This is a genomic window from Paenibacillus wynnii, from assembly GCF_030812855.1.
Taxonomy (GTDB): Bacteria; Bacillota; Bacilli; order Paenibacillales; family Paenibacillaceae; genus Paenibacillus_AQ; species Paenibacillus_AQ wynnii_A.
Window position 1 is genome coordinate 1 of the sequence record NZ_JAUSTK010000030.1, and the last position, 57671, is coordinate 57671.

58 protein-coding genes and 1 riboswitch (1 of these 59 running past the window's edge) are annotated in these 57671 nt (G+C 47.2%); of the genes, 55 read left to right on the plus strand and 3 right to left on the minus strand.

The genetic code is table 11. From position 1 onward, the window contains the following. The first annotated feature begins 283 nt into the window (after positions 1 to 283). Entirely contained in the window at positions 284 to 697 is a 414-nt protein-coding gene (locus tag J2T20_RS21360; protein WP_307591327.1) for a hypothetical protein, read from the plus strand. Positions 698 to 758: 61 nt separating this feature from the next. Here J2T20_RS21360 and J2T20_RS21365 read toward each other — a convergent pair whose 3' ends face one another. After that, on the minus strand, positions 759 to 1283 hold the full coding sequence (locus tag J2T20_RS21365) for a hypothetical protein (protein ID WP_307591329.1): 525 nt from the start codon (positions 1281 to 1283) through the stop codon (positions 759 to 761). 209 nt (positions 1284 to 1492) lie between these two features. On the opposite strand from J2T20_RS21365, the gene J2T20_RS21370 reads away from it, so the two are divergent. The 10 genes from J2T20_RS21370 (at position 1493) to rsmI (ending at position 9267) form a co-directional block, all read left to right on the plus strand. Next, positions 1493 to 1678 (plus strand): sigma factor G inhibitor Gin, encoded by a 186-nt coding sequence (locus tag J2T20_RS21370; protein WP_036651672.1) that lies wholly within the window; start codon positions 1493 to 1495, stop codon positions 1676 to 1678. A gap of 225 nt (positions 1679 to 1903) precedes the next feature. Then, positions 1904 to 3538 carry an aminotransferase class I/II-fold pyridoxal phosphate-dependent enzyme gene (locus tag J2T20_RS21375; RefSeq protein WP_307591332.1) on the plus strand — a complete coding sequence of 545 codons (1635 nt, stop codon included), beginning with the start codon at positions 1904 to 1906 and terminating at the stop codon, positions 3536 to 3538. Then, a complete protein-coding gene (gene tmk / locus J2T20_RS21380; RefSeq protein ID WP_307591333.1) occupies positions 3539 to 4183 on the plus strand; it encodes a dTMP kinase in 645 nt (214 codons plus the stop codon). Between the two features lie 95 nt (positions 4184 to 4278). After that, positions 4279 to 4608 carry a cyclic-di-AMP receptor gene (locus J2T20_RS21385; protein WP_036651664.1) on the plus strand — a complete coding sequence of 110 codons (330 nt, stop codon included), beginning with the start codon at positions 4279 to 4281 and terminating at the stop codon, positions 4606 to 4608. A 110-nt stretch (positions 4609 to 4718) separates the two neighbouring features. Then, positions 4719 to 5162, plus strand: a complete 444-nt coding sequence (locus J2T20_RS21390) for a YaaR family protein (protein ID WP_307591334.1) — start codon at positions 4719 to 4721, stop codon at positions 5160 to 5162. Positions 5163 to 5179: 17 nt separating this feature from the next. Beyond that, a complete protein-coding gene (holB, locus tag J2T20_RS21395) occupies positions 5180 to 6154 on the plus strand; it encodes a DNA polymerase III subunit delta' (RefSeq protein WP_307591336.1) in 975 nt (324 codons plus the stop codon). Between the two features lie 147 nt (positions 6155 to 6301). Beyond that, the gene (locus J2T20_RS21400; RefSeq protein ID WP_307591338.1) at positions 6302 to 7102 is read left to right on the plus strand and encodes a PSP1 domain-containing protein; all 801 of its coding nucleotides are present in this window, start codon (positions 6302 to 6304) and stop codon (positions 7100 to 7102) included. Positions 7103 to 7132: 30 nt separating this feature from the next. After that, positions 7133 to 7507 carry an initiation-control protein YabA gene (locus J2T20_RS21405; protein ID WP_307591340.1) on the plus strand — a complete coding sequence of 125 codons (375 nt, stop codon included), beginning with the start codon at positions 7133 to 7135 and terminating at the stop codon, positions 7505 to 7507. A gap of 87 nt (positions 7508 to 7594) precedes the next feature. Continuing rightward, the gene (locus J2T20_RS21410) at positions 7595 to 8365 is read left to right on the plus strand and encodes a tRNA1(Val) (adenine(37)-N6)-methyltransferase (RefSeq protein WP_307591342.1); all 771 of its coding nucleotides are present in this window, start codon (positions 7595 to 7597) and stop codon (positions 8363 to 8365) included. Continuing rightward, positions 8362 to 9267, plus strand: coding sequence for a 16S rRNA (cytidine(1402)-2'-O)-methyltransferase (gene rsmI / locus J2T20_RS21415; protein ID WP_307591344.1), 906 nt, complete (start codon positions 8362 to 8364; stop codon positions 9265 to 9267). The genes J2T20_RS21410 and rsmI overlap by 4 nt, the downstream gene beginning before the upstream one ends. A 366-nt stretch (positions 9268 to 9633) precedes the next feature. Here rsmI and J2T20_RS21420 read toward each other — a convergent pair whose 3' ends face one another. After that, a complete protein-coding gene (locus J2T20_RS21420; protein ID WP_036651645.1) occupies positions 9634 to 9888 on the minus strand; it encodes an AbrB/MazE/SpoVT family DNA-binding domain-containing protein in 255 nt (84 codons plus the stop codon). 359 nt (positions 9889 to 10247) lie between these two features. Between J2T20_RS21420 and J2T20_RS21425 the strand changes: the two genes are divergently transcribed. The 13 genes from J2T20_RS21425 (at position 10248) to J2T20_RS21485 (ending at position 22838) form a co-directional block, all read left to right on the plus strand. After that, complete coding sequence (locus J2T20_RS21425) at positions 10248 to 11531, plus strand: HD domain-containing protein (protein WP_307591346.1); 1284 nt, start codon at positions 10248 to 10250, stop codon at positions 11529 to 11531. A gap of 56 nt (positions 11532 to 11587) precedes the next feature. Next, positions 11588 to 12358 (plus strand): TatD family hydrolase, encoded by a 771-nt coding sequence (locus J2T20_RS21430; RefSeq protein WP_307591348.1) that lies wholly within the window; start codon positions 11588 to 11590, stop codon positions 12356 to 12358. A gap of 200 nt (positions 12359 to 12558) precedes the next feature. Beyond that, a riboswitch (cyclic di-AMP (ydaO/yuaA leader) is annotated at positions 12559 to 12792 on the plus strand. A 287-nt stretch (positions 12793 to 13079) separates the two neighbouring features. Further along, positions 13080 to 14231 carry a 3D domain-containing protein gene (locus tag J2T20_RS21435; RefSeq protein WP_307591350.1) on the plus strand — a complete coding sequence of 384 codons (1152 nt, stop codon included), beginning with the start codon at positions 13080 to 13082 and terminating at the stop codon, positions 14229 to 14231. A gap of 173 nt (positions 14232 to 14404) precedes the next feature. Then, positions 14405 to 14956 (plus strand): ribonuclease M5, encoded by a 552-nt coding sequence (rnmV, locus tag J2T20_RS21440; RefSeq protein WP_307591351.1) that lies wholly within the window; start codon positions 14405 to 14407, stop codon positions 14954 to 14956. Then, on the plus strand, positions 14953 to 15837 hold the full coding sequence (gene rsmA, locus J2T20_RS21445; protein WP_307591353.1) for a 16S rRNA (adenine(1518)-N(6)/adenine(1519)-N(6))-dimethyltransferase RsmA: 885 nt from the start codon (positions 14953 to 14955) through the stop codon (positions 15835 to 15837). Before rnmV ends, rsmA begins: the two co-directional genes overlap by 4 nt. Before the next feature lie 70 nt (positions 15838 to 15907). After that, positions 15908 to 16813, plus strand: coding sequence for a sporulation peptidase YabG (gene yabG, locus J2T20_RS21450; RefSeq protein WP_307591356.1), 906 nt, complete (start codon positions 15908 to 15910; stop codon positions 16811 to 16813). A 238-nt stretch (positions 16814 to 17051) separates the two neighbouring features. Further along, positions 17052 to 17327, plus strand: coding sequence for a biofilm formation stimulator Veg (gene veg, locus J2T20_RS21455; RefSeq protein ID WP_036651625.1), 276 nt, complete (start codon positions 17052 to 17054; stop codon positions 17325 to 17327). A 119-nt stretch (positions 17328 to 17446) separates the two neighbouring features. Further along, a complete protein-coding gene (locus tag J2T20_RS21460) occupies positions 17447 to 17623 on the plus strand; it encodes a small, acid-soluble spore protein, alpha/beta type (protein WP_307591358.1) in 177 nt (58 codons plus the stop codon). Between the two features lie 153 nt (positions 17624 to 17776). Next, positions 17777 to 18631: a 4-(cytidine 5'-diphospho)-2-C-methyl-D-erythritol kinase gene (gene ispE / locus J2T20_RS21465; protein WP_307591360.1), complete on the plus strand. Its 855-nt coding sequence runs from the start codon at positions 17777 to 17779 to the stop codon at positions 18629 to 18631. Positions 18632 to 18756: 125 nt separating this feature from the next. Further along, positions 18757 to 19584, plus strand: coding sequence for a pur operon repressor (gene purR, locus J2T20_RS21470; RefSeq protein WP_307591362.1), 828 nt, complete (start codon positions 18757 to 18759; stop codon positions 19582 to 19584). A gap of 196 nt (positions 19585 to 19780) precedes the next feature. After that, positions 19781 to 20068, plus strand: coding sequence for a septation regulator SpoVG (spoVG, locus tag J2T20_RS21475; RefSeq protein ID WP_020425826.1), 288 nt, complete (start codon positions 19781 to 19783; stop codon positions 20066 to 20068). A 272-nt stretch (positions 20069 to 20340) separates the two neighbouring features. After that, entirely contained in the window at positions 20341 to 21741 is a 1401-nt protein-coding gene (glmU, locus tag J2T20_RS21480; RefSeq protein ID WP_307591364.1) for a bifunctional UDP-N-acetylglucosamine diphosphorylase/glucosamine-1-phosphate N-acetyltransferase GlmU, read from the plus strand. A gap of 143 nt (positions 21742 to 21884) precedes the next feature. Further along, the gene (locus tag J2T20_RS21485; RefSeq protein ID WP_036651607.1) at positions 21885 to 22838 is read left to right on the plus strand and encodes a ribose-phosphate diphosphokinase; all 954 of its coding nucleotides are present in this window, start codon (positions 21885 to 21887) and stop codon (positions 22836 to 22838) included. An 82-nt stretch (positions 22839 to 22920) separates the two neighbouring features. Here J2T20_RS21485 and J2T20_RS21490 read toward each other — a convergent pair whose 3' ends face one another. Further along, positions 22921 to 23124 carry a hypothetical protein gene (locus J2T20_RS21490; RefSeq protein WP_307591365.1) on the minus strand — a complete coding sequence of 68 codons (204 nt, stop codon included), beginning with the start codon at positions 23122 to 23124 and terminating at the stop codon, positions 22921 to 22923. Positions 23125 to 23235: 111 nt separating this feature from the next. Between J2T20_RS21490 and pth the strand changes: the two genes are divergently transcribed. From pth to folP, 31 genes are all read left to right on the plus strand, one after another. Then, entirely contained in the window at positions 23236 to 23796 is a 561-nt protein-coding gene (pth, locus tag J2T20_RS21495; RefSeq protein WP_307591449.1) for an aminoacyl-tRNA hydrolase, read from the plus strand. An 84-nt stretch (positions 23797 to 23880) separates the two neighbouring features. Next, positions 23881 to 24111, plus strand: a complete 231-nt coding sequence (locus J2T20_RS21500) for an anti-sigma-F factor Fin family protein (RefSeq protein ID WP_307591367.1) — start codon at positions 23881 to 23883, stop codon at positions 24109 to 24111. Between the two features lie 135 nt (positions 24112 to 24246). Continuing rightward, entirely contained in the window at positions 24247 to 27771 is a 3525-nt protein-coding gene (gene mfd / locus J2T20_RS21505) for a transcription-repair coupling factor (protein WP_307591369.1), read from the plus strand. Further along, on the plus strand, positions 27758 to 28804 hold the full coding sequence (locus J2T20_RS21510; protein ID WP_307591370.1) for a peptidylprolyl isomerase: 1047 nt from the start codon (positions 27758 to 27760) through the stop codon (positions 28802 to 28804). The genes mfd and J2T20_RS21510 overlap by 14 nt, the downstream gene beginning before the upstream one ends. 580 nt (positions 28805 to 29384) lie before the next feature. Beyond that, positions 29385 to 30677 (plus strand): group II intron reverse transcriptase/maturase, encoded by a 1293-nt coding sequence (gene ltrA, locus J2T20_RS21515; protein WP_307591371.1) that lies wholly within the window; start codon positions 29385 to 29387, stop codon positions 30675 to 30677. 309 nt (positions 30678 to 30986) lie between these two features. Continuing rightward, a complete protein-coding gene (spoVT, locus tag J2T20_RS21520; protein WP_307591373.1) occupies positions 30987 to 31529 on the plus strand; it encodes a stage V sporulation protein T in 543 nt (180 codons plus the stop codon). Positions 31530 to 31661: 132 nt separating this feature from the next. After that, positions 31662 to 33278: a putative polysaccharide biosynthesis protein gene (locus J2T20_RS21525; protein ID WP_307591375.1), complete on the plus strand. Its 1617-nt coding sequence runs from the start codon at positions 31662 to 31664 to the stop codon at positions 33276 to 33278. Between the two features lie 88 nt (positions 33279 to 33366). Continuing rightward, entirely contained in the window at positions 33367 to 34863 is a 1497-nt protein-coding gene (mazG, locus tag J2T20_RS21530; protein ID WP_307591377.1) for a nucleoside triphosphate pyrophosphohydrolase, read from the plus strand. A 284-nt stretch (positions 34864 to 35147) separates the two neighbouring features. Further along, positions 35148 to 35420: an HU family DNA-binding protein gene (locus tag J2T20_RS21535; protein WP_307591379.1), complete on the plus strand. Its 273-nt coding sequence runs from the start codon at positions 35148 to 35150 to the stop codon at positions 35418 to 35420. Further along, positions 35420 to 35698, plus strand: a complete 279-nt coding sequence (locus tag J2T20_RS21540; protein ID WP_036651580.1) for an RNA-binding S4 domain-containing protein — start codon at positions 35420 to 35422, stop codon at positions 35696 to 35698. The genes J2T20_RS21535 and J2T20_RS21540 overlap by 1 nt, the downstream gene beginning before the upstream one ends. Before the next feature lie 152 nt (positions 35699 to 35850). Then, complete coding sequence (gene yabP, locus J2T20_RS21545) at positions 35851 to 36135, plus strand: sporulation protein YabP (RefSeq protein ID WP_307591381.1); 285 nt, start codon at positions 35851 to 35853, stop codon at positions 36133 to 36135. Continuing rightward, positions 36132 to 36701 (plus strand): spore cortex biosynthesis protein YabQ, encoded by a 570-nt coding sequence (yabQ, locus tag J2T20_RS21550; protein WP_307591383.1) that lies wholly within the window; start codon positions 36132 to 36134, stop codon positions 36699 to 36701. The genes yabP and yabQ overlap by 4 nt, the downstream gene beginning before the upstream one ends. 15 nt (positions 36702 to 36716) lie before the next feature. After that, positions 36717 to 37049 carry an FtsB family cell division protein gene (locus J2T20_RS21555; RefSeq protein WP_307591385.1) on the plus strand — a complete coding sequence of 111 codons (333 nt, stop codon included), beginning with the start codon at positions 36717 to 36719 and terminating at the stop codon, positions 37047 to 37049. Positions 37050 to 37174: 125 nt separating this feature from the next. After that, positions 37175 to 37699, plus strand: coding sequence for a S1 domain-containing RNA-binding protein (locus J2T20_RS21560; protein ID WP_307591387.1), 525 nt, complete (start codon positions 37175 to 37177; stop codon positions 37697 to 37699). Between the two features lie 364 nt (positions 37700 to 38063). After that, positions 38064 to 40571 (plus strand): stage II sporulation protein E, encoded by a 2508-nt coding sequence (spoIIE, locus tag J2T20_RS21565; protein ID WP_307591389.1) that lies wholly within the window; start codon positions 38064 to 38066, stop codon positions 40569 to 40571. A gap of 217 nt (positions 40572 to 40788) precedes the next feature. Continuing rightward, entirely contained in the window at positions 40789 to 41535 is a 747-nt protein-coding gene (locus J2T20_RS21570; protein ID WP_307591391.1) for a VWA domain-containing protein, read from the plus strand. Beyond that, positions 41525 to 42463, plus strand: a complete 939-nt coding sequence (locus J2T20_RS21575; RefSeq protein WP_373457839.1) for a serine/threonine protein kinase — start codon at positions 41525 to 41527, stop codon at positions 42461 to 42463. Before J2T20_RS21570 ends, J2T20_RS21575 begins: the two co-directional genes overlap by 11 nt. Before the next feature lie 104 nt (positions 42464 to 42567). Beyond that, positions 42568 to 44007: a tRNA lysidine(34) synthetase TilS gene (tilS, locus tag J2T20_RS21580; protein WP_307591395.1), complete on the plus strand. Its 1440-nt coding sequence runs from the start codon at positions 42568 to 42570 to the stop codon at positions 44005 to 44007. 45 nt (positions 44008 to 44052) lie between these two features. Further along, complete coding sequence (gene hpt / locus J2T20_RS21585) at positions 44053 to 44592, plus strand: hypoxanthine phosphoribosyltransferase (RefSeq protein ID WP_307591397.1); 540 nt, start codon at positions 44053 to 44055, stop codon at positions 44590 to 44592. Between the two features lie 107 nt (positions 44593 to 44699). Beyond that, positions 44700 to 46754 carry an ATP-dependent zinc metalloprotease FtsH gene (gene ftsH / locus J2T20_RS21590; protein WP_307591399.1) on the plus strand — a complete coding sequence of 685 codons (2055 nt, stop codon included), beginning with the start codon at positions 44700 to 44702 and terminating at the stop codon, positions 46752 to 46754. Between the two features lie 218 nt (positions 46755 to 46972). Continuing rightward, on the plus strand, positions 46973 to 47911 hold the full coding sequence (nadA, locus tag J2T20_RS21595; protein ID WP_307591401.1) for a quinolinate synthase NadA: 939 nt from the start codon (positions 46973 to 46975) through the stop codon (positions 47909 to 47911). Positions 47912 to 47950: 39 nt separating this feature from the next. Then, positions 47951 to 49567, plus strand: a complete 1617-nt coding sequence (nadB, locus tag J2T20_RS21600) for an L-aspartate oxidase (RefSeq protein ID WP_307591403.1) — start codon at positions 47951 to 47953, stop codon at positions 49565 to 49567. Next, positions 49557 to 50432: a carboxylating nicotinate-nucleotide diphosphorylase gene (gene nadC, locus J2T20_RS21605; protein WP_307591406.1), complete on the plus strand. Its 876-nt coding sequence runs from the start codon at positions 49557 to 49559 to the stop codon at positions 50430 to 50432. The genes nadB and nadC overlap by 11 nt, the downstream gene beginning before the upstream one ends. Then, positions 50429 to 51196, plus strand: a complete 768-nt coding sequence (locus J2T20_RS21610; protein WP_307591408.1) for a type III pantothenate kinase — start codon at positions 50429 to 50431, stop codon at positions 51194 to 51196. Before nadC ends, J2T20_RS21610 begins: the two co-directional genes overlap by 4 nt. Before the next feature lie 46 nt (positions 51197 to 51242). Continuing rightward, on the plus strand, positions 51243 to 52127 hold the full coding sequence (gene hslO, locus J2T20_RS21615; protein WP_307591409.1) for an Hsp33 family molecular chaperone HslO: 885 nt from the start codon (positions 51243 to 51245) through the stop codon (positions 52125 to 52127). Between the two features lie 11 nt (positions 52128 to 52138). Next, positions 52139 to 53080 carry a foldase protein PrsA gene (locus J2T20_RS21620; RefSeq protein ID WP_307591412.1) on the plus strand — a complete coding sequence of 314 codons (942 nt, stop codon included), beginning with the start codon at positions 52139 to 52141 and terminating at the stop codon, positions 53078 to 53080. A 236-nt stretch (positions 53081 to 53316) separates the two neighbouring features. Beyond that, positions 53317 to 54255, plus strand: a complete 939-nt coding sequence (gene cysK / locus J2T20_RS21625; RefSeq protein ID WP_307591414.1) for a cysteine synthase A — start codon at positions 53317 to 53319, stop codon at positions 54253 to 54255. Between the two features lie 219 nt (positions 54256 to 54474). After that, complete coding sequence (locus tag J2T20_RS21630; protein ID WP_373457840.1) at positions 54475 to 56055, plus strand: anthranilate synthase component I family protein; 1581 nt, start codon at positions 54475 to 54477, stop codon at positions 56053 to 56055. Continuing rightward, the gene (gene pabA / locus J2T20_RS21635) at positions 56052 to 56633 is read left to right on the plus strand and encodes an aminodeoxychorismate/anthranilate synthase component II (protein ID WP_307591418.1); all 582 of its coding nucleotides are present in this window, start codon (positions 56052 to 56054) and stop codon (positions 56631 to 56633) included. Before J2T20_RS21630 ends, pabA begins: the two co-directional genes overlap by 4 nt. Continuing rightward, on the plus strand, positions 56630 to 57511 hold the full coding sequence (gene pabC / locus J2T20_RS21640) for an aminodeoxychorismate lyase (RefSeq protein ID WP_307591420.1): 882 nt from the start codon (positions 56630 to 56632) through the stop codon (positions 57509 to 57511). Before pabA ends, pabC begins: the two co-directional genes overlap by 4 nt. Continuing rightward, positions 57508 to 57671, plus strand: partial view of a dihydropteroate synthase gene (gene folP / locus J2T20_RS21645; protein WP_307591422.1) — the start only. 697 nt of this gene lie beyond the right edge of the window; 164 of the gene's 861 nt are visible here — the first part of the coding sequence; its start codon is at positions 57508 to 57510; its stop codon lies beyond the right edge, outside the window. Before pabC ends, folP begins: the two co-directional genes overlap by 4 nt.

A 57671-nucleotide genomic window follows, 5' to 3' on the forward strand; every position in this document is an offset into this window, starting at 1 on the left:
GCGCCGATGGTACTTGGACCGAAGGGTCCTGGGAGAGTAGGACGTTGCCAAGCACATGAGACCACTGTTGATTCATTCAACAGTGGTTTTTTGTTATATAGGGTTATATTTACTAGCAAAATAGGGTGACATTTTTGTTACCGACAGGTCGTTGGATACAAGTATAATAGGAATGTGCAAATATTAAGCAAAACCTTAATACGAATGAACTACTCTCAAAAATTCCGATTTCGAATTTTCTTGTGTCTTTAGATGCATGGTAGAGGTAAGGAGGATTTAAGGTATGATGCGAACTAGACGGTTCTGGACGCTATTCATTCTTTGTATAGTGGTTGGACTAATAGCAGGCTGTGGAACGAAGGAACCTTCATGGCAATCGTTTGAAGGTGCACTGAATGAGAAGAGTTTTCCCGTTCCTAAAGAAGCGAACTCCCCAGATAGGATGACTACGAATGTAGCTATGGATTATGTACGCTATTCTTTACCAGGGTTGAAGGAAAAAGAAAGTATTCCTAAGCCTTATATAGAGGCAATTGAGGCATGGGGCTGGATTGAACAGAAGAAGGCTGAGGATAGTGCCTCCCGGGTTTTTCAAAAGGATGGGTTGAACGTTCATGTAACTGTACATGACGACTATTTCATAGTTATGGTACCCAAAGAAAAAAAGACCTCTATAAAAGGACTAGAAAGCAAATAAAATGAACGCCATCCGGGAGATGGTGTTCATTTTATTTTGAGCTATGTAAAACTGCAGTTTTTTACTGAGAGTAATAGGAGGCATCGGTGGGACTGAACTTCAACATTCCTTGCTCGTGACCGAGATTTAGACGGAACAAAGCGTATAAACGTGGTAGCAACAACCACAAGTGGAATAGAGCCATCGAAAGGGTAAAAGCGGGTGGAGCCCAAACAATAAAGAGGGCCGGAATACAAAGGCCGATCCAAAAGTTATGCATTTGGACTCTTTTAAACAGACTGTAACTGATATATTGATCAGGCATATAACCTATCCATGGAAGCCTGAATGAAGACCTCCATTTCTTTGTAACCCGGTTTCCTGTGATAATCAGCACTGAATGTGAGATTACATACTGAATCCATAAAACGACAGGCGCTGCTATAATAAAATAGAGTAAGCTTAGCCGGGAGAGAAATAAGGTTTCCAGCAGAATAAATGCAAGAGGAAGCGTTAGATAAATTCGCAGCATCCTAATAGAGATGTTATTTTTTTGAATGAGCTTATATTGATAAAATGTAGCTGAACCTTTGGGATTGGCTTCCATACAAAAAGGCTGACCTCCTTACAAGTTGTCTTGTACCTAATATCGGCATTTTAAGGCTTTTTATTAAACGGAAGTGAAAATCACCAACTGAATGACAGTAGAATATATATAATATAGGATACCCTAGGATATGAAAAAACTATGAAAGGGTTTAAAATGATAGAAGGTGTATCATACTGTTCTTAAAAGAGTCAAGGTGGGATGGCTATATGGAAGAACAAAACGGGCAAGCTTGTATCATTTGCGGGCAGGTTAAAGAAGAAGGTATTGTGATTGTCTCGCATTTTATTTGTGAGGATTGCGAGGCGGAAATGGTGCGTACAGAGGCTGAAGATGCTAAGTATCGCTTTTTTATCGGTCGCATGAAGAAGATCGGCCTGCAAAAGAACGCGTGATTACAGAAGCTGCGTTTCATATATTTGCAGCGAAAAAAGAGTGGGCGGTGGAGAAAACGGTGCCACATCGGTTGAATAAAGATATGTTCCATAAGCGGCTTCACCGTGCTACCTGCGGGAGAGGCCGTTTTATTGTGTATAAGACTCTGTTTTCTATTGAGTAATAGGCGTTTTCATACATTTGCGTTAAAATAGAAGGAAGCCTGCTGTGGAAGGAATAGATTGATGAATGACGAACAGCGCAATACAGCGCCTTTATATGAAATGCTGGAACTATATAGAGAAAAGGGTAATACTTCTTATCATGTACCCGGGCATAAAAACGGACGGGCATATAGCGACGCTTACAGCGCAGGCTTTCTAAGCGAAGTTATGAGGTCTGACGTTACAGAGATTACCGGTACGGATGATCTGCATCACCCAGAAGGAGTTATAAAGGAAGCGCAGGAACTGGCGGCAGATTGCTTTGGAGCAGAGGAAAGCTTTTTTATGGTTGGAGGAAGTACAGCTGGTAACCTGGCACTGATCCTAACGGTATGCTCAGAACCGGGAATGACCTTGATTCTGCAGCGGAATGTGCATAAATCTGTGATTCACGGGTTGATGCTGGGTGGGGTGAAGGCTGTGTTTTTGGAACCGCTGCTGGATCCTGACAGCGGGATTGCCGTAGCTCCGGCGGTAGAGACAATGCAGGCTGCTTTGGCAGCTCACCCTGATGCCGCAGGTGTCCTGATCACCATGCCTAATTATTACGGCATGGGCATTGATCTTGCGCCCCTAGCAGAGGCCTGCCACAGCTGCGGTGTACCGCTGCTGGTTGACGAGGCCCATGGGGCGCATTACGGGCTGCACCCCGCGCTGCCCGCCGGGGCGCTTCTCTGTGGCGCGGACGGCGTAGTGCAGTCCACGCATAAGATGCTTCCAGCGCTGACCATGGGCGCCATGCTGCATATACAAGGGCCGCGGCTCGACCGCGCCCTGCTGCGGCAGCGGCTCGCCATGGTCCAGAGCTCCAGCCCATCATACCCCGTGATGGCTTCGCTCGATTTGGCCCGGCGGCTGGTGCACAGCCAGGGGCCGGAGGCCTTCACGGCGGGGCTCGCCGCCGTGAATACCCTGCGGCGCGGCCTGGCGGAGCTGCCGCGCTATGGGCTGCTGCAGCCGGCACCGCCGCTGCAGCACTCCGGCGGGGGCCGCGCAGCCTCCGCCGTAGCAATCACGCCGCCGGGAGAGGCGGCGTATGTCACACAGGACCCTTTCAAGGCCGTCATTTATGACGTCACCGGGGTCCTGGGCGGGTTCGAGCTGCAGCGCCGGCTCGAAGCCCGGGGGTGTGTGCCGGAGATGAGCGATGACCGGCACGTAGTGCTCGCATTCAGCCTAGGCTCCAGAGTGGAAGATGCGATTCGTCTCCTTGATGCCCTGAGAGAGATAGACATCGAGTTAGAATCCGAGATTACAGGGGGTACGATATTAGCATTAGCCTCGTGTGCTATTAACCAGAGCTCAGCGGTGGAAGAACTCATATCTAACACAAATTCGGACAAAGTGAATATTTCCACGTGGAACAATTACAAAGATAATATCATTTCGGCACCGGTCCCTTTCTCCCTTAAGCCTGTGGCTGCTGGGGAGAAAGAAAGTATTCTGCTGCAGGACAGCGTGGGTAGAATTGCTGCAGAAATGGTCACTCCGTATCCCCCTGGAATCCCCTTAGTGTACCCCGGTGAAAGGATTACCAGCGGGATATGCAGCAGACTAACAGCTTTATCTCGTGCAGGGGCCAAGTTTCAGGCTGCAGCTGATCCGTCATTAGGAAGTATAGTAGTGTACAACATTAGGAAAGGCGGAGAGGTATAAGTGGCCCGCGAAGGATTGTTTATTACATTAGAAGGCGGCGAGGGCTCCGGTAAGACCACAGTGATGGGAAGACTAGCCGCCTATTTGCAAAATAGATCCATGCCTTACCTGATTACCCGTGAGCCTGGTGGAATTGAGATCGCAGAGAAAATACGGTCCATTATTCTAGATCCTGCCCACACGGCTATGGATGCACGGACAGAAGCTCTGCTCTATGCAGCTTCCAGAAGCCAACATTTATCGGAACGTGTCGAACCGGCTCTAAAAGAGGGGCTGACTGTACTTTGTGATCGTTTTGTAGACAGCAGTCTTGTGTATCAAGGGTATGCCAGAGGACTAGGAATAGAGGAAGTCTGGAACATTAATCGCTTTGCGATAGGTAGCCGGATGCCCGACATTACATTCTATCTGGATATTGAGCCTGAGATTGGCTTGTCCCGAATTGCTGCAAATCAGGAACGTGAAGTGAATCGTTTGGATTTGGAGAGTGTCGAATTCCACCGTAAGGTTAGGGAAGGGTACCAGCTAGTGGCAGCAGCCTATCCTGAGCGTATAGTTGTTTTGGATGCCAATCGCCCTCTTCACAGCGTAGAACAGGATATTATACGAACGCTGGAAGTGAGGATATTAAAGGATTTTCAATGAGTTTTGTCTAATATATAACATCAGTACATTATGGGCAGAAATTCATATGATAAAGAATTACAGGTTACTACAAACTTCAAGGAGGGGATGCAAAGATGAAATTAATCATTGCGATTATCCAGGATAAGGACAGCAATCGTTTGTCGAGTGAGCTTGTTAAGGCTAATTTCCGTGCCACAAAACTGGCAAGTACCGGCGGATTTTTACGGGCGGGGAATACCACGTTTATGATAGGGATCGAGGACATCCAGGTTGAGAGTGTTCTGAATGTCATCCGTAACAGTTGTAAGGTTCGTGAGCAGCTTGTGACTCCGGTGACTCCAATGAGTGGCACGACTGATTCATATTTGCCGCTGCCTGTAGAAGTACAGGTTGGCGGAGCTACCGTATTCGTGCTTCCTGTCGATCGTTTTGAGCATTATTAAATCAACAGTACCGCAGAAACGGTTGTTTACGTTAGTAAGTCAACTGTACAGACCGTTTCTGCGTGGCGGGACCCTTAATACGCCGAAGAAAGAGTTATGGGGGAATTCCTGTGAAAATTAATCCGGGCTATAGGCCCCTTAAGAGTGATCTGACTAATGTCGAAGGCGCAAATAGGCCAGTCAAGCAAAAAAACTTCTCTGACGTATTTCAGCAACAGGGTGAACAGGCAACGCGTGATGAGTTAACCCGGCAGATTAAGGATATTCAGGTACAGGGTGATCGGTTGTCCAAATCGATGACCATACGTGAACTAACTATTTATCGGACAATGATCAAACGATTTCTGGAGGAAACAGCTAGACGAGGTGTTGTTCTGAAGGAAACACGGGGTTGGGATCGCCGCGGCCGTGGTAAGCGTTATAAGCTTCTTGATGAAATAGATGAGGCTTTGTTATCTTTAGCGGACGATTTACTGGAAAGTGAAGAGGGCCGTATTGATTTATTGGGACGGGTTGGGGAAATTCGTGGAATGTTGATTAACCTTTCTTTTTAAAAGTTCAGGAGGAATTTATGCCTTTTCATGATATATTGGGCCAGGAGAATGCCAAGCGGCTGCTTCAAAATGCTTTGCGTAAAGAAGCTGTAAGCCATGCCTATTTATTCAGTGGGCCGGCCGGCAGTGGACAAATGAAGACCGCCCTTACGTTTGCACAGGCTATTTTTTGTATAAAGTCTAAGGATGATGCTTGCGGGGAATGTCTGGAATGTCGAAAGGTGGAGCATGGCAACCATCCGGATCTTCAGCTCCTTAAACCAGATGGAGCCAGTATCAAAATAGATCAGATCCGAGATTTGCAGCGGGCTTTTTCCTACCGTTCCGGAAGTCCAAACCCAAAGGTGTATATTATAGATGAAGCAGATAAAATGACGGTACAAGCCGCCAACAGTCTGTTGAAATTTTTAGAAGAACCGCCTGCACCAGCTGTTGGTATACTAATAGCTGACAACAGCCGTTCACTACTGCCAACCATTCAATCGCGCACCCAACGCATTCCCTTTAGTCCCTTGCATCCGGAAATTATGCTTCAGGCATTGGCAAGTGAGGGCATTCCTGCTCCTCTAGCCCGGTGTGCGGTATCCCTTACTTCAGGATTAGAGGGCTGCAGAGAGCTTTTGCAACAGAATTGGTTTGCAGAAATGAGAAATCTAATGTTACAATTAGCAAAGGAGTCTTTGGGCAAGGGAAGTTCTGCGGTGGCGACCGTGGGGCAGAAGTTGTTCAAGACCGGGCTTGGTGAACATTTGGACATCCTTTTCAGCATGTTCCACCTATGGTTCAAAGATATGCTCTACTTCCTGTACCGAAAGCACGAGAGTATTGTTTTTATAGATCAGTTAGACTTCATCTCCAGGCACGCAGATCTCCGCGATGCAACAGAGTGGGTAGCTTATATGGACTTTGCGGCTGAAAGCACAAAAAAGCTGCGGTCTAATGCTAATGCCCAGTTGTGTTTGGAACAATTTTTAATTCGTCTGGAAAGTTGATGGATAATTATTATTTGTGCTTGCATATATCCTCCGGATGTCGCTTTAACCAGAAGTATCGGTTTAACGGATGAGAAAGGACAAGCATGAATCATCGGGGAGCGGACGGCTCGGGTTCTTTTTACCGGCATACAAGGGGGTTAGTTTTTGTATAGCGTAGTAGGTGTCCGCTTTAAAAAAGCGGGTAAAATATATTATTTTGATCCAGTTGAATTCCCGATTGAAAGGGATCAGTGCGTCATTGTTGAGACGGCTCGCGGGATCGAATATGGTAGAGTCGTTATAGGCAAAAAAGAAGTACAGGAATCAGATGTGGTTCTTCCGCTTAAGAAGGTTATGCGTATCGCCGGTGATACTGACGCTCGTGTAGTGGAAGAGAACAAAGGGGCAGCAAAGGACGCATTCACGGTCTGTTTGAATAAAATTCGTGATCATGCGCTTAAAATGAAGCTTGTCGATGTGGAATTCACATTTGACCGAAATAAGATTATCTTTTACTTTACAGCCGAGGGTCGCGTTGATTTTCGGGAATTGGTAAAGGATTTAGCCAGCATCTTCCGTACTCGAATCGAACTGCGCCAAATTGGTGTTCGTGATGAGGCAAAAATGCTGGGGGGCTTGGGCCCTTGCGGACGAGTTCTGTGTTGTTCATCGTGGCTGGGTGATTTCGAACCGGTGTCGATCAAAATGGCTAAGGATCAGAATCTTTCGCTTAATCCAACTAAGATTTCCGGACTTTGCGGACGACTCATGTGTTGCCTGAAATTTGAGCATGATAATTATGAAAGTGTTAAGGAAGAAATGCCTGCGGTTGGTAAAGTAGTAATCACCTCCCTTGGAGATGGTAAGGTAGTAGGAATTAATGCTGGAAGCCGCACAGTTCATGTACAGTTGTTTGAAGTGGGCAAAGTTAAAGAACTTCCAATGGATGATGTTGTCGTCAAGTAAACCATTAAAGGTTACTTTCGGGGTGGAAACTTGGAGAAAAAAAATATATTTGCACACATGCAGGATATGGAAGCTCAGATGGAGAGCATGCGAACCAATCTTAGTAATTGGAAACAGACTGTAAAAGATTTGATGGAAGCTAATCAAAGGCTTAGTCTGGAGAATGAGCAGCTACGCAAGATTTTAAAAAGAGAAGCACCGATACCCTTTGACTCGCCCGCAGCAGACTCTGCGGATCCGGCAGCAATTTTGACTACTGGTGAAGGTCCTGAGGAGGTTGTCGGGGAAGGTTATGATAATTTAGCCCGGCTTTATCATGAAGGGTTCCATATTTGCAATGTCTATTTTGGACATTTGCGTACGGAGGGCGATTGTCTGTTCTGTCTGTCTTTTCTTAATAAATAAGGATATTCAGCCGTAGGGAGAACCATGCCTACGGTTTTTTTGATAAGATTCATCAGATTTAATATAACTTTTTAGGAGATTATAAGAATGAACCCATTAAATGAAGTACCTATTCCTTTATTGCCGTCCGAGCGGATAGATGATTTGTTGACTCACGATTTACGCATTATCCAAAGTGATGAAGTATTCAGTTTTTCCATGGATGCGGTGCTGTTGGCACGTTTTGCGAGTGTTCCGCCTCGAGGCCGTGTTCTTGACCTCTGTACGGGCAACGGAGTTATTCCGATGCTGCTTACTACACGTACCAAAGCATCTATAGAAGGAATTGAAATTCAACCACGCCTTGCGGATATGGCCCGCAGAAGTGTAGCCATTAATGGGCTTCAAGAGCGAGTTATCATACATGAAGGAGATTTACGTGAGCTGTATAAGGTGGAAGGTCATGGTGTTTACGATGCTATCACGGTTAATCCACCTTATATGCCGCTTAACGGAAGTGATCTTAAGCTGAATACTCATCAGGCAATGGCGCGTCACGAGCTGGGCTGCACCTTGGAAGAGGTTATTCAGGCCTGTGTCCGTCTAGTCCGTACCGGAGGCAAGGTGAGTATGGTTCATAAGCCGCAAAGGCTGGTGGATATTATGACTTTGATGAGACAATACAGGCTGGAACCGAAAATCATTCGGTTTGTACACCCTCGTGCTCATATGGAAGCTAATATGGTACTTATTGAAGCCATACGTGACGGAAAGCCTGAGGCTCGTCTACAGCCTCCATTGATCGTTTATAATGAGGACAATCAATACTGCCAGGAGATTTTGGATATCTACTACGGAGCTAAAGAGGGTAAATCATGACATTAACACGCCAAAGCAGTTTTCATGTTAGAGATGATGGACACCAACCGGAAGGAACAGGTTCGCTATACCTCGTGGCTACACCAATTGGAAATTTAGAGGACATGACCTTCCGGGCCGTTCGAACTTTGAAGGAATGCGATATTATCGCTGCTGAAGATACGCGGCAAACCCGTAAATTGTTAAGTCATTTTGAAATTTCACCCTCATTGTTATTCAGCTATCACGAGCATAATAAGGGGGCGAGCGGGCCTGAATTAATTCGGTATATAATAGAAGGAAAAAATTTGGCGCTTGTCAGCGATGCTGGTCTGCCGGCGATTTCTGACCCTGGAGCCGATCTTGTAGCACTCGCCATTCAAGAGGGGATTCCGGTCATTCCCATACCCGGAGCAAACGCAGCTCTTTCGGCCTTGATCTCCTCAGGACTGCCTACCTCAACTTTTACTTTTGCCGGATTTCTGCCTCGGGAGCGCAAAGATATCCGTGCGGTATTGGCCACACTTCGATCCACACAAGGGACATTATTATTCTATGAGTCCCCTCATCGAGTCAGTAAGACCCTTGTCCATTTACTGGAGGCATTCGGTAACCGCAGGATTGTTCTAGCCCGTGAACTTACCAAGCGGTATGAGGAGTTCGTACGGGGAACTATTGAGGAATGCAGTGAATGGCTGGTAGAGCATCCACCTCTTGGGGAATATGTCATCGTTGTAGAAGGTGAGAGCAAGGAGGAGGCAGAAAGCGCAGAGTCTGCATGGTGGCGTAAGCTAAGCGTCGAGGAGCACGTAACCCATTACGAGGCATTAGATATTCCACGCAAGGAAGCTATGAAAAAAGTGGCCTCTGACCGCAGTGTTTCGAAAAGAGATATCTATAACTCCCTATTGTCAAAGGAGTGAAGTAGTTGGCAATTCCCGAAGGGAGAGCGTCATTGCCTTGGAGTAGTTGGCGATTCCCACAGGGAGAGCAGCGATTGTGCTTGCACAGAGCGGAGCCTTTAGTATGTAAGGTTCTGAGGGTGCTCCCGTAAGGGGAACCCGATAAGAACCGATTCCCTCGCCAGTACTTACTTCTCACCTCGTACTCCCTTGTTTAACCGAAAATTCCGGGTGTCCAGAGGGCGGAGCCCTTGGGGCCCTCCCTGTAGGGAGGGTTTGGGAGGGTGAAAAAGGCAAAAAAATACCTCCCGTATATGCGGGAGGTTAAGGAGATATAAAAAAGGTTAGAATTAACAATTTGATAAGTCCTATTATATACTATTAGTTCTAATTTGTCACAGGGGTAGGGATAGCAGAGATGCATTCGTGACAAACTATTTTTCCTTTGAAATAGGTAACATTTTCAGCATTACCACAGAAGATACAAGCTGGTTCGTACTTTTTGAGCATGATACGCTCACCGTCTACATAAATCTCAAGGGCGTCTTTTTCTCCAATGCTTAGTGTACGACGCAATTCAATAGGAATAACTACCCGTCCAAGTTCGTCTACTTTTCTCACAATACCGGTTGATTTCATCATTATATTTATTGCTCCTCTCAAAATCATAAAAATCGTAAAGTAATCATTAGTATAAATAATCAAAAGTGTCATTATTCGACATTGTTCTCTGTTTTATGATACTTATAATACCAACCATTCCCAAAACAGTCAACCTGTTTTTCAAGAAATTTAAAGTTTATTTAATAATTTTCTCTATACAACGCTTATTTCTTCGTAAAATAGCCAATATATTGTAAAAAAATAGGTTAATAATTTGGAAGTCCTTATTTCGACACTATTCGACATCAAGAGACACCAACTGCTATTCAAAGACACTAACTGTCATACAAAGACAAGGCGAATCCTTCAAACCCTATGGATACTAAGGAGCTGATTTCATGAAACAACCGCTCACTGAAGAAAAGGTTTTCAAAGATCCGGTTCATAACTATATACACGTGCAGGATACCATCATTTGGCGCTTAATTAATACGAAGGAATTTCAACGTTTACGCCGAATTCGCCAATTAGGCACTTCATATTTCACCTTCCACGGTGCGGAGCATAGCCGTTTTTCACATTCTCTCGGTGTGTACGAAATTACAAGACGAATTATTTCCCAGTTTGAAAGAAGCGGCTATGGCGACTGGATACCGGAGGAAAGATTGCTCACTTTATGTGCAGCGTTGCTTCATGATTTAGGGCATGGTCCGTTTTCACATTCCATTGAGGAAGCTTTTGATATGAACCATGAGGATTGGACTTGTAGAATTATTTTAGAAAACACGGAGATTACTGAAATCTTAAGGGATGTAGAAGTGGATTTTCCAAATAAAGTAGCTTCGGTCATCTCTAAAACCTATGAGCATGCCATTGTTGTGAATTTGGTCTCGAGTCCTCTAGATGCGGATCGTATGGACTATTTGCTTAGGGATGCATACTACACGGGTGTAAATTACGGAACTATTGATATTGATCGTATTTTGCGGGTGCTTCGCCCTTACAATGGACGAGTTGTAGTGAAGGAATCGGGTATGCATGCTATTGAGGATTATTTAATGTCCAGATATCAGATGTATTGGCAGGTATATTTTCATCCGGTTACGCGAAGCTCTGAAATTATTTTGCGTCAGATCTTCCGGCGAGCTAAGGAGCTTGTTCAAAAGGAATTTAATTTCAAGTTCATGATAGAACCGCTCAGTGACTTATTTCGAGGTGAGGTGACAGTTGAGCAATATTTATTGTTAGATGAGGCGCTTGTTCAAACGGCGTTTATGCAATGGACTCTTGAAAAGGATGAATTGCTGAGTGACTTGTGCAACCGATTCATCCATCGTAAACTGTATAAATATGTGGAAATGGAGAACCTTGATCTGGAAACCATTGACGAAATCCGCCGAAGCTTTGGCGCAGCGGGACTCCATCCGGAGTATGACTTGGAAGTGGATTTTCCCACGGATCTTCCGTATGACGTATTCCGTCCAGGCGAGGGCTTTGACAGCAAGCAAATATTGCTGTTAGACCGGCAGGAGCGACTTCGGGAAATCTCTGAGGTTTCCGATATTGTGCGCTCAATAAGCGGCATTCATCGTGGAAGATATCACCTTTATTTTCCCCAGGACAAGCTGGATAAAGTAATTGCGCAGCTGCCTTCGTCGATTGCAGAATTATTCAGAAGGTAATACAAAAATAATATGAAATGTTCATAGAAATATACAAGCCGGAAGGGGAGCAAAACATGTTTCTTTTTGACACACATACTCATTTGGATGCTCCGGAATTTGACGAAGACCGCGACGAAATCATCGCTCGTGCAGTGAAAGCCGGAGTAAGCAAAATGATAAATATTGGATTCAATAGGGAGACGATTCCCTCCACGATGAAGCTTGCTGAATCTTATGATTTCATATATGCAGCAGTCGGATGGCATCCGGTAGACGCCATCAACATGACAGAACATGATCTGGAATGGATTGCTTCCTTGTGCAGCCATAAAAAAGTGGTGGCTATCGGGGAAATCGGACTTGATTATCACTGGGATACATCTCCAAAGGATGTTCAGCAACATGTATTTAGACAGCAGATTGGCTTGGCCCGTGAACTGGGCATGCCGATAGCCATTCACAATCGAGATGCGCATGAGGATGTGGTTAGAATCCTGAGGGAAGAGAAGGCAAATGAGGTTGGAGGCGTCATGCACTCCTTCTCAGGCAGCTGGGAAACTGCCAAAATATGTCTGGACTTAGGTTTTCATTTGTCATTTGGGGGACCCATCACATTTAAGAATGCCAGAGTTCCCAAAGAGGTGCTTGCCCAGACCCCTTTAGACCGTTTGCTTATCGAAACAGACTCTCCATATCTAACCCCTCATCCCTTCCGTGGAAAGCGAAATGAGAGCGCACATGTGAAGCTTGTGGCGGAGGCAGCCGCGGAAATAAAAGGAATAACTTGGGAGGAAATGGCTCAAATTACGTATGCGAACGCACTGGAACGATTTGGGATTGTCTGAAAACGGGAGTAAATGGGCCGAAAAAAAGAGTATAGACGATATATTAAACTTTTTTAATGAAAAAACGGCCGAATATTACAATATTTTAATCATTTTTTTACGTAAACGTGCTTGAAGTGGACTTTACAACATGCATCAAAACACGTTATCATCTTTTCAGTGCAGTGAGCTGTTGATATTTGTAAACAGCCATTGATTCATGGATCGTCTCGCTGAGTCTCCGTATGGAGAACGGGGGAACCAATATTGTCATGCCGTACTGTATCGCCGTACATAGAGTACACAAGAAGCATGCCGCAGACAATATTTGATTTCTTTACGTGGTCTTTGGGGTGAATTTAAGGGCAACCGCCGTGAGCGGGTGACCTGAAATAGGGCGTCTCTCTTTCGCCCGAACCCGACAGCTAACCCCGTAAGCGCAAGTAAGAGAGGAAACCTCGTGCATACACATTCTCGCGTATTCTTACACCGGAGAAGCCACGAAAGAGTCCTCATAAGTACTCTTTTAGGCTTCTTTTGTTTTGAATAAAGTGAATGTTTCCGACATACTGTTATACAACAGGAGTGGGAGAAGCTATGCCGGGCAGGCGATCCATGAGCAGGAGACGCAAAGAGAAATGTAGGCGTGTCCTGTGACAATCTCAAATAGTTATCGTCAGAACATATTCAGTCAGCTTGTAAAACTAGTAGACGACGAGGCTATGTAAGGAGGATGGAGAGAATGGGCGTATTCCAACCAGAGGTATCCCATGATTCACAATCATCCAGCAGGTCTTACGCATTACGGTGGGAGCAAGTGAATTTGCGCGTACTTTCACTTGCAGGCGTGGTTTCAATCGCTATCGCGCTATTAATTCTGCTGTACGTACACGGTCAAAGCAGCAAACAATTTGTTTTAGTAATAGACGGGCAAGTCCAGGCGCTGGAAACCCGCGAATCGCTTCTAGGTGATGTGCTGGCGAAGGAACAGATTTCGCTGCAGCCGCATGACAAAATTTCTCTAGGGCTTAGTGATAAGTTACAGGATGGTGACCGTGTCGTCATTACCCGTGCGAAGCAGGTTAGCCTTACTGCCGATGGAGAGACCAAGACACTCTTTACAACCGAGAGCACCATTGGCCTTGCGATTAACAAGCTTGGAATTGCATTAAAGGGCTCTGATAAGATTTTTCCTTCGTTAGACACCACAGTAGCCGCAAACATGGAGATCAAAATTGTCCGCATAAACAAGCAAATCGTAGAGCGGACGGAGAGTTTACCTTTCCGGATCATCAAGACAGCGGACCCCTCCCTTCCTAAGGGTACAGTCAGAGTAGCACAGGCCGGCAAACCCGGTGTAATGATTCAGCATATCGAAAAGGTCTATCAAGACGGAGTACTTGCCTCCATGCGTATGCTTGGAAAGGAAGTACAAACGGTAACCAAAGATAAAGTCATTGCCATAGGGACCAAAGCTATTCCTAAGCCTGTTGTTGCAGTAGAAACTTCTAAAACGACCTCCAAATCAACTAAAGTGTCTGCAAGCAGCACTAACGTCGCAAGTAAAGCAGGCGTAGACTTCGATTACAAAAAAATAATTAAGAATGTCTCAATGACGGCTTATTCTTCGGAAGAACCAGGTATCGGTACCCGTACTGCCTCCGGAACACGCGTAACGGAAGGTCGAACGATTGCTGTTGATCCAGATATTATTCCTATGGGATGGTGGGTTTATATTGAGGGATTAGGCTTCCGCCGTGCTGAGGATACCGGTGGTGCCATCAATGGCAATAAGATCGATGTATATTATGATTCATTAAGCAATGCTCGTAATTTCGGCCGTAAGTCACGTACCGTGTATGTGATTGGACCGGTCAAACCGCAGTTGGATTAATCGTTACTTTTTGCAAAAAAACGCCTTATAAGCTATAGTGATGAGTAGCAGAATATGGAACGTCAAAGATCGCAGAGCTGTCGCTCATCACTTATACATTCTTTAGCCAAAAAGAAGAGGGGCGAATCCTCTTCTTTTTGCGTTGTATGGAGTTGTACCGAAAGGAAGATATTATGATTAAGGAAATGATTGTCGTTGAAGGGAAAAGCGATACAGTGGCTGTGAAACGGGCGGTAGAGGCAGATACGATTGAGACGGGTGGTTCAGCCGTGAACAATAGCATCATCGCCAAAATCGCGCTGGCTATGGAACGGAGAGGCGTCATTATCCTGACAGACCCGGACCATGCGGGTGAACGCATACGTAAGATCGTCTCTGCTAAAGTACCTGGCTGTAAACATGCCTTTATTCCAGAGAAGGATGCAACTCGCAAAGGAGATATCGGCGTGGAGAATGCTTCACCAGAAGCGATACGACACGCACTGGCGCATGTGCATACCGCTTTTGAAGGTTCCATCCCTGTTATTGGAATTGATGATCTGATGGAGGCGGGAATGCTGGTTCATCCTCATGCTGCAGAAAGAAGAATGGCATTGGGGAATTTACTTGGAATCGGTTATTGTAACGGCAAACAGTTGTATAAACGGCTGTCGATGTTTGGCATTACGCGGGAGGAATTTGCCCAGGCTCTCGCCCAAATTGAATTAGGAGGTCTCACTTCATGAACGGCAGAGAGCAAATATCATCCCCGAAGAGAACTAAGGAAATTATTCAACGCTACAAATTTTCATTCAAAAAAAGTCTAGGTCAAAACTTTTTGATTGATCAAAATATTCTTGACAAAATTGTTGAAGCAGCAGAACTGGACAGCAGCGCAGGGGCTTTGGAAATTGGCCCAGGAATCGGAGCTTTAACCGAGCGTTTGGCTCAGACAGCCGGTGCTGTAACCGCTGTAGAGATTGACCGCAGGCTGATTCCTATTTTACGGGATGTATTGTCCCCTTATCCTCATGTTAAAGTGCGAAATGATGACGTCTTGAAAGTTGACCTTAAGGAATTGTTCGCGGAAGACTTTGCCGGGGTGGAGAGAGTCAGTGTAGTGGCTAATTTACCCTACTATGTAACTACACCCATACTCATGAAGCTGCTGGAGGAGAAACTGCCTTTAGATAATATTGTGGTCATGATTCAAAAGGAAGTCGCTGAACGAATGGCAGCCTCACCAGGTGGCAAAGAATACGGAAGTCTTAGCATTGCAGTGCAATACTACAGTGAGCCTGAACTGGTCTGTAAAGTTCCCAAAACGGTATTTATCCCCGAGCCGAATGTGGAATCAGCGGTTATCCGTTTGAAGGTAAGACAGCAACCACCCGTTGAGGTTGCCGATGAGTTGCACTTCTTTGAAGTGGTACAGGCTTGTTTCGTTCAACGTCGCAAGACGATTGCCAATAATCTTAAAGCCCGTTATTTCCCCCAAGAGGGCCGAGAGCGCCTGGAGGCATTACTGGCGGAGGCTGGAATTGAGCCAACCCGCAGAGGGGAAACACTTAGCATTGAGGAATATGCCCGTCTCAGCGGCGTTCTGTTGGCAGCAGGGATTGCTTAGGCTAAAAACATGTCAGAATAAGAACCAACCGTGACCTTTGCCCATAGGATGGGGTAGAGGTGATGTTGTAATGAATTTGGGAGACCTGGTCGTTCGTAAATCCTATGGCGGCGATGTGACTTTTCGCGTGGAGCATATAGTACAAAATAAGGCCGTCATCAAAGGGACAGAGTTCCGTCTGCTGGCGGACTCTCCGCTCCACGACTTGATTCAAGTGCCTCCTACCCGTACTACGGAGCGGGGACAAAGAGCGCAGATTAAGGCAAGAGAATCATTGACGCTACTGCAGAAGGATAGGCTTGAGCAAAGCCAGCGAAGTTTAGGGGCTGCAATTGGCGCTTGGACTCAGCAAGTTCCTAAAGAAGCGTCTCATTTTGAAGTACCCGGGAAGGTGCTGCATCTTGACGGAGATCCGGCGTATTTGAACAAAAGTCTTAGCTTATACGAGCAATTGCGAATTCCCGCTGAAGGACATCATGTTCATGAATCTGCAATGGCGGATACCTTGTTCAGACTTCTTCCCCGTGTACGTCCGGATATTGTGGTAATTACGGGCCATGACGGAGTACTGAAGCAACATCATGCGGCATATGATTTATATAGTCTGAGCAGCTATAAAAACTCGCAAAACTTTGTAACGGCGATTCAAATTGCTCGGGATTATGAGCGGAACTTTGATGCATTGACTATTGTAGCCGGGGCCTGCCAGTCCCATTTCGAAGCGCTGCTGGGCGCAGGGGCGAATTTCGCCAGTTCCCCGGGGCGGATTTTAATTCATGCTTTAGATCCGGTGTATATAGCGGCCAAAGCTTCCTTCACCTCTATTCGGGATACCGTTAACCTGAACGACGTACTGAACCATACGATCAGTGGCAGCCAAGGAGTTGGCGGGATTGAGACACGCGGGACCTTTCGAATCGGGATGCCAAGGCCTCAAAATCTATCTACATTAAAGGTAACGCCCTCAGTAATGTGAAGAGTGTTGCAGCGTTAAGTTCTATTAAGAAAGGAGGGCTAAAAAGCCTCCCTTTCTTATTTTTAGTTTGTATACATACAAGCTTTGTTTCCGATAACAAGGGCGAAGCTGAGTAACTCCCCATGGGCAAAAAAAATCCGTTGACAACCATTTTTACATCATCTATAATTATTTATTTGATTTGACAGGAGATATATAAAGATGTATAATGGACAAGGAAAGAGGTGGTCGTCAGGTAATGGCTAATAACGCGCTGTTGGAAATTAAACGCAGTCTCGAAGCTCATGTCGGTCATAAGATTACGCTACGTGCAAACGGTGGTCGCCGTAAAACCGTCGAGCGTACCGGAGTCCTGGAAGAAACGTACCCTTCTGTATTCATTGTCAAACTAGACCAGGAGCAACAAACGTTCAAACGTGTCTCCTACAGTTATACCGATATACTTACTGAATCTGTGGAAATCACAGTCTGCGAAGATGACGGGCAGATGCGAGTTATGTATATTAAAGCTTAAATGATTCAGAAACAGTCTTCCTTCGGGGGGCTGTTTTTTTCGTGCATGATTCCTGTGAACAGCAACCATACTAATGAGGTATTACGAACGTTATCCAATACCCTAAGGAGGAACCGAATATGAGCCGCAGAAGACGGAGTGTGATGTCTGATGAGCTTAAGACGGAGCTGGCCAAGGATCTGGGCTTCTATGATACCGTTGAGCGTGAGGGTTGGGGCGGTATTAAGGCGAAGGATGCAGGGAATATGGTGAAGCGAGCGATTCAGCTTGCAGAAGAGGCCGCACGTAAATCGTAGTTCTCATTTATGTCATGTTTTGATTATTTGAAGGGCACCGGCTTTAAATAGCGGTGTTCTTTTGTGCGTTTTACTTTAGAATGGACTTAGGTACAAGTTTCTCATATAATATGTTAAGTTGTTTTGAGGGAAAAATGAAGGTGGGTGAACGCCTTGAAGATGTATGAAAAAGCGCCGGCTAAAATAAATTTAATGCTGGATGTGCTGCATAAGCGCCCGGATGGCTTTCATGAGGTAGAAATGATTATGACCATGGTCGATCTGGCGGACCGCCTGGAGCTGTCAGAGATGCCGCGGGATTCGATTATAATATCAAGTCAGGCCGGCTATATTCCGCTGGATGAGAAAAACTTGGCATTTCAGGCTGCCAGGCTTATTAAAGACCGTTACGATGTAAAGAGTGGCGTACATATTCATTTGGATAAAAGAATCCCAGTAGCAGCCGGACTGGCAGGCGGCAGCAGTGATGCGGCAGCTACCCTGCGGGGATTAAACCGCCTGTGGGGGCTTGATATTCCCACCCAAGAGCTATTGGCGCTTGGAGCTGAGTTAGGTTCGGATGTGCCATTTTGTATCACCGGAGGAACCGCTCTGGCAACGGGACGCGGTGAGAAGCTGACACCGATTGGAAGCCCGCCGCAATGTTGGGTCGTTCTGGCGAAGCCCCCAATTAATGTGTCTACAGCGGAGGTGTACGGACGCCTGCGCAGCAGCATCATTGGTGTGCATCCTTCATCCCTCCTAATGCGAAAGGCCATTGAGGAAGGGGACTTCCAAGACGTATGCGATAAGCTCGGGAATGTGTTGGAGGAAGTGACTCTTAAGTTGCACCCTGAGGTGCAGCAACTGAAGGAAGCCATGATCAAATTAGGTGCAGACGGGGTACTGATGTCCGGAAGCGGTCCAACTGTATTTGGTTTGGTCTCCAAGCAATCCAAGGTAGCCAGAATCTACAACGGGCTGCGGGGATTTTGTAAGGAAGTATATGCAGTACGGATGTTGACTTAGAATTTATCCTGTCTAGGTGAAACGGAAATGTTCCTTAAAGAACGGCAAAGTTGTTTCTTCTTGTATAAACCCGTACAAAAGTGATATATTTCTCTATATTATTCGGTTTTGGCGAGGAGCGTTCCGTGAAAAAACTTAAGAGAAGTCAGCGTTTGGTAGATATGACTCAATTTTTACTTGAAAAGCCCCATGACCTGTTACCACTGTCTACATTTGCCGACCGATACGGATCGGCTAAATCGTCTATTAGTGAGGATTTGGCTATTATAAAAGAAGTGTTTGAAGGAGAAGGTATGGGAGAGCTGCAGACATTTGCCGGCGCAGCCGGAGGTGTACGCTTTATTCCTAGAATGCCAAAAGATATGGCCCTTTCCTTCGTCCGCGGACTATGTGTCCAATTAGAACAAAGCGACCGGATTTTACCCGGTGGATATCTGTATATGTCAGACCTGTTGGGACTGCCCTCTTTAATGGAGCAGGCGGGTAAAATAATTGCTACGGCTTTTTACGGAGCAGAAATAGACGCCGTGATGACCGTAGAGACAAAAGGTATTCCGCTTGCCTATGCAACAGCTGCTCAATTGGGTTTACCTGTAGTATTGGTTCGCAGGGATCATCAGGTAACGGAAGGTTCAGCCGTAAGCATCAACTATGTATCCGGTTCACATAAGAGCATTCATACGATGTCATTATCCAGACGTGCACTCCCGGAGAAATCACGTGTCCTTATCGTGGACGACTTTATGAAAGCGGGTGGAACCGTAAGAGGCATGGTTGATCTGCTGGGAGAGTTCAAATGTCAGGTGGCCGGCGTAGGTGTCCTGGTAGAATCAGGTGCGGTAGAATGGGAAGAGCGTCTGCTTCATGATTATGTATCACTTGTGAAGCTGAGCGAGGTCGACTCCAAGGAGAAGCGTATCTCGGCACATCCCGGTAACTTTTTCGCAACATAAGGATAGTATAGGTAACATGGAATTTGTCGAATCGGTGAGGAATATTGAAAGAGCTTCTCGTTTTATGTCGAAACCGATGGTATCGCAAAAATATTCTTCTTTAACAGTCATTTTTTGGAATGAAAAAGAAGGAATTCGCTTTGCTGTGTGGAATTATACACCAAGTCTCTGATGGAAAAAGGTGGTGAACACACACATGCAAATTACGGATGTCAGACTCCGCCGCGTCAACTCTGAGGGGAGAATGAAAGCAATTGCATCCATTACCATCGATAACGAGTTTGTTGTTCATGACATTCGAGTGATCGACGGTAACAACGGGATGTTCGTTGCTATGCCCAGCAAACGTACACCGGACGGCGAATTCCGCGACATCGCACACCCGATTTCGTCGGGAACACGCGAGAAGATCCAATCCGCTGTATTGGCCGAGTACGATCGCGCCGCTACGGAAGAAGAAGAAGTTATTGAAGAGGGAGCTTAAGCTTTCTTGAAAGACTGCTGCCCTTGCTGGCGGCATTAAGGTCATGCCATTTTTATAAGATCAGACTGTTCAAACTTCTTGGATTTCTTCCTGATCTTGCAAGAGAAGCTGCTGCTATTGAAGGAATGTATGACATCTTCGAAAGGGCAGTGATAAATGTTTTTCTTATTGGGGTTCGAAGAAAAGGGAGCCATGCCTTAATGGTTCTCTTTTCTTTTTGCCCGGAATGAGATATATTCAGTAGTGAGTTCAAGAGTAGGAGGTTGGCATTCTTGAAAAGAATGGCTGTAGTTCTTGCCGCAGGTCAAGGCAAGCGTATGAAATCTAAATTATATAAAGTGCTGCACCCCGTTTGCGGTAAGCCGATGGTTGGGCACGTGCTTGATACAGTAAAAGCGACCGGATGCGAACGAAGTATTGTTATCGTTGGGCATGGCGCAGAAGCGGTTCAAGCTTATTTGGGCGAGAAGGCGGAATATGTGCTGCAGGAAGTGCAGCTAGGTACCGGTCACGCCGTGAAGCAGGCGAAGGATTTGCTTGGCAAGGAAGAAGGTACAACCATTATTATTTGCGGAGATACACCGCTTGTAACAACGGAAACACTGGAAGGGCTTATGGCTCTTCATGAACAACGTAAGGCAGCCGCAACCGTACTAACAGCTGTGATGGAACATCCAGCCGGTTATGGACGAATTATTCGCGGTGAAGACGGCGGTGTTCTAAAGATCGTAGAGCAGAAGGATTGCACTGCGGAAGAAGCTGCTGTATGCGAAATTAATACAGGCACTTATTGTTTTGACAACTCCAAATTGTTCGCCGCTCTGGATAAGGTTACGAACAGTAACAATCAACAGGAATATTATTTGACGGATGTCATCGGCATTCTAAAGACACAAGGTGATATTGTTCTGGGATACCAGGCGAAGGATCCTGCTGAGTCTATTGGAGTAAATGACCGCCTCGCATTATCAGAAGCCGAAGGACATATGAGACAACGCATCAACAAGCAGCATATGCTGAATGGTGTGACTATTATTGATCCTACAGCTACTTATATTGGAGCCGATGTTATTATTGGAGCCGATACCATTCTTTATCCAGGAACGCTTCTGAAAGGTAATACCGTGATTGGGGACAATTGTGAGATTGGACCTGCGAGTGAAATCGAAGACTGCCAAATACTAGACGGAGCAGTGATCAAGCACTCCGTACTAAGTCAGGCACAAGTCGGCGCACGGACTACCGTTGGGCCTTTTGCCTATTTACGTCCAGGTGCTGTTCTTGGTGATGAGGTAAAGATTGGTGATTTTGTGGAAATTAAGAATGCTACCATTGGTGACGGTTCTAAAGTTTCGCATCTGAGCTACATCGGTGACGCGTCTGTTGGCCGGAATGTAAATGTTGGCTGCGGAGCAATCACCGTTAATTATGATGGATATAATAAAGCTAGAACTGAAATTCAGGATGATGCCTTTATTGGCAGCAACGTAAACCTTATTGCTCCGGTCACTGTGGGTAAAGGCGCTTTTGTTGTCGCCGGGTCAACCATTACACGTTCGGTATCTGAGAATGACCTTGCCATTGCCAGAGTGCGGCAAGAGAACAAACCGGGGTATGCGGAAAAGATCCGCTCCCGTGCGAAAGCTAAGAAAAACCAGTCGAGTCCATCGTAAAGCATGCTGTAACGCCACACGGACTAGAACAGACGCCTGCATCGAGTTGGGATACCTCGTATCCTTGCAGGCACTGATTTCTTTGAATATTCCGCGCCGGCGTCTTTGAAAAGTTAAATTCCGTCACGGAGGGTTTAAATTTTATGACTTATTGCGATTCCAAATTAAAAATCTTTACCTGTAACTCCAACCCTAAGCTTGCCCATCAAATTGCTGATTACATCGGTATTCCTATGGGTGAATCCCATACCACCAGCTTTAGTGACGGAGAAATTCAGGTCAAGCTGTCGGAGAGTGTGCGAGGCTGCCATGTATATATTGTGCAGTCTACCTGTGGTCCGGTTAATGACAACCTAATGGAACTGCTTGTTATGGTAGATGCCTTGAAACGTGCATCCGCCAAGAGTATCAATGTGGTTATTCCTTACTATGGATATGCCCGACAAGACCGTAAAGCACGTTCGCGCGATCCAATTACGGCCAAGCTGGTTGCTAACCTGATTGAAAAAGCCGGCGCTCACCGTGTTATTACGATGGATCTTCATGCTATGCAAATTCAAGGATTCTTCGATATTCCGGTAGATCACTTGCTGGGTGTTCCTATCTTGGCCCAGTATTTCCGTTCTAAACAAATCCAGAACCCTGTTGTTGTATCACCGGATCATGGCGGGGTTGTACGTGCAAGAAAGCTGGCTGATTTCCTTAATGCTCCTTTGGCGATTATTGACAAACGCCGCCCAGAGCCGAATGTCAGTGAAGTTATGAATATTATCGGGAATATTGAAGGTAAAACTGCCATCCTTATTGATGATATTATTGATACGGCAGGCACAATTGTTCTTGGAGCCAACGCTCTTATGGAAGGCGGCGTGAAGGAAGTATATGCTTGCTGTACGCATCCTGTCTTGTCAGGCCCTGCCCATGAACGTCTTGAGAATTCTCCGATTAAGGAAATTATTGTAACGGATACGATTCCTATTCGTAGCGAAAATCCAACCTCTAAGCTCACGGTGCTGTCTGTAGCTCCGCTTATGGGTGAGGCTATTATCCGCGTTCACGAAGAGCTTTCCATCAGTAAATTGTTCGAGATCGAATAAGCTGCTGAGAATATAAAAGGGTTACACCTCCGTTTATGGAGATGTAACCCTTGTCGGCGTGATGCTGGTTGAATGTTATCATTCAGTAGCCGGGCCGTGATATAAATGTAAACACTCTACGGTTATAGAGCGTTCCCTGCAGCTCTGCAAAGTTGTCATCTACGGCGGTCAGCACGCCAATATCCACATGCACGGTGCCTCTACAGACTTCTACAGGTACAGCATTTTGTATGTGATATTGGAAATGGCGCTGAAGCGTCAAAATCTCACCCTGGTGTAACATCATTGATCACCTGTTTTCGGAGTATAATTCGGTCAATGGGTTATTAATACTTTTATTGTACCAAAAACACACTTCTCCTGCCGGAGAGTCTGCATGGAAAGGGAAGGTTCGTTCATGAAATGGATTGTCGGGTTAGGAAATCCGGGTTCGCAATACTCGAAAACAAGGCATAACGTTGGCTTTATGGCTCTGGATGAGCTGGCTGGGAGACACGGTATCGCTTTTAATCAGAGTAAATGTAAATCTGTGATCGGTGAAGGTGTCATCGACGGGGTCAAGACCGTACTGATTAAACCGATGACGTTTATGAACCTTTCTGGTGAAGCGGTTCGAGCATACATGGATTATTATAAGGTAAACCTTGAAGACATGATCGTAGTTTATGATGATCTGGATACTGAAATCGGAAAGGTTCGTTTGCGCTATCAAGGCAGCCCAGGCGGCCATAACGGCATCAAGTCCATTATTCAGCATACAGGTACACAATCCTTCAATCGAGTGCGGCTGGGTATATCCCGTCCTGAGCCGGGGTTCGCTGTAGTGGATTATGTACTCTCTTCATTCCCTAAGAAGGAAGGAGACAAACTTAAATCTATGCTGGCTGATACTTGTGATGCACTTGAGTTCAGTCTACGTCATACTTTTGAGCAAACCATGGCCAAGTTTAACGGTTAGAGCTGACTGGTTTAGATGCTGAAGGCTAAAGTCCGGAGCTAGAGGGCATAATGAAGGTATATACTATCTTCAGGAGGCATATAGATGGCAATAAACTATGTTTGCAGGCACTGCCGTACATTTCTCGGAAGCATCAACAAAAATGATGCTACCGAAATGCAGCTCGGCCTTCATTCCTTGACCCCTGCGGAGCGCAGAGATATAATTGCGTATGATTCAGAAGGCGAGATAACGGTAAAGGTAACTTGTGATTACTGCAAAGAGGCCTTTGAAAACAATCCAGAACTTAGCCTTCTGGCCAGTCCGCTTCAGTAGTGTGGAGGCGGTACTTGTTTTATCGTCATCCGCAAGCCTTGGCCTCACAGCTGAGGCTTCTTTTCGATTTTAATAATGACAGGGGTGGCGGCGATTAGTGCCGCCGAGATCTGTCCAGTAAGAGAGGTGCGCCTTTTGTTGCAAGGTCTTATAGAAGCTTTTTCCAAAGACCCCGATTTTCAATCCGTCACCCGGGGTGTTGCTGCAGGAATGAAAGAACAGCTGATATCGGGCTTGTCCGGCTCCGCGAGGCAGATTATGCTTGCGGCTCTGCACGAGGAGACTTCCCGACCGCTGCTCATAGTCACACATAATATGTTTTCAGCTCAGAAAATGGCAGAAGATCTACAGGAAGCGCTTTCTCCGGATCGGGTACTGCTCTATCCTGCCAATGAGCTAGTCGCTGCTGAAGCAGCTGTCTCCAGTCCGGAGACACTGGCACAGCGTATTGATGTTCTGACCAAATGCGCACAGGGCTTCCGTGGAATTGTTGTAGTCCCATACTCCGGAGTACGCAGATTGCTACCTTCGCCCGAGATTATGGCTCAGGCTCAGATTATAGTCTCTCAAGACGGAACACTGGTTTTGGAAGATTTCCTAACCTCTATGATTGAGATGGGTTATGAACGGGTAGAACGCGTAGAGAACCGCGGTGAACTAAGTGTGCGTGGTGGAATTATTGACTTTTATCCTATGACCTCTCCCCTGGCCTACCGGGTGGAGCTGTTCGATGATGAGGTTGATTCGATTCGAACCTTTGATCCTGCGGATCAGCGCTCCATTGATAAAGTCCGCAGTGTAAAAATTACACCCTCGAAGGAAATCATCGCAGAGAAGTCCCGTCAAGAGAATGCCGCTTCAGAAGCAGCAGCGATGCTTGAGCGTCAACTGGAGAAAATGACGGACCGCCAGGCAAAGCTTCGTTTGCGTGAAGAACTGGGACGAGAGCTTGAGATGCTGAGGGAAGGTACTTATTTCCCGGAAATCTACAAATATATTTCTTTGCTTTACCCTGAACGCACTCATTTGTACGATTACATGGTAGAAGACACCATACTTGTTCTAGACGAGCCTGCACGGTTGCTTGAAACCTCGAAGCAGCTTGAGCGTGATGAGTCGGAATGGAACCTTCATCTATTGCAAAATGGCAAGATGCTTCCTGAGCTGCCACTGTCTGTTGAGAGTGAAGTAGTTATGTATCGACGTCCATTTCAAAGCCTTTTCATGTCTATCTTTTTAAGACAGGTTCCACATATCCAGCCCCAGAACATTTTGGGCTTTATTAGCCGTGGTATGCAGGACTTCCATGGTCAAATGAATGTACTGAAGTCTGAGATGGAGCGTTGGAACAAGTCGGGCGTACGGGTCATGATGCTTGCAAACGGTGAGGAGCGGATCGAACGGGTTCGGAGAATACTTTATGATTACGGTATTGATGAGCCCACCATTGTTCAGGGAAACCTGGCTTCGGGCTTCGAACTTCCTTCTATTCACCTGGCGGTCATTACCGAAGGTGAAATGTTCTCCCAAAAGCAGCGCAAGGCACGTAAAGTGTCCAAGGGTATAGATAACGCTGAGCGCATCAAGAGCTATACCGAACTGAAAATTGGCGATTATGTCGTTCATCAAAATCATGGTATAGGCAAGTACATGGGTATCGGGACGCTGGAAGTTAGCGGAATTCATCGTGATTATATGCATATTCTGTATGCTGGGGGCGACAAGCTCTCTGTACCTATTGAGCAGATTGATCTTATTCAAAAATATGTAGGCTCAGAAGACAAAGAGCCTAAGGTATATAAGCTGGGCGGGAATGAATGGGCCAGAGTTACGAGCAAAGTACGTTCCTCGGTTCAGGATATTGCAGATGATCTTATTAAGCTGTACGCGGAGCGTCAAAGTGCCATTGGGTATGGTTTCGAGAAGGATACCCAAGAGCAGCATGAGTTCGAAGAGATTTTTCCTTATGAGGAAACTCGTGATCAGTTGCGGGCCATTGAAGAAATTAAAAAGGATATGGAACAAAATCGTCCGATGGATCGTCTTCTTTGTGGTGACGTTGGATACGGGAAGACTGAGGTTGCTATCAGAGCGGCATTTAAGTCGGCTATTGAAGGCAAGCAAGTAGCCGTGCTGGTGCCGACGACTATTTTAGCTCAGCAGCATTATGAGACTTTCCGTGAACGCTTTTCCAATTATCCGCTTAACATTCAGGTACTCAGCCGTTTCCGCAGCCGGAAGGAACAGAATGATACGATTAAAGGCGTCCGGCAGGGAACGGTAGATGTTGTTATTGGAACACACCGTCTGCTATCACAGGATCTGGTATTCAAAGATTTAGGACTGCTTATCGTGGATGAAGAGCAGCGTTTTGGTGTGACGCATAAGGAAAAGCTGAAGAAGCTGAAAACCAATGTTGATGTTCTTACCCTAACGGCGACACCTATTCCGCGTACCCTTCATATGTCGATGCTGGGTGTCCGTGATTTGTCTGTTATTGAGACACCTCCGGAGAATCGTTTCCCTGTACAGACCTATGTTGTAGAGCATAGTCAGACACTTACACGTGAGGCAGTAGAACGTGAGTTGGCTCGCGGCGGTCAGGTATACTATCTGTATAACCGTGTTCAGGGGATTCAGGAAATGGCGGCGCAGATCTCTATGCTGGTCCCGGAAGCAAGAGTAGGGATCGGCCATGGGCAAATGTCGGAATCAGAGCTTGAGAAGACCATTCTTGATTTCCTGGACGGAGAATATGATGTACTCGTCAGTACAAGCATTATTGAGACGGGTGTAGATATTCCGAATGTGAATACGCTTATTGTGCATGATGCCGATAAAATGGGCTTGTCCCAGCTGTATCAGCTTCGCGGTCGCGTCGGTCGGTCTAACAGGATTGCGTATGCCTATTTCACCTATCAGCGAGACAAGGTCTTGACGGAAGTGGCAGAGAAACGTCTCCAGTCCATCAAGGAATTTACGGAACTTGGCTCCGGTTTCAAAATAGCGATGCGTGACCTCTCCATCCGCGGAGCGGGAAATCTGTTGGGTGCTGAGCAGCATGGATTTATTGCTTCTGTCGGATTTGACCTGTATTCACAGATGCTGGCTGAAGAAATACGCAAGCGTAAAGTAACGGTACTGGGTGAGGAAGACACCTCGCTCAAGGAAGGTAATACAATTATTGATCTGGCAATTGATGCCTACCTTCCGTCCGAGTATATTTACGATAGTATTCAGAAGATTGAGATTTATAAAAAAGTAGCGGCAGTAACCTCATTTGATGAGGCTTCAGAGCTTGCGGATGAACTCCTTGATCGGTTTGGTGAACTGCCGGAGGCCGTTGATAACCTCTTGTCTGTCGCTCGGTTGAAGGTATATGGTAAAATGTACGGAATTGATTCCATCGTCAGACGCGGGGAAGAGGTTTCCCTGAATTTTCATGAGGGGCGTACCGGAGCTTTTGATACCGCGAAGCTTGCTAAGGTTGGAAATCGATTTGAAAGACGTGTACAATTTGATAGGGACGCGAAAGCAGCGATCCGGGTAAAATCTAAAGGGCTTGAGGATAAGGAGCTGCTTGGCTTACTGGAACAATTTCTAGAAGAAGTCAAACAGTCTTTAAAATCGAAGGGAGAATTACACAATGTCACTAAATAATCAAAAGTCATGGAAAGTACTGCTGGTGTCACTGGCTGCAGTTGTTTCCTTTTCCATGTTGTCAGCTTGCAGCAATAACAATAATAACACTGCCGATGATAATAGCACGGCTGTAGCTAGCTACAAGGGCGGAACGATTACAGAGAAGGAATTCGCTCTGGATCAACGGATTATGAAGGTTCTTTCACCTGAACAGGCGCAATATTTGGAGATTGATGAATTTAAGGAATCTATTTTACGGCAGGAGATTGCCTTCGAATATCTGGCCGGCAAGGCGTCGGATAAAGCGAAAGAAGAAGCCGAGAAGGAAGCAGATGTGCAGATTGCTAACTTTAAGACGGGTATGGGTGATACCTTCGAGAGCACTTTGAAGGAGCAGGACATTAAGGAAAAAGACATCCGGACTTACATGGTCCGTGTGCTTTCTGTTTATCAAGATATGTTGGGTAAAGTAACCGACGATGAAGTGACGAAGGAATTTGAAGCCACAAAAGGTGATTTCACAGTTGCCACCCTTCGTCATGTTCTGATCGGGTTCACGGATGCTAATGAAAAAGAACGTACGGATGAAGAAACACTGAAACTTATCAAGGAAGTAAAGACTCAATTGGATGGCGGAGCGGATTTTGCCGAAATCGCCAAGAAATACTCCGAGGATCCAGGCTCTAAGGATGCGGGTGGAGAAATTGCGGACAAGCCTCTAGGAACGTATGTAGAGGAGTTTAAAAAAGCTGCTCAAACCCTGCCGCTTAACACCATTAGTGAACCCGTAAAAACTTCGTACGGTTACCACATTATTAAAGTGGAATCACGGACAGAGAAAACCTTTGATCAACTAACAGATGATGAGAAGGAAGGCGTTAAGGGCTCGATTGCTTCCGCCAACCTGCAGACGTTTATGGAGACGGGTCTGGAAGATCTTGATGTCAAAATCAACCTGCCGAAAAGCTCTGCCCCTGCAGCCGATAGCGGAACAGAACCTACCACGGCTCCAAGTGCGGAAGCTCCTGCTGCAACGGAAGCTGCTAAATAAGAATTACCATTTATACACCACCTTAGGGTGGTGTTTTTTTGATGCCTGCGTGCCCAGAGGCGCGCATTATCTAGTTGGTGAAAGTCCAACCAAAGGAGGGGCCAAGCCACCTTTGTAGCTAGGATGCTTGCACATGGCGAAATCTGTGTGTAAAAGCGCATCGACCAAAGTACCGGTCAGAGACCGGGCGAGCAACGATCCAGGCCGCAACATGAAGTGAATCCTGCCGCGTCGTCAAAAAGGCCCTGCGAAGGGGAAAAGAGGGTGCCGAGTCTCGAGACATTAGACGAAGGCCAAGGAAACTGTACAGAACTTGGAACAATAGTGAAGAACCCTCCGGCGTATAGGGAACGGCATGGGTTGAAAGATAATGCAGTGAACTGGGGAGACCCTCCCCCACACGGGATTTTTTTTTTTAGGAACCCGTAAAGAGACGCTCTATAAGTCCAAAAGATGAAATGAATCGTCTGTGGGAAGGGAGTCCGAGGGGCTCATAATACCGAGGAACCTAAGGACAACATAACCTTAGGGAGGGAAGGAGCCCTGCTTTGTTTATGCTTTTGGGAGGAGGTACGAGTGAGTGAATGCCAACCGGCTAACGACACCCAAGGAAAAAGTTCAAGAACTCCAAGAAAAGCTAGGTCATGCGGCCAAGGAGAACAACAAGCGTAAATTCCATGCTCTGTATGACAAAATCTACCGCTGGGATGTGCTATGCGAAGCCTGGAAACGGGTGAAAGCGAACAAGGGAGCTGCGGGAGTAGATGCCGTGACACTCGCTGGAATCGAGGAACAAGGAGTCACGAGATTCCTCAAAAGCTGTGAGCGAGAACTGAAAGAGGGCAATTACCACCCACAGCCTGTACGGCGGCATTATATCCCGAAGAAAGACGGGAAACCAAGACCGCTTGGCATACCCACCGTGCGCGACCGAGTCATGCAAATGGCAGCGAAACTCGTGATAGAACCCATCTTCGAAGCGGATTTCGAAGAAGTATCCTTCGGATTTCGCCCGAAGCGAAGTGCGAAAGGAGCGTTAGATCGAATCCGGAAAGCCTGTAACCGCAAAGGAAATTGGGTAGTCGACGTCGATATCCAAGGTTACTTTGACAACATTAATCAAGATAAACTCATGAAATTGGTACAAATGCGTATCAATGACAGGCGGATCTTGAAGTTAATACGGAAGTGGCTTCAAGCGGGAATCATGGAAGAAGGAAACGTACGGCGCTCTGATTTAGGGACACCGCAAGGTGGGGTCATATCACCACTGTTGGCGAATATCTATCTGAACTACTTTGACCGATTGTGGGAAAAACACGGAAGTGGAGTGGGAGAACTGACAAGGTATGCAGACGATTTTGTGGTGGTCTGCAAAACCAAAAAGGACGCGGAACATGCGTATGAACTTATACGCAGAATCATGGAACGTCTAGAGTTAACCCTACACCCGACCAAAACCCGCATTGTAGGCTTATGGACAGGAGACGAAGGATTCGACTTCTTAGGGATGCACCACCGAAAAACGAAAGCAGAAACGTCTCAAGGGAAGGTGTACTATACCACGCAACAGTGGCTAACGAAGAAGGCAGAGGAACGCATCCGAGGTGTGGTCAAAGAAAGACTAGCACCACCCGGCATGCGTGCAAAATCGTTCGGGGAGCATGTGAAATGGCTCAATCCAAAGATTCAGGGATGGAGAAATTATTACTACACGAACTACAGCCAAAAGAGATTAGCAAAACTGGATTGGTATATTCTGCAGCGATTAACCCGGTGGTACGCGAAGAAGAGACAACGTGGGAGATGGATGAGTTCATTACCTGAGGTTAAGTATATTGCCAATATGTATGGACTAAGAACGCTATTGTAATCTGCATGCCCATGAATGACAAACATCGGAAAGCCGTATGAGGGAAAACCTCACGTACGGTTTGATGAGGAGGGGCTGGGTTGCACCAGCCTTTTACTCTAGAATAAAATAATGGGTGCTCGAATTGCCGTTTTCTTGTTGTTTTTAAGCACAATGTTGGAGTCATATTCTAATCAAGTAATGTTATGTATAAGTAATTGGGAACAGATGAATACTAGGGTCAGATATCACGATAAATCACTGGGATTATCCTTCCCATAGGTGCAGTAGTTGGACCATACTTCTTATGAAAGCGGGGCAACATGTGAAATGAAAGCTACTGGAATTGTACGCCGTATAGATGACCTCGGACGAGTAGTTATCCCCAAAGAAATTAGACGAACCCTTCGAATTCGTGAGGGTGATCCACTGGAAATATTCGTAGACCGTGACGGTGAAGTTATACTGAAGAAGTATTCTCCGATTGGCGAGCTTGGAGATTTTGCCAAGGAATATGCAGAGTCGCTATTTGAAGGTACCGGACATATAACTATGATTTCGGACCGGGACACATTTATTGCTTTAGCAGGCGGATCTAAAAAGGATTATTTGGATAAGCAGGTAGGGATCTTATTGGAAAACTGTATGGACAGCCGCAAAACGGTATTGGAAACGAATAGTGGAAGTTATGAAATTTGTAAGGATCATCCGGATGCTATGTCTTCTTATGTAGCCGCACCGATTATCTCCGGAGGTGACCCCATTGGCTCTGTAGTATTGATGAATAAGGATGAGGCCGTTAAAATGTCTCAAATGGAAATCAAAATGGCTGAAACAGCTGCCGCTTTTCTAGGCAAACAAATGGAGCAGTAATACCTTCTGTACAATACGCCCCGCTTATCTTTGGATTTATGATCCCAGAGGAAGCGGGACTTTTGTTGTCTGAGGCCTTTACGGTATAATATAGAAATTCATCCCATTATAGCCGTAGAAGTAGGTATATTTATGAAACCTTCAACATCAGGCTCCAAACTGCTGCAAGGCGCTTTTATTCTTAGTGCGGCAGCCATTATTTCGAAGCTGATTGGAACACTGCAAAAAATTCCGCTGCAGAACTTGGGCGGTGATGCCGTATTCGGAATATATAACACTGTATATCCGCTTTATATATTACTCGTAACAGTAGCCATGCTTGGCTTGCCGGCGGCTGTTTCCAAGTTTGTAGCAGAAGCTGCAGTGGGTGAACGGCAGGAAACTGCCCGGCGAATTTTAGTACGGTCTGCAGTTATCACCGGACTTAGCGGCTTAGTGATAGGTGTCGCCACCTACACGGGGGCCTCGTTTATTGCAGGCTGGGTCGGTAACTCCCATATTACTGCCGCACTGCGTACTGCCGCATGGGGATTGCTTTTTGTCCCGGTGATGTCTGCACTGCGCGGTTACTTTCAAGGACTGCATAATATGGTGCCGACAGCGGTGTCGCAAATTGTAGAGCAGTCCGTACGTGTTGTTGTCATGATCACTCTGCTGTTGTATTTAAGTTCAGGAAACGCCGGTGCAGAGTCTATTGCTGCGGGTGCCATGCTCGGCTCAGCCGGTGGCGGTGCTGCTGGGCTCGTAATCATGCTGCTCTATTGGCAACGTCATCGAAGTCGTTCTGTATTAAAAAAGGCTCCAGCCGAAAGGCTAGAAGTCATTCATACCCGTCGTCTTTTGTCTTACGGAATCCCCGTAATGCTTGGAGCCCTTGCTGTCCCGCTTATAGGGCTGGTGGATGTATTCACGCTGCCCCGCCTGCTGTCTGCGGGCGCAAACGAAAGTGATGCGATGGTACAGTTTGGCGTATATAACCGCGGCTTACCACTTGTACAGATCGTAACCATGCTGGCTACGACGCTATCTGTGGTTTTTATTCCTGCACTAGCAGAGGCGAATTACAGGGGAGATACTAAGCTGATAGAAGTACGCTGTCAGCAATCGCTTCACTGGTTCTGGCTGCTGGGTCTTGCAGCCTCGGTTGGCTTAGCGGTGCTTGCTGAGCCGATTAACGTGGCCTTGTACGGCAATGCTGCCGGCACCAGTACAATGACCTGGATCGCGTTCACTGCCGCTGGCGGAACGGTCAGTATCATTTCCGCCGCGCTGCTGCAGGGCCTGGGGCATGTGCGTGCGCCGGCGCTGCACCTGCTGGCCGCCGCGCTGCTGAAGGCGGCCCTCAACGTGCTGCTCGTCCCGCAGCTAGGAATTACCGGCGCGGCCATTGCTGGCGTGGCCGCGCATCTCTTCGCAGCAGCCCTGAACGTGCTGCTGCTGCGCCGTAAAGCCCATCTGCGGCTTCGCCCCGCAGATGTCTTGGCCAAGCCCGCGCTGCTGGTCGCGGGCTTAGGCTTCGCCGCCGCCGCTGTCAGCTGGAGCGCTGACGCAGCCTTGGCGGCAGCCGGCTTGGCCGGCGGGCGGGCCGCAAGCCTCGCGCAGAGCCTGCTCGGCGTGAGCGCGGGCTGCGCCGTCTTTGCCGTAGGCGCTATCGCCCTGCGGATGCTCAGCGAGGATGAGCTGCGAGGGCTGCCGGGCATCGGCCCTCCTTTGGCGAAGCTAATGAAGAAGCTTCGCCTCTTCCCGTAAGGGTTGGAACAACTTAGCTTTACATAAGCACCTATTACAAGCCCCGCGACCTTTCATGGATTGAGGCGGGCAGAGGAGTGGAACAGGCATGAGTGCAACATTAACCGTTGTGGGCCTTGGATCGGGTAATCCGGACAGGCTGACACTAGGTATAGTCAAAAAGCTGAAGGAGGCCTCCGTCGTTTATGTCCGTACGAAGGAGCATCCGGTAATGGCAGCTCTTTCGGAGCTTGGAATCGCCTCAGAATCCTTCGATGGATTGTATGAGACGTTGTCCTCTTTTCCGGAGGTATATGAAGCCATTACCTCAAGACTAATCGAGGAGGCTCGTACGGCAGAGGCTGGAACGCAAATCGTGTATGCTGTTCCGGGACACCCGATGGTCGCGGAATCCGCGGTCTCTTTACTCCGGAAGCGTTGTCCTTCAGCGGGAATAACCTTACAGGTTCTTGGTGGGGAGAGCTTCCTGGATGAAGCCTTTGTGCGTTTGGGCTTTGACCCGATTGAAGGCTTTCAACTGCTGGACGCGTCCGGTATTCGTAGATCTCAGCTTCAACCTGAGCTCCACACATTGATTGGTCAAGTTTACGATACCTTTACGGCCTCAGAGACCAAGCTGTGCCTGATGGAGCTGTATCCGGCGGATTACGAGGTGGTTGTCGGACATGCTCTTGGGGTGGAGAACGAAGAGAGTATCCAGACTGTTCCCTTATATGAACTGGATCGTCTGGAGGGTTATGGCAATCTGTCTCTTATTTATATCCCGGCCAACCGTGAGGGGGATATCCGGAAGCGCACCTTCTCCCGTCTGCATGAGATTGTTGGAATTTTGCGCAGTCCGGAAGGTTGTCCGTGGGATCAGGAGCAGACTCATGAGTCTTTGCGCAAGAACCTGATTGAGGAAACCTATGAGGTACTGGAAACAATAGATGAGGATGATCCGGAGCACATGAAGGAGGAGCTGGGCGATCTTCTGCTGCAAATCATGCTTCATTCCCAAATGGAGGAGGAGCTTGGAACCTTTGATGTCTTCGATGTAATTCAGGGGTTGAACGACAAGCTGATCTTCCGCCATCCGCATGTCTTTGGGGATACCAATGCAGGGAACGCTGAAGAAGCACTGCAGAACTGGGAGGGCATGAAGGCAGAGGAGAAGCGCCGTAAAGGTGTGAAGCCTGAGACTCAATCTGCTCTGAGCGGTATTCCGCGTGATCTGCCCGCTCTTATGAAGGCTTATAAACTTCAGAAGAAGGCATCTAAGGTTGGTTTTGACTGGGATAACATTACCGATGTGATTGCCAAGATCCGTGAGGAAATAGATGAACTGCAGGAAGCAATTGATGCAGGCGCACCGGCTGAGGAGCAAATTTCGGAGTTGGGTGATCTATTATTTGCCGCAACAAATGCTGCAAGGTTCATCGGAGCCGATCCGGAAGAAGCCTTAACACGCACTAACCGTAAGTTTGTGGAGCGGTTTGAATATATTGAGCAAAGTCTTAAGGTTAAGGGTCGCAGTCTCGAAGAGAGCAACCTTGAAGAGATGGAGGCCTTGTGGCAGGAAGCTAAGCTTAAGGAACGGGCTTAACACTCACATAAAGAGTGATTTGATCCCTTTCTTGGTGGAGGTCTTGATTTAAAGTTGTATTACAGGTTTATAATGTAATAGTGCCTAACTCACATCGGGACAATCTCTGTCCAGTGATCAAGAAATACGTAAATTCCCGTTTTTCTTGTAGAAAATGACGGGTTGTGGCAGGAATATGCATCGGCATCAAGAATATCATAAAGACGAAATGATGATTAGTGGCAGAACTTGGCTGCAAATCAGCGTTTCATTTATTTTTTGTATCCTGGGAGGAACTTTAAATTATGAACAAGACAGATCTGATCAACAACATTTCCGAGAAAAACGGATTGGCAAAAAAAGATGTAGAAGCCGTATTGAACGGTTTCCTGGGCGAAATTACCGAAGCTTTGGCGGGCGGAGACAAGGTTCAACTGATCGGTTTTGGTACTTTCGAAACACGTAAACGTTCCGGACGTACAGGCCGCAATCCACAAACGGGCACAACCATTGAAATTCCGGAATCTACAGTACCGGCCTTCAAGGCTGGGAACAAGCTTAAAGAAGCAGTTAACTAATGCGTCTTGATAAATTTTTGAAAGTTTCCCGTTTGATTAAACGCCGTACGGTGGCCAAGGATGTGTCCGAACAAGGCCGGGTGTTGATTAATGGACGGGAATCCAAGCCGAGCAGTGCGGTAAAGATCGGTGACGAGATTACCGTTCAATTCGGTCAGAAGCTGGTAACGGTCAAAGTGGAAAAACTGGTTGAAACCACCCGCAAGGATGAAGCAGCCGGCATGTACACACTATTACGGGAAGAGCCGATCGCCAAAAGCACCGGCCTGGACTGGTAAGAGTTGACTGCCAGAGACTAAGAGAAGCGTACCTTTACGTCATGTAGAGGTGCGCTTTTTTTATTTCACTATATCAAATAATTATTCTACTCCTGTGTTCTAATGGAACTCCTTCTTGCATAGATTAGGACTAGGGAGGAGGGGTACATGCTATGATCGAACCGACTAAAGTCAACAAGCAGCATGATCTTCATATGCACAGCCGCAAGCAGTTGGAACTCACCGGGATTCAAAATGTAGAGAGCTTTGATAGTGAGGAGTTTTTGTTGCAGACCGAACTTGGCCATCTTACGATCCGCGGAACCCATTTACATATCAAAAACTTAAGTCTGGAGAACGGAATTCTGTCTCTGGAGGGTAACGTTCACTCGTTGGTTTATCTCGATCCCGGTACACAGGGTAAAAATAAAGGCTTCCTTGGAAAGCTGTTCAAATGAACCCGGTTGTTCAGTGGGTAACGCTGCTGTATATGCTGCTAGCAGGCGGTGTCATGGGACTGGCTTATGACAGTTACCGGGTGTTGTCAGTGAAGCTGCATTTTTCCAAAGGGCTAAATGCCGTACTCGATCTGCTTTATTGGATGGCAGCTGCACTTTTTGTATTCCGAATGCTGTATGCCGGCAACCAGGGTCAATTGCGGTTCTATGCCTTCCTGGGTTTGTTTCTAGGAGTATGGATCTATTTTTTGATCTTCAGTGTTACGGTACGGCGTTTTGTGGTAATGTTAATTCAATCGGTTCAATATGTATGTAGGTTGTTATGGCGGTTAATTGTAATCGTTATCGGACTACCGCTGCTATGGCTATGGAATCTTTTTTTAGGAATTCTTCGACTGCTGGGCCGGGTGCTTCTGGCTGTATTCAAAATACTGCGGTGGCTGACTAAGCCATTATGGGTTATGCCTGCAAGATGGATTTCTGCATGGGTGATCTGGCTGAAAGCAAGATCTTGGGTTGTGAAAGGCTCTCAATGGTTAACCAAAATATGGAGACGCCGATCTTGAAGTGGAGGGGCTAAGATGAGCAGATTCTCTGCCGAAGAGAAAAGTAATTACACTAAGTCTTCAGCCGCTGGAACCAAGAGGCGGAAGTTCATATGGATTCTTTTTGTAGCTGTGTTCTTGGGCTGGGCAGGATTTACTTTCTTTGCTCAGAGTATGCTTATTGCGGACAAAAAGGACGAGCTGGCAAAAAAGCAGGAGACTAATGAGAATGTTTCCAAATCCTTGCTGCAGCTGAAATACGAAGTATCGAGGTTGAATGATAACGAGTATATAGGCCAGTTAGCGCGTAAATGGTATAATATCTATCCTAAAGGCGAAACACCAATTCGAACGGAACAAACAGAGTAAATAAGGGGCTAAAAGAGGTACCAGTCTGTTGCCTTGCTTTGCTCTTTACTGTATAATCAAATCACCGCAGACTGTATGACCATAATATTCGTCTGTATATTTTTAAGGGAGGATCATTTTATTCTATGGCAATTGAAGTGGGCACCAAGTTAGAAGGCAAAGTGACAGGCATCACGCATTTCGGAGCATTTGTGGATCTGTCAGGAGGTGTCACAGGACTCGTTCACATCTCGGAAATCGCCGATAATTACGTTAAGGATGTTAATGATCATCTGAAGATTAGTGATGTCGTAACAGTCAAGGTGATCAACGTTGACAAGGACGGTAAGATCGGACTTTCCATTAAGCAGGCTGTTGATAAGCCCGCATCAGAAGTTCGTCCCCCTAGAGCTCCAAGACCAGATCGTCCAAGCGGTGGAGACCGTTTTGGTGGCGGCGGTGGCGGTGGTCGTGAAGGTGGCGGCGGCAGCAGCGGTGGCGGCGGTGGATTTAATCGTGAACGGGGAGGGCGTCCATTTAAGCCTGCAGCCGGTAAACCTTCATTCGAGGATAAAATGTCACGCTTCCTGAAAGACAGTGAAGAACGGATATCTTCGATCAAGAAGAACACGGAAGGTAAGCGTGGAGGCCGTGGCGCCAAACGCGTATAAAACTTAATCTAGCACATCATAAATAACCGCTGGGGCTTTTGGCCTCATGCGGTTTTTTTGTCTATTCATATTTTTTGTCTATTCATATTTTTTTGCCGACAGCATCCTGTGTATTCTCACATAACATTGGAGCAATCGCTGACGAATGGGTACGTTGTGTGCAGTCATTCATGAACGGTTCATTGCTCTCGAAGTCCTTCAACTAACTGCCCCGCAAGGGATCAGTTGCCTTTCCCGAGACTTGTCGGCGCAGGCTTTTTTGTCGGAAATTTATTCCTGATTCCCCTCCTGTTTTGACAAACTTTAGCAAACCGACCGCTATATAATGGGAAACATAAATTCCAAACGGGTGGTGCTTAAGGGAATGAATAAAAGCAATGTGGTTAATTTGCCGGAGTGGACAAGAGTAGCGAGCAGGGATGAAGAAGTGAAAAAAACCTTTGGGGAGCGTATTAAAGGCTGGAGCCAAAGACAGCACATGCTTCAGATTATCGCCTCAAAGAAATGGATGCTGCTGCTTACTGTTATGGGTTTCTTGCTTGGCCGAGCGATGATATTGGACGAGCTGTCGCCGTTCGCTGCAGCCTATTTTGCCGTCATTGTCTTTATGCGCAGAGACTCAGTATTGCCGGTGGCCGTTGCCATTATTGCAGGAAGCCTTTTTACTCCGTTCCCTGGAGGGTTGGTTATTGCAGCTGAACTTATCATTTTTATTCTGCTCTATAAAGGGCTGGAGAGCTTCCAACGGATAGATCTCTCTTACGCACCGATGATGGTATTTGTGGCTTCGTTTATGGTAGGTCTGTTCCAGACGGTAATCGGCCCTTCTCTATCGTGGTATCCTCTCCTGATGATGACGCTGGATTCTTTGCTTGGCTTTGTCCTTACTCTTGTATTTTTACAGGCGCTTCCGCTGCTTACGTATCGGCAGAAGAGCCGGGTGCTGCGAAATGAGGAGATTCTTTGCTTAATTATTCTACTTGCATCTGTTATGACCGGACTTGTGGGCTGGACGGTGAACGGCCTTTCACTGGAACATATATTATCCCGCTATCTGATCCTGCTGTTTGCCATGGCTGGTGGTGCTCCGCTGGGAGCCTCTGTTGGTGTGGTAACCGGACTCATCCTAAGTTTGGCTGATATAGGCGCGATTTATCAAATGAGTCTCCTGGCCTTCTCAGGGATGCTGGCGGGTATGATGCAAGGGGGGCGGAAAGGTGCGGTATCTATAGGGATGCTGCTGGGGTCAACCATTCTATCCGTGTATTTCACCGGACCTAGCGATATGATGGCCTCAACGTGGGAGACCTGCGTCGCAGTAGTGCTGTTTTTGCTGACTCCACGGGTTCTCATTTCTACCATTGCTAAATATGTCCCCGGTACGGTTGACCATAGCCGCTCCCAGCATGAATATGCAAGGCGGGTTAGGGATCTGACCGCGGAGCGTGTTACACAGTTTTCTCAGGTGTTCAAGCAGTTGTCGAGCAGCTTCGGCCAGATCCCTCGTGCCGGAGAGGCGGGTAAATCGGACCGGGAGATGGAGCATTTCATGAATGCGGTCACCGAAGAAGCTTGCACGGGCTGTATTCGGCGCTCTCATTGCTGGGATTCAAAGTTCTATCAGACCTATAGATATATGACGGATATGATGACCACTGTAGAGGAGTGCCCGGATATAACGGCAACCAATCTTCCGCCGGAGTGGAGCCGGATTTGCGGCAAGACGGGGGAGGTGCTTGATGTGATGAAGAGTCAATATGGTCTATATCAACATGATATGCGATGGAAAAGACAAATATACGACAGCCGCCAATTTGTGGCAGAACAACTGTCCGGAGTATCACAGGTCATGGAGGATCTGGCCCGGGAGATCAAGCGCGAAGGTCAGGCCATGTATCGTCAGGAAGGCCAAATTCGCGAAGCTTTGGAGAAGCTGGGACTTTCCATCCATAGCATAGACATTATAAGTCTGGACCCCGGGCATGTGGAAATTGAAGTGATGCATGCTTATACAAGGGGCTTTGATGAATGCCGAAAAATGATTGCCCCGCTCCTGTCTGATATTTTGGAGGAGAATATTGCCGTAACGAGTGAAGTCTCCGTCCATCCCCGCGAAGGGCTGTCCATGGTCATCTTCGGGTCTGCTAAGGCTTACGAAGTTAGTACAGGAGTGGCGAGTGCAGCCAAAGGGGGGGACATGCTGTCAGGAGACAGCTTCAGCACAGTGGAGCTTGGTAATGGTACATTCGCTGTCTCTATTAGCGACGGGATGGGCAACGGGGAAAGAGCACGCATGGAGAGCAGTGCAGCACTCGGGATGCTGGAAAAGCTGCTGCAGTCGGGTATGGATGAGAAGCTGGCAGTGAAATCAGTGAATTCGATTCTGCTGCTTCGCTCACCGGAGGAATTTTATGCAACCGTAGACATGGCGCTGATCGATCAGTATTCCGCCCAGACTACATTCATGAAGATTGCTTCGGCTCCAAGCTTTATCAGACGTGGCAGTGAAGTCATCCCTGTATCGGCGAGCAATCTGCCTATCGGCATCATTCAGGACATAGAGGTTGATCTAGTGAGTATGCAGCTGCGTCCGGGTGATATTTTGATCATGATGACCGATGGTATATATGATGCGCCCGGTTATGCCGTTAATAAAGAAATATGGATGAAAAGATTAATCCAGGAGCTTGAAGGAAACGATCCTCAGGAAATGGCGGACAGCCTGCTTGAAAAAGTTATTCGATATCAGGGTAACGATATTCATGATGATATGACCATAGTTGTTAGCCGGTTGGATCACTTCCGTCCGGAATGGTCTAACCTGCATGTGCCGGGTCTTTCACGGATGGAGCGCCCCCGCACAGTCAGTTGAATAGAGTAACGAAGAGAAATACTGGAACTTTAGAAGCGCAAGCGTTCGCCTTTGTTCTGGGGACAACAGCGATCGAAAGTCCAGTATTTATCGCAGTGGCGGTTATTCACGGTTCTATAAATCTTTTATACTCCCGCCAAGCGGCGTTTGAAATCTCTCATTTCTGGAAATGATAGAGACTAAGATTTCAAAACGAGCCCAGGGGAGTGGATAACGGATGAAACAAATCTTGCTTATTACTGACGGATGTTCCAATGTCGGCGAGAGTCCGGTGATGGCGGCTGCACATGCCTTGCAGGAGGGAATCACAGTCAATGTAGTTGGCGTGGTTGATTACGGTACCATCGGCGAGCTCGGAAGCCGGGAAATCGCAGATATCGCTAAGGCTGGGGGCGGACTTAGTCGTATTGTTGGCACACCGCAGCTAGCTCAAACCATGCAGATGATGACACGCAAGACGGTGGTTCAGACGATCCAGCAAGCGGTTAATAAAGAGGTGAAAAAAATACTGGGTGAAGGAACCCTGGGGGATTTACACCCGATCCAGCGTTCCAAGGTGGTTACTGTAGTAGATGAGCTTACAGAAACTTCAGACCTGCGGATTGCACTGCTTATTGACGCGAGTGCAAGCATGAAGCCAAAGCTGGGTGCTGTAGAAGACGCTATTCGCGATCTGGCGCTGAGTCTTGAAGCACGGGAAGGAACCAGTGAGATTGCTGTGTTCCATTTCCCTGGACGCAGCAGCGAAGAGGACGCTGTGCTTGATGCCGATTGGACTTCTGATCTATCCGGTATCCGCTCGCTGTTCTCCCGTTTACGGATGAGGGGGGCAACACCGACAGGACCGGCTATTTTCAAGGTGCTTGAACACTATCGTTATGATACACTGAATGAACATCAAGGCCGCTATCTGGTGGAAGGCCAGGGCGAAAGAGAAGGGATGCTTGGTGGGTATGTCGTCTAATCCGCCTTATCCAACCGGTACCGTTATTCAAGGCAAGTGGCGGGGAAACCGTTATCTTGTAGAACGGGTGCTGGGTAAAGGTGCGAACGGAACCGTATATCTTGTACAGCGAGAAGGAAGACGGGAACGCTATGCGCTAAAAATTGGATACGATACGCTTGATTTGCAATCGGAGATCAATGCGCTGACCTCGTTGCAATCATGCAGAAAGCGGAATGAATATCATGCCCGGCGGGAGACACCGTTATCTTCCTATTTACTGGAAGCAGATGATTTCAGTGATGGCAACAATGTCCCGTTTTATGTAATGCGCTATATAGAAGGCAGGCCTCTTCATCATTTTTTGTCCAAGCACGGCCCTTCATGGATAGGACTTGTGGGACTTAAATTATTGGATAAGCTGCGTGGGCTGCATGAGTGTGGCTTTGTATTTGGAGACTTGAAGCCGGAGAATGTCATGGTATCCGATTATGGAGAAGCGGAGCTTATTGACTTCGGAGGGGTAAGTCCCATCGGCAAAAGCGTGAAGCAGTTTACAGAGTGGCATGACCGTGGCTTCTGGAACGCAGGAAGCCGTACAGCGGATGAAGCTTATGATTTGTTCTCCTTTGCTGTGCTGTGCTTGCGTCTGCTGGATGAGGGCGGGTTAAAGACCGCTGCCTCTCAGTTGCCGCAGACCAGAAGTGTGGAGGAGTTGCTTAAGCTGACCAGACATCTTCCAAACCGAAAGCTGGCCTCCTGGCTAAACCTTGCATTGCAAGGTGGATTTTCAGATTCGAAGCAAGCATGTGCGATGTGGAAGGAACACGTTTATAATTCCCGGGCTGTTAAGCCGACTGGCATGAAGACTCCGCGGTGGCTTAAGAACAGCTTTGCATTTTCACTCTTTGTACTGGTCTTTACAATTTATTGGGTGATTCGTTTCTGAACTCATACATACAGCCGGTATGCTGATCTATTATAAAAAGTATAAGAATAATTCATAGAGTTAAACAAACTCACATTCTTATATTTCAGGAAAGGGAGCCGGATATGGAACAAATGAATGGATTAGTGGATGCAGTAATTGACGCTGCAGCAGAGCATGGGCTGTGGGCGCCGCACGATACCATTGTAGTCGCAGTTTCCGGAGGCCCGGATTCTGTGGCTCTTTTGCGTGTATTGCACGAAATATCCTTGAATAGGACACCCTTAACTTTAGTATGTGCCCATGTGAATCATGGATTTAGAGCAGAATCCCGTCAGGAGGCGGAATTTGTCCGCAAACTGGCTATGGAGCTGGGCATAGCTTTTGAGATGGCCGAATTCGATATCCCCGATTACATTAAGAAGAGCGGATTAGGCGCTCAGGAGGCGGCACGCAAGAAGCGTTATGAATTCCTTATAGACACCGCTAAGCAATACGGAGCGGTATCTGTGGCTTTGGCACATCATGCTGATGATCAGGCAGAGACGGTGTTAATGCGTTTGTTACGCGGAAGCGGTCTGTCAGGGCTGGCCGGTATGAGGTGGAAAAGAACTGAAAAAAAGGTGGAACTCATCCGCCCTTTTCTTCGTATTAACAAAACAGCTCTTATAGAGCTATGTCAGAGCCATGGTTTCCCCTATGCCGAGGACGCCAGTAATAGGCAGGTGAAATATAAACGAAATGCCGTCAGGCTTGAGGTGCTCCCTTTTCTGGAAAGGTACAACGGAAAGCTGAACCAGTCACTTACGCAACTGGCAGAGATTGTCGGAGCCGAAGATGAATTTATGGAAGCGGCCACTGCAAAATGCTTTCAAGAACTGGTCAGGAGCAGCAAAGGTGAATATGCCTTTGACAGGGCATCTTTTGCCCCCGTGGCCTCCGCTTTACAACGGCGTTTGATTAAACTAATATTAAATTATCTGTCGGCGGACCATCCAGTGTTTGATTTTAATAAAATCGAAGCTGTACGCCGGGGAGCGCTGCAGGACCATCCCACTTCATGGAGTCTTGACTTAGGTGGAGGCCTGACCTGTATGCGGCAATACGACACCATTTTGTTCTCGTCCAAGCCTCCGCAGCAGCAGGCAAGCTATACATATCGGCTTTCTTTACCCGAATCTCAGCTTAATTTAAGTGAAATTGGGAAAGTGTTGACGATGACTGTGCTGGAGAGAGAAAGCTTTTTGGTTCAAGGGGAAGGTTCAGGAAAGATGTCGGCATGGTTCGACGCTCGTGAACTGGTTTTTCCGCTGACGATCCGTTCCAGACTGCCCGGAGATATCATAAAAGTCATGGGATTAAAGGGAAGCAAAAAGGTAAAAGATATTTACATTGATGATAAAATACCTTCTTCCGAACGCTCTCTTATTCCCTTGGTTTGTGATGGTGTGGGCAATATCGTCTGGATTCCGGGCATAAGACGCTCGATCCATGCCGCAGTAGGGCGGCAAACGCAGGACGTGCTTCTCCTGACTCTTGAAGAGGCAACTGGAGAAGGATCGTAATGGTTGAAGTAAATCTTTCATAGTATAACTTAGGAGGTTCGCAAGTTGCAGAACGATATTCAAGAGATCTTGATCAGCGAAGAGGAAATTCAACAAAAGATTAAAGAGCTCGGTGTAGTGCTGAGTGCAGAATATGAGGGACGTACCCCTTTGGTTATTTGTGTATTAAAGGGAGCATTCATTTTTATGGCCGATTTGGTTAAGGTTATTACGGTACCCGTTGAAATGGATTTTATGGCCGTATCCAGTTATGGAGCATCAACCAAATCCTCCGGTGTAGTTAAGATCATCAAGGATCTGGATGTGCCGGTTGAAGGACGCGACGTGCTGATTGTTGAAGATATTATCGACAGTGGCCTTACACTCAGCTATTTGATTGAACTGCTTCGCAACCGCAATGCGGCTTCGATTTCAGTAGTGACTCTGTTTGATAAACCAGCTGGACGTACGGTGGATCTTGAAGCGGATTACACTGGTTTTGTTCTTCCTGACGAGTTCGTAGTGGGCTATGGTCTTGATTATGCCGAGTTATATCGGAATCTCCCCTACATCGGAGTACTAAAGCCTGAGGTTTATTCCAAGTGACCTATAGACAGCCTTGATCATATGGATCTAATAACGGGGCGTCCACTATTTGAGGTGTCCCAACAGGCTATGGTACAATAACTTAAGCGTGTGAGAGGAGGTAGGGGATGAATCGGTTCATCCGGAATTCTGGTTTTTATTTGATTTTATTTTTAGTCGTGGTGGGCATAGTCCAATTTGTAAGTAATGGGAACGAAGCCGCCGATTTCCCTAGATACGACGAGCTTAGGCAGGAAATTAAGAGTGACAATGTGGAGAAATTGACGGTCCAGTTCGAGCAAAATGCCTTTTTAGTTACTGGTGAATACAGAAAGGCGCCTGCTGACTCTAAATCGAAAAGCTTCTCCACATATATTCCTCCTACAGATGCCGCTATCAATGAGTTGGTTACAACCAGTGAAGAACACAATGTGCAATACACCCAGAAGAAAATGGAGGGTGACAGCATTTGGCTGACATTCCTTTCTTCGATTATCCCGCTCGTAATTATGTTCATCCTGTTCTTCTTCCTGTTCAATCAGACACAGGGTGGCGGCGGTAAGGTAATGAATTTCGGCAAAAGCAAAGCCCGGTTATATAATGAAGAGAAGAAGAAAATCAGCTTTGAGGATGTTGCAGGGGCTGACGAAGAGAAGCAAGAGCTTGTGGAGGTCGTGGAATTCCTTAAGGATCCGCGTAAATTCGCTGCTGTTGGTGCCCGTATACCTAAGGGTGTGCTGCTTGTGGGCCCTCCCGGAACCGGTAAAACATTGCTGGCTCGTGCGGTAGCTGGTGAAGCCGGCGTTCCTTTCTTCAGTATCTCAGGTTCTGACTTTGTGGAAATGTTCGTTGGTGTCGGGGCTTCCCGTGTTCGCGACTTGTTCGAGAATGCCAAGAAGAACGCACCTTGTATCATTTTCATCGATGAAATTGATGCAGTAGGCCGTCAACGCGGCGCCGGACTCGGCGGCGGACATGACGAACGCGAGCAGACACTCAACCAATTGCTCGTTGAGATGGATGGTTTCGGTGGTAACGAGGGTATTATTATCGTCGCTGCAACTAACCGTGCTGATATTCTCGATCCTGCCTTACTGCGTCCAGGACGTTTCGACCGTCAAATTACGGTTGACCGCCCTGATGTGAAGGGCCGTGAAGCTGTACTTAAAGTGCACTCCCGCAATAAACCGCTTACGAACGATGTAAGACTTGATGTTGTTGCTAAGCGCACGACCGGATTTACAGGTGCGGATCTGGAGAACCTTCTTAACGAAGCAGCCCTGCTTGCAGCACGTCGTAATCGTAAGGATATCTCCATGAAAGAAGTCGACGAAGCCATTGACCGTGTAATCGTGGGTACTGAGAAACGCAGCCGTGTAATTAGTGATCGCGAGAAACGCATCGTAGCTTATCACGAAGCGGGCCATACCATCGTAGGATATTTCCTGGAGCATGCCGATATCGTACACAAGGTAACTATCATTCCGCGCGGACGCGCTGGTGGATATGTAATCATGTTGCCGAAGGAAGATCGCATGATTGTTACGAAGCAGGAACTGCTTGATAAAGTAACTGGTCTCCTGGGTGGCCGGGTAGCCGAAGAATTATTCATCGGTGAAATTGGCACAGGTGCATATAGTGACTTCCAGCAAGCAACCCGTATCGTACGGGCGATGATTATGGAGTATGGTATGAGTGAGAAGCTTGGTCCTATGCAGTTCGGCACATCCCAAGGTCAAGTATTCCTTGGTCGTGATATCGGGCATGAACAGAACTATAGTGATTCCATTGCTTATGAAATTGATCAAGAAATGCAGAACTTCATTCGTCAAAGCTACGAGCGTTGTAAAGATCTCCTGATCAAGCATTCCAAAGAAATGCACCTGATTGCGAACACCCTGTTGGAGAAGGAAACTCTTGAACTGGATCAGATTAAAGAGCTGATTGAGCAAGGATATCTGACTGAAGACGGTATGCCGGAAGATGGCGAAGGGGTTGCGATTGAGGTTGGAGAAGCGACCATCGACACCATCGGCGATGTACGGGTTCGTATTCAAGGCAAGACTGGTGAGAACACCCCTCCAGTCGGAGATTTGACCAAAGATATTCTTGGCAAATCAGAGACGGATGGCGATAGCGATCCAGAAGACGGCAATAAAGGCGGCGGCGGAAGCCTGGTCTAAAGTGCCTCATCCCTTATGTGCAGAAACAAAAAACCGGAGAACATAACTGTTCTCCGGTTTTTTAGTCTCTATAAATTGGTAAAATTCTGAGTTTAACGCCACATCCCTTTACATTGACAGGGCGAAGATGGTTGTGTACATTAATGATTAATATATTAGTTATATTTTAAATGATGCGCTGGCTCAATGCAGCGAAAATATAAGGGGGAAAATGAACCGTGGAAGCTCTGGCACTGGAGCGCAAGCAGGAACAGAATCGGGAACTGCGTGTACGTCTGGAACAGCTTAAGAAGGAACGCAATGCTATTATTTTGGCTCATTATTATCAACGGGATGAAATTCAAGAAGTTGCCGACTTTAGGGGTGACTCCTTTTTGTTAGCCCAAAAAGCCGCAGAGACCGATGCAGAAGTCATTGTGTTCTGTGGTGTACATTTCATGGGCGAGAGCGCTAAAATTCTGGCACCTAATAAAACAGTGCTCATTCCTGATGAGCGTGCTGGCTGCCCTATGGCTGATATGGTCAATGTAGATGGCCTGCGTAAACTGAAAGCTCAGCATCCCAATGCTAAAGTGGTTACCTATATCAACTCATCGGCTGAAATTAAAGCGGAGACTGATATTTGTTGTACCTCTGCGAATGCTGTGAAAGTCATCGAGTCCCTGGATGCTGAAGAAATTATATGGGTACCGGATAAAAATTTGGGTCAATACGTCCAAGATCAAACCGGCAAAAAGCTGATCATTTGGGAAGGCTACTGCAATACCCATGATATGCTTACCGTCAAGGATGTAAATGAGATGAGAGCAAAGTATCCTGAAGCAGAATTTGTGGTTCACCCCGAATGTCGCCCTGAGGTTGTTGCTATGGGGGACTATGTAGGCAGCACTACATCCATTCTTGAATATTGCCGTAAATCGGACCGCAAGCAGTTTATCGTCGGAACAGAAGATGGTACCGGATACCAACTGCGTAAAGATAGCCCGGATAAAGAGTTCCACTTTGCCACAAAGTTTCTTGTATGCCCTAATATGAAAGTTAATAATCTAAAAAAACTGGTTAAATGCCTGGAGACGATGAAACCGCAAATTTACGTTCCGCCTGCTGTCGCCGACAAAGCCAGAACTTCCCTAGAGCGCATGCTACAAGTACGGTAGCATGCGCTACTCTTTCGTTGAAACAGGTGAAAAGCGGTCATGATTCCACAATATCTGGTAGATTTCGACCTACGGGAGATTCCTACCATCAATACGGATTGTATTATTGTCGGCTCAGGTATTGCCGGTTTATTCGCAGCTATTAAAGCTAGTCGAGATCGGCGTGTCGTTTTGATTACCAAGAAATCTTTAATGGAAAGCAATACCCGATACGCACAGGGAGGAATTGCAGCTGTTATAGCTGAGGATGACTCCCCGGAGTATCATCGGCAAGATACTTTAATGGCAGGAGCAGGCCTTTGTTCTTCAGCTGCAGTAGATGTCCTTGTCAATGAGGGACCGGAAGGCGTGCATGAACTGATCCGATTAGGCACATTATTTGATCAGGAAGACGGCGTGTTGGCGTTGACCCAGGAAGGGGCACATAGCCACCGTCGTATTTTGCATGCTAACGGTGATGCAACTGGGTATGAAATTGTCCGGGCATTGGCGGAGCAGGTTGAGGAGAATGACAATATTGAGATATGGGATGATCACTATGTGATTGATCTTATCACCGAATCAGGCGAATGCCTGGGTGTCTTGATGCAGCAGCCCGGAGGAGGCCGATTGTTCCTCCAAGCGGATGCTACCATTCTATGTTCAGGTGGAGCAGGACAGCTCTATCGGTATACTACTAATCCAGAGGTGGCCACCGGTGACGGGGTTGCTATTGCATACCGGGCTGGAGCTCATATTCGGGATATGGAGTTCATTCAATTCCATCCAACAGCATTAAGTTATCCAGGAGCCCCGCGTTTTTTAATTTCCGAGGCGGTACGTGGAGAAGGTGCTGTATTACGTAATATCCACGGTGAGCGATTTATGGATCGCTATCATGAACTGCTGGAGCTGGCCCCGCGCGATATCGTCGCTCGAGCTATTGTCAGTGAGATGGAAATAACCAAGTCCACCTTTGTGTATTTGGATATTACGCACGAATCTCCAGATATGGTGAAGCATCGATTCCCGACTATATATGAGACATGCATGAGTTATGGCCTTGATATTACAAGTGATTGGATTCCTGTCGCTCCGGCTGCGCATTATATGATGGGGGGCATCAAGACGGATTTGAACGGAGAGAGCAACATCTCCCGGCTTTTTGCCTGCGGAGAGGTCTCCTCTACAGGTGTACATGGAGCCAATCGTCTGGCCTCGAATTCACTTTCAGAGGCCATTGTATTTGGTCGGCGTATCATTGAACGTGTAAGACAGCTTGCACCTCTTACGCGTAACAGCTTCTCAACTGACTTCATAGAAGCGCGGACCGAACACCCGACCCAAGCCATTGTGGAACGGCGGCTGAAGCTGCAAAAGATTATGGTCCGCTATGTCGGACTGCGTCGAAATGAGGAAATGCTCACCAAAGGGCTTGAAGAATTAAAAAGGCAGCTGCCGATCTTCGGGTCAGTACTGACGAAACGTGAAGAATACGAATTTGCAAATATGCTGACTTGCTGTCTACTGGTAACGGAGTCGGCATTGGCGCGTGAGGAGAGCCGCGGAGCCCATTACCGTGAGGATTTTCCGCAGCGTAATGATACGCAGTGGCGTAAGCATTTGCTCCAAATTCGCGATCTGGGAATAGTGGAGGAATTAAGCGATGATGTTTAACGGATATAATGAAGAGCTTGTGCAATCCATCAAGGGTTGGCTGCAGGAAGATGTGGGGTCCGGAGACGTGACTACCCAAACTACAATTGTTGCCGGACATGAATCCAAAGGAATTATTCATGCGAAGGAAGCCGGAGTCATCTGTGGACTTCCCGTAGCCGAACTGGTTTTCGAGGTAGTAGACCCGACCTTAACTTTTACAGCTATGGTTCAAGAGGGTCAAAGGGTTGCCAAGGGCACTGTCCTTGCTGAGGTAGAAGGCAGTACACATGCCATTTTGACCGGGGAAAGGCTTGCCCTTAATCTAATGCAGAGATTGTCAGGCGTTGCCACACGGACGTCCTCTTTCGTTCAGGCACTCGATGGCCTGCCAACGCGATTGGTTGATACGCGTAAGACAACACCGGGTCACCGGAGACTGGAGAAATATGCAGTACGAGTCGGCGGTGGAGCCAATCACCGGTTCGGATTGTATGATGCAGTTATGATCAAAGACAATCATATTAAGGGAGCGGGCGGTATCCGTCAGGCCGTAGGACGTGCTCGTGCAAACATCCCGCATACGATGACTATTGAAGTAGAGACGGAAAGTCTGGAACAGGTGGAAGAGGCGATAGCTGCCGGAGCAGATATCATCATGCTCGACAATATGTCTCCCGATATGATGAGAGAAGCCGTGAAAAGGATTAAAGCCAAAGCTCCTCATGTTAAAACAGAGGCTTCGGGAAATGTGTCACTGGAAACGGTACGCGATATGGCTCAGTCAGGTGTGGATGTCATCTCTGTGGGGCGGCTTACTTATTCTTTCTCCAGCCTGGATATCAGTTTGGATCTGAATGAGAAGAAGGAGGGCCCGCTGTCATGATGCTCGCAGTCGATATCGGCAACACGAATATTGTGCTCGGTGTATATCGGGGGCGTGAGCTGCTGCATCATTTTCGGCTGAGTACTGCGCGTCAATCAACCGTAGATGAATACGGAGTATTGATTCACAATCTGTTTCATATGTCAGATCTCTCCACTAAGGATATAGAAGGGGTTATTATCTCATCGGTTGTTCCCCCGCTGGTTCAGGTGATCGTGGACATGTGTGTAAAATATATTGGTCATGATCCCTTGCTTGTAGGGCCTGGAATTAAGACAGGGCTTAATCTTCGCTATGAGAATCCACGGGAAGTGGGTGCTGACCGAATTGTGAATGCAGTAGCCGCTATCGAACAATATAAGTGCCCGCTCGTTGTTGTTGACTTTGGGACAGCAACCACGTTTGACTGTATTGATGCAGGCGCCAATTATCTCGGCGGTGCTATTGTTCCCGGGCTTGGCATCTCTACAGAAGCTTTATACCAACGGGCATCCAAGCTGCCGCGTATTGAGCTGGAGAAACCTAAGAAGGTTATCGGCCGCAACACCGTACATGCCATGCAGGCCGGGATTATTTTTGGCTATGCAGGCCAAGTGGAAGGCATCGTAAGACGGATTAAGGTGGAAATGAATGCTCCGCAGCTGAAAGTAATTGCAACAGGAGGCCTCGCCTCGTTGATTGCCGGTGAAACAGAGTGTATCGATGAAGTGAATCCAATGCTTACACTTGAGGGTCTGCGCATTATTTATGATCGCAATAAATAAAGATAAAGAACAATAGAGATACAAGGAATAGGAGGAGTATGGGTCCATGGAAAAAAAGAAGGACCGGCTGATCCGGGGTACGGCGCTAAATGGTAAGGTTAGAGCTTTTGCCGTCCGTACAACAGAGCTAGTCGATGAATTGCGGCGCAGACATGATACGTACCCAACGGCTACAGCTGCCCTCGGCCGTACAGTTACCGCTGCGGCCATAATGGGAGCCATGCTCAAGGGTGAAGAAAAGCTGAATATAATCGTCAAGGGCAATGGACCGCTTGGGCAAATTGTAGCGGATGCCAATGCTTTGGGAGAAGTACGGGGATACGTTCATCATCCGCATGTTCATTTGCCAAGCAACAGCTTAGGTAAACTGGATGTGGCAGGCGCCGTAGGAACAGAAGGATACTTGGATGTAGTTAAGGATCTCGGAATGAAAGAACCCTACAGAGGCAGTGTTCCAATCATTTCCGGAGAACTTGGCGACGACTTCACGTACTACTTTGCTGTCTCCGAGCAGACTCCGGCTGCGGTAGGTTTGGGTGTGCTTGTGGATACGGATAACTCCGTTATCGTTGCTGGAGGCTTCATCATCCAGCTGCTTCCGGGACTGACAGATGCTGAGATTACAGAGATTGAACATACTATAAGCACCATGCCTTCTGTAACGACATTACTGGATCAGGGTCTTGAGCCGGAGGATATGCTGAGGTTTCTTTTTCCGGATGCCGTTGTAATGGAAGAGTTGGATATTCGTTTTGCTTGTCAGTGTTCGCGTGAACGAGTAGAGCAGACACTGGTCAGTCTGGGTAAGCAGGAATTGGAACGTTTAATTGCAGAGGATGAACAAGCTGAGGTTGTATGTCACTTTTGCAACGAAGCTTATGTTTTTAATAAGGATGAAATGCAGGTCATTCTCGACCAAGCAAAATCGTAAGGTATGGGATCATGACGAGACAGGAACGAACGCTGCGTAAGGCCGTGGGAATACTTGCTGCTGCGACTCTCCTACTTGGTTTACTGCTTATTTGGAGCTTGCGTGCTGGTATAGACTTAGGGGACAGCGGAAAAAGCGGGGAATCTTCAGAGGTCGCTTCAATTGGTGGCCAATCGGTTAGTGAACAGCAGTGGATAGATGAGCTTACGAATAAGCATGGTGACGAAGTGCTGTTGGGTATACTGAACCGTATAGCGGTTGAAAAGGAAGCCAAGGCACTGGGAATAAGCGTAACGGCAAAAGAAGTTGATCAGGCACTTAGAAATACCATGGCCGGTTATAGCTCGGAGCAGCAATACTACGCTCAAATGCAATCTGAGTTAGGATTATCTCGGCAGGAGGTTCGCGAGGAAAGGGTCTACCGTCTTACTCTGCAAGCCGTTGCTACGGCTGGTATTGTCATTAATGACTCGGATATTAACGAGTATCTGAAGCAGAACGAGGATCGTTTTCGTCCTAAAAAAATAATCGATCTCTCCATGATCAAGGTCCGAACCTATGCTGAGGCGGAAGGGGTCATGGATCGGCTGGATCGTGGTGAAGATTTCTCTGCGCTGGCAAAAGAGCTTTCCATCGATGAGGAAAGCGGCGCGCGGGGCGGAAGTCTGGGAGCCGTCGAGGAGGATGATCCATTTTGGCCGGAAGAGTTGCTCACGACAGCTGCGGGTCTCGATGCAGGGGATATAGCGGGTCCGCTTCAGGACGATGACAGCTACGCCGTCATTCGTGTTGAGCGTATTACATCGCCGGAAATGCCAAGTGACAAAGAAATCAAGGCACAGATTCGCCGTGAGATGGCCCTTGAGCAAGCGGCTCCTTTGCAGCAGGTAGAAAGTGATTTACGAGCTAAATACGATGCGGCAATATATATTGACAATCGTCCACAAGATTGATAATATGATATTAATCTAAAACCTACTGATTTACTCGGAAATAACAACGGCGGCCGGTTACTTCAACCGCTGTGCAGCGCTCCAACTTGTGTGCTGCGGTATTGAATATCCTGGTGATAATATCCTTCATATCGAAGGATAAGCCGTTTTTTTTATACACCCGGACTCACATGCTGAAGACGATGTCACAAGTTACGTACTTATACCCATTTATCATTTCAAGGAGGTTTTTGCTCATGGCTAAAGTCGTTAACAATGTAACAGAACTGATCGGGGGCACACCGCTTGTACGTCTAAACCGGGTTGCACCTGAAGGAGCAGCAGATATCTATCTGAAGCTTGAATATCAGAACCCAGGCTCCAGCGTTAAAGACCGTATCGCAATTAGCATTGTCGAAGAAGCGGAGAAGGACGGCCGTTTGAAACCGGGCGATACCATTGTGGAAGCCACTAGCGGCAACACAGGAATTGGCTTGGCACTCGTAGCTGCAGCCAAAGGCTATAAAGTTGTTATTGTTATGCCTGAAACGATGAGCTTGGAGCGCCGGAATCTGCTGCGTGCATATGGAGCGGAATTGGTACTAACTCCAGGATCCGAAGGTATGAACGGTGCCGTTAAGAAAGCAGAGCAAATTCTAAGCGAGAATCCTGGTTTCTTTATTGCTGAACAATTTAAGAATCCTGCGAACGTTAAGATTCACCGCGAAACGACTGGACCAGAAATCGTGGAAGCGATTGAGTCTATCGGAGGAACACTGGATGCCTTCGTAGCGGGTATTGGTACAGGCGGTACTATCACCGGAGCTGGTGAAGTGTTGAAGGCGAAATTCCCTGACGTGAAGATCTATGCTGTAGAACCTGCTGCATCTCCAATTTTGGCGGGTGGAAAGCCGGGACCTCACAAGATTCAAGGAATTGGTGCTAACTTCATTCCTGAGATTCTGAATCAGAATATCTATGATGAAATCATCCATGTGGAGAATGATGAAGCCTTTGAAATGGCGCGTCGTGTTGCCAAAGAAGAGGGTATCTTAACAGGGATCTCTTCAGGAGCGGCAGTAACTGCAGCGATCAAGGTCGCTAAAGAACTGGGCGCCGGCAAACGTGTAGTCGTGATTATTCCTAGTAACGGAGAACGTTACCTGAGTACACCTTTGTACAACTTTGAAGTATAATTGCCCGTGAATTAACTACAGCAATTATGTTAAATAAGAGCCTTCGTAACCACTAATAAGTGGCTGCGAGGGCTTTTTTAGAAAAATAAATGAAAATGAAGCTGATTCTTTCAGCAATAAGACTTTTCAAAGTACTTCGGGTAAAGTATACTGACAGGCAATATACTAATGGCGAAAACATCTTGTTTTAGGGGGATGGACTTGGAGATTCTAACATCAATGCAACAATGGGAGCAGTGGGCCGGAGAAGGCTGGACTATGCTGTCCTTTATTATAGAATCCGAGCAGGGAAAGGGAGGGTTACCTTCCTCTTGGACAACAGCATGGGAAATGGCATCCCCTTATTCGGTTGTGCTGGAGAGTGGTAAAGGTGGGCGCTATACCTACTTAGGTCTAACTCCGGTATCTATTCTTAAAGGAAAGGATACGACCGCCGTAATTCTAGAACCGCTTGGAGATTTAAATGGTAACGTACAGGAGATTTCAAGATTGAATGGACATCCGCTGGAGATTTTGGAGACGTGGATGGCCCCCTTCACTTCTCCGCGTATACAATCAACAAGAATTCCTCCGTTTACAGGTGGGTGCATCGGTTTCCTAGGGTATGATGTGGTCCGATCCCTGGAACGATTGCCGAATATTGCCGAGGATAATCCCGGATTTCCAGATTTCCTCTTTATGAGAATGGAAGAAACATGGATATATGATCATGAGGAAGACAGGATTTACTGCGCGCAGCATGTTCCAATCCCTGTAGATCTCCCTGTAGATCAACCGGAGGAATTGGAAAAGCTATATCATGTAGCTGTAGTTCGAAGCGAAGAAATGCTGAAGGAATGGCAACTGTTATCTGCAGTTCCTTCTAATATGCAGGGGGCAGATCCGGCAATTTCCGATTTGTATGCTGACGCCTCGGGAGAATGGCCCGGTATGACCTCGGCTTTCTCCCGGGAACAATTCGAAAAGGCCGTACTTGATGTGCAGGAATACATTCGCCAAGGGGATGTATTCCAAGTGAATCTCTCCCTGCGTCAGGAGGCGCGATTGAAGTCATCGCCGGAGGATGTTTACGAATGGCTGCGCAAGCTCAATCCGTCCCCTTACATGGGGCTTCTGCGGTCACCCGGCTTTACGCTGTCCAGCGCATCGCCGGAGCTGCTTGTTAAGCTGCACGGGGACCAAGTGAGCGCCCGGCCTATCGCCGGTACCCGGCGCCGGGGACTGACTCCCGCGGAGGATGCCGCCATGGAGGCGGAGCTGCGCGGGAGCGATAAAGAGATCGCCGAGCACATTATGCTTGTCGATCTGGAGCGCAATGACATCGGCCGTGTCGCGGCATATGGCTCCGTCCGGGTGCCCGAGCTTATGACTGTGGAACGTTACTCGCATGTGATGCATCTGGTCTCCCAGGTAGAGGGTAAGATAGCGGAAGGCAAAGACACATACGATGTTATTGGAGCTTTGTTTCCGGGGGGGACGATCACGGGAGCGCCGAAGGTAAGAACGATGGAGATCATTGAAGAACTCGAGCCGGTGCGGCGTGGACCTTATACTGGATCGTTAGGCTGGATTGACTATAACGGCAATATGGAATTAAATATTATTATAAGAACACTCGCTGTTAAGGACGGCATTGGTTATATTCAGACAGGTGCCGGCATAGTTATTGATTCTGATCCCTATCGTGAGTACCGTGAATGCCACAATAAAGCCAAAGCGGTAGTGAAGGCCGTACTCTGCAGTGAACTCGCGCAGAAATACCGGATCACCGAAGGCGCCGAAGGAGGAGCAACACCATGATCTTAGTCATCGATAATTATGATTCGTTTACCTATAACCTTGTTCAGTATTTGGGTGAGCTGGGAGAAGAGGTACAGGTATACCGCAATGATGAGATTAGTATTGAAGAGATTGAAAAGCTGGCACCGGATCATATTCTCATTTCTCCAGGGCCTTGTACACCCAATGAGGCGGGCATAAGTCTGGATGTACTGCATCATTTTAAGGGTGTCATTCCGATCTTTGGTGTATGCCTTGGCCATCAAGCCATTGGACAAGCATTCGGCGGTAATGTAATTCGTGCAGAGCGTCTGATGCATGGCAAAACTTCACCGATCCATCATCATGGAACATCGGTATTTGAGGGTCTGGAATCTCCATTCACAGCAACACGTTATCACTCCCTACTTGTAGAGCGTGAAAGTCTGCCGGATTGTCTGGAAATTACTGCAGAGACCGCAGAAGGAGAGATCATGGCATTACGTCATAAGGATTATCCGATTGAAGGGGTGCAATTTCACCCTGAATCCATTATCACCTCACATGGACACACCATGTTAAGTAATTTCCTGAAACGGAGAGCCGGAGAAACGGCATGAATTATATAGGAATGAATGAAGGTGTCATCGACGCTAAGGAAGCCGTGGTTTCTGTCTTGGACCATGGCCTTTTGTATGGGATGGGCCTGTTTGAGACATTCAGGACTTACGAAGGGGTGCCCTTCCTGCTCAATCGGCATCTAGACCGCATGAAAGCGGGCTGTCAGCAGTTAGGTATCCCTTTCAACATGGATCACGAGAAGCTGTTACATTGGATTACGCGCCTGATGGAAAAGAACAATTTAAAGGAAGCCTATATCCGTTACACGGTAACGGCTGGTGAGGATATCCTTGGATTACCTGCGGGAGACTACACTCATCCCAATCACATTCTATATGCCAAAGCGCTACCCTTCCTAAGGGAACAACTTTATACGCATGGCAAAGAACTCCAATTGTTAGACCTCCCGCGTAATACCCCTGAAGGTTCTACCCGCTTTAAGTCATTGCACTACATGAATAACATATTGGCCAAACGGGAGCTCTCCACTTATCCTTCCGCTGTTAATGGTGCAGAAGGGCTGATGTTAACTCCTCAAGGTGTTGTAGCGGAGGGAATTGTCAGCAATCTTTTTTTTGTGAAAAACGATGTGCTTTGTACGCCAGACCTGTCAACAGGCATTCTGCCCGGCATTACCCGGGAAATGGTGATAGCGCTCGCTGTCCAGACAGGGCTTCGGGTGGAGGAAGGCCATTACTCATGGGAGCAACTAAAAGAGGCTGATGAGATCTTCCTGACCAACTCCATTCAAGAAATAGTGCCGGTGACCTTGCTTAGTGAGAAAGAGGAACGGTACGTTGTCAGTGGAGGAAGGTCTGGACCTGTAACAAAACAATTGATTGTACTGTATAGGGAAAGGGCTGGAATACCCATATGAAACCTACGATATACAACCGAACGTACAGATTCGGTGATGATGCAGAGATGACGTTGGGAAAGCGGACCTTAATTATGGGTATCCTTAATGTAACCCCCGATTCGTTTTCGGATGGCGGCTTATGGAATAACCGGGACCGGGCGGTAGAGCATGCATTAAG

What these genes read in the sequence shown, in the direction of transcription:
- J2T20_RS21360 (WP_307591327.1), top strand. Translation starts at nt 284, where the DNA reads ATGATGCGAACTAGACGGTTCTGGACGCTATTCATTCTTTGTATAGTG.
- J2T20_RS21365 (WP_307591329.1), bottom strand. Translation starts at nt 1,283, where the DNA reads ATGGAAGCCAATCCCAAAGGTTCAGCTACATTTTATCAATATAAGCTC.
- J2T20_RS21370 (WP_036651672.1), top strand. Translation starts at nt 1,493, where the DNA reads ATGGAAGAACAAAACGGGCAAGCTTGTATCATTTGCGGGCAGGTTAAA.
- J2T20_RS21375 (WP_307591332.1), top strand. Translation starts at nt 1,904, where the DNA reads ATGAATGACGAACAGCGCAATACAGCGCCTTTATATGAAATGCTGGAA.
- J2T20_RS21385 (WP_036651664.1), top strand. Translation starts at nt 4,279, where the DNA reads ATGAAATTAATCATTGCGATTATCCAGGATAAGGACAGCAATCGTTTG.
- holB (WP_307591336.1), top strand. Translation starts at nt 5,180, where the DNA reads ATGCCTTTTCATGATATATTGGGCCAGGAGAATGCCAAGCGGCTGCTT.
- J2T20_RS21410 (WP_307591342.1), top strand. Translation starts at nt 7,595, where the DNA reads ATGAACCCATTAAATGAAGTACCTATTCCTTTATTGCCGTCCGAGCGG.
- rsmI (WP_307591344.1), top strand. Translation starts at nt 8,362, where the DNA reads ATGACATTAACACGCCAAAGCAGTTTTCATGTTAGAGATGATGGACAC.
- J2T20_RS21420 (WP_036651645.1), bottom strand. Translation starts at nt 9,888, where the DNA reads ATGATGAAATCAACCGGTATTGTGAGAAAAGTAGACGAACTTGGACGG.
- J2T20_RS21425 (WP_307591346.1), top strand. Translation starts at nt 10,248, where the DNA reads ATGAAACAACCGCTCACTGAAGAAAAGGTTTTCAAAGATCCGGTTCAT.
- J2T20_RS21430 (WP_307591348.1), top strand. Translation starts at nt 11,588, where the DNA reads ATGTTTCTTTTTGACACACATACTCATTTGGATGCTCCGGAATTTGAC.
- J2T20_RS21435 (WP_307591350.1), top strand. Translation starts at nt 13,080, where the DNA reads ATGGGCGTATTCCAACCAGAGGTATCCCATGATTCACAATCATCCAGC.
- rnmV (WP_307591351.1), top strand. Translation starts at nt 14,405, where the DNA reads ATGATTAAGGAAATGATTGTCGTTGAAGGGAAAAGCGATACAGTGGCT.
- rsmA (WP_307591353.1), top strand. Translation starts at nt 14,953, where the DNA reads ATGAACGGCAGAGAGCAAATATCATCCCCGAAGAGAACTAAGGAAATT.
- yabG (WP_307591356.1), top strand. Translation starts at nt 15,908, where the DNA reads ATGAATTTGGGAGACCTGGTCGTTCGTAAATCCTATGGCGGCGATGTG.
- veg (WP_036651625.1), top strand. Translation starts at nt 17,052, where the DNA reads ATGGCTAATAACGCGCTGTTGGAAATTAAACGCAGTCTCGAAGCTCAT.
- J2T20_RS21460 (WP_307591358.1), top strand. Translation starts at nt 17,447, where the DNA reads ATGAGCCGCAGAAGACGGAGTGTGATGTCTGATGAGCTTAAGACGGAG.
- spoVG (WP_020425826.1), top strand. Translation starts at nt 19,781, where the DNA reads ATGCAAATTACGGATGTCAGACTCCGCCGCGTCAACTCTGAGGGGAGA.
- J2T20_RS21485 (WP_036651607.1), top strand. Translation starts at nt 21,885, where the DNA reads ATGACTTATTGCGATTCCAAATTAAAAATCTTTACCTGTAACTCCAAC.
- J2T20_RS21490 (WP_307591365.1), bottom strand. Translation starts at nt 23,124, where the DNA reads ATGATGTTACACCAGGGTGAGATTTTGACGCTTCAGCGCCATTTCCAA.
- pth (WP_307591449.1), top strand. Translation starts at nt 23,236, where the DNA reads ATGAAATGGATTGTCGGGTTAGGAAATCCGGGTTCGCAATACTCGAAA.
- J2T20_RS21500 (WP_307591367.1), top strand. Translation starts at nt 23,881, where the DNA reads ATGGCAATAAACTATGTTTGCAGGCACTGCCGTACATTTCTCGGAAGC.
- J2T20_RS21510 (WP_307591370.1), top strand. Translation starts at nt 27,758, where the DNA reads ATGTCACTAAATAATCAAAAGTCATGGAAAGTACTGCTGGTGTCACTG.
- spoVT (WP_307591373.1), top strand. Translation starts at nt 30,987, where the DNA reads ATGAAAGCTACTGGAATTGTACGCCGTATAGATGACCTCGGACGAGTA.
- J2T20_RS21525 (WP_307591375.1), top strand. Translation starts at nt 31,662, where the DNA reads ATGAAACCTTCAACATCAGGCTCCAAACTGCTGCAAGGCGCTTTTATT.
- mazG (WP_307591377.1), top strand. Translation starts at nt 33,367, where the DNA reads ATGAGTGCAACATTAACCGTTGTGGGCCTTGGATCGGGTAATCCGGAC.
- J2T20_RS21535 (WP_307591379.1), top strand. Translation starts at nt 35,148, where the DNA reads ATGAACAAGACAGATCTGATCAACAACATTTCCGAGAAAAACGGATTG.
- J2T20_RS21540 (WP_036651580.1), top strand. Translation starts at nt 35,420, where the DNA reads ATGCGTCTTGATAAATTTTTGAAAGTTTCCCGTTTGATTAAACGCCGT.
- yabP (WP_307591381.1), top strand. Translation starts at nt 35,851, where the DNA reads ATGATCGAACCGACTAAAGTCAACAAGCAGCATGATCTTCATATGCAC.
- yabQ (WP_307591383.1), top strand. Translation starts at nt 36,132, where the DNA reads ATGAACCCGGTTGTTCAGTGGGTAACGCTGCTGTATATGCTGCTAGCA.
- J2T20_RS21555 (WP_307591385.1), top strand. Translation starts at nt 36,717, where the DNA reads ATGAGCAGATTCTCTGCCGAAGAGAAAAGTAATTACACTAAGTCTTCA.
- J2T20_RS21560 (WP_307591387.1), top strand. Translation starts at nt 37,175, where the DNA reads ATGGCAATTGAAGTGGGCACCAAGTTAGAAGGCAAAGTGACAGGCATC.
- spoIIE (WP_307591389.1), top strand. Translation starts at nt 38,064, where the DNA reads ATGAATAAAAGCAATGTGGTTAATTTGCCGGAGTGGACAAGAGTAGCG.
- J2T20_RS21570 (WP_307591391.1), top strand. Translation starts at nt 40,789, where the DNA reads ATGAAACAAATCTTGCTTATTACTGACGGATGTTCCAATGTCGGCGAG.
- J2T20_RS21575 (WP_373457839.1), top strand. Translation starts at nt 41,525, where the DNA reads ATGTCGTCTAATCCGCCTTATCCAACCGGTACCGTTATTCAAGGCAAG.
- tilS (WP_307591395.1), top strand. Translation starts at nt 42,568, where the DNA reads ATGGAACAAATGAATGGATTAGTGGATGCAGTAATTGACGCTGCAGCA.
- ftsH (WP_307591399.1), top strand. Translation starts at nt 44,700, where the DNA reads ATGAATCGGTTCATCCGGAATTCTGGTTTTTATTTGATTTTATTTTTA.
- nadB (WP_307591403.1), top strand. Translation starts at nt 47,951, where the DNA reads ATGATTCCACAATATCTGGTAGATTTCGACCTACGGGAGATTCCTACC.
- nadC (WP_307591406.1), top strand. Translation starts at nt 49,557, where the DNA reads ATGATGTTTAACGGATATAATGAAGAGCTTGTGCAATCCATCAAGGGT.
- J2T20_RS21610 (WP_307591408.1), top strand. Translation starts at nt 50,429, where the DNA reads ATGATGCTCGCAGTCGATATCGGCAACACGAATATTGTGCTCGGTGTA.
- hslO (WP_307591409.1), top strand. Translation starts at nt 51,243, where the DNA reads ATGGAAAAAAAGAAGGACCGGCTGATCCGGGGTACGGCGCTAAATGGT.
- J2T20_RS21620 (WP_307591412.1), top strand. Translation starts at nt 52,139, where the DNA reads ATGACGAGACAGGAACGAACGCTGCGTAAGGCCGTGGGAATACTTGCT.
- cysK (WP_307591414.1), top strand. Translation starts at nt 53,317, where the DNA reads ATGGCTAAAGTCGTTAACAATGTAACAGAACTGATCGGGGGCACACCG.
- J2T20_RS21630 (WP_373457840.1), top strand. Translation starts at nt 54,475, where the DNA reads ATGCAACAATGGGAGCAGTGGGCCGGAGAAGGCTGGACTATGCTGTCC.
- pabA (WP_307591418.1), top strand. Translation starts at nt 56,052, where the DNA reads ATGATCTTAGTCATCGATAATTATGATTCGTTTACCTATAACCTTGTT.
- pabC (WP_307591420.1), top strand. Translation starts at nt 56,630, where the DNA reads ATGAATTATATAGGAATGAATGAAGGTGTCATCGACGCTAAGGAAGCC.